The organism is Acidovorax sp. GW821-FHT10E04 (assembly GCF_059415185.1).
This window is the reverse complement of sequence record NZ_JBWKMT010000002.1, coordinates 357,554-413,394: the sequence shown is the minus strand read 5'-3', so window position 1 is coordinate 413,394 and position 55,841 is coordinate 357,554. Positions and strand designations below refer to the sequence as shown.

General features: G+C 68.3%; 51 protein-coding genes and 1 tRNA gene (1 of these 52 cut by a window edge). 21 read left to right on the top strand and 31 right to left on the bottom strand.

Going from position 1 to position 55,841, the window contains the following annotated elements:
• Positions 1-311 carry the 5' end (the start) of an oxygen-independent coproporphyrinogen III oxidase gene (hemN, locus tag AC07OC_RS06890; protein ID WP_218294149.1) on the bottom strand. 1,072 nt of this gene lie to the left of the window's left edge, so only the first 311 of its 1,383 coding nucleotides appear in the window; the start codon lies at positions 309-311; its stop codon lies off the left edge, out of view.
• A gap of 186 nt (positions 312-497) precedes the next feature.
• On the opposite strand from hemN, the gene fnr reads away from it, so the two are divergent.
• Positions 498-1,220 (top strand): fumarate/nitrate reduction transcriptional regulator Fnr, encoded by a 723-nt coding sequence (gene fnr, locus AC07OC_RS06885; RefSeq protein ID WP_218294148.1) that lies wholly within the window; start codon positions 498-500, stop codon positions 1,218-1,220.
• A 65-nt stretch (positions 1,221-1,285) separates the two neighbouring features.
• On the opposite strand, the gene AC07OC_RS06880 is transcribed toward fnr, so the two are convergent.
• From AC07OC_RS06880 to AC07OC_RS06840, 9 genes are all read right to left on the bottom strand, one after another.
• Entirely contained in the window at positions 1,286-1,579 is a 294-nt protein-coding gene (locus tag AC07OC_RS06880; protein ID WP_218294147.1) for a hypothetical protein, read from the bottom strand.
• Between the two features lie 51 nt (positions 1,580-1,630).
• The gene (locus AC07OC_RS06875; RefSeq protein WP_218340801.1) at positions 1,631-1,912 is read right to left on the bottom strand and encodes a FixH family protein; all 282 of its coding nucleotides are present in this window, start codon (positions 1,910-1,912) and stop codon (positions 1,631-1,633) included.
• A 72-nt stretch (positions 1,913-1,984) separates the two neighbouring features.
• Positions 1,985-3,430, bottom strand: a complete 1,446-nt coding sequence (gene ccoG, locus AC07OC_RS06870) for a cytochrome c oxidase accessory protein CcoG (protein ID WP_218340800.1) — start codon at positions 3,428-3,430, stop codon at positions 1,985-1,987.
• An 88-nt stretch (positions 3,431-3,518) separates the two neighbouring features.
• On the bottom strand, positions 3,519-4,439 hold the full coding sequence (gene ccoP, locus AC07OC_RS06865) for a cytochrome-c oxidase, cbb3-type subunit III (RefSeq protein ID WP_218294144.1): 921 nt from the start codon (positions 4,437-4,439) through the stop codon (positions 3,519-3,521).
• A gap of 24 nt (positions 4,440-4,463) precedes the next feature.
• Entirely contained in the window at positions 4,464-4,601 is a 138-nt protein-coding gene (locus AC07OC_RS06860) for a cbb3-type cytochrome oxidase subunit 3 (RefSeq protein WP_010460656.1), read from the bottom strand.
• Positions 4,602-4,613: 12 nt separating this feature from the next.
• Positions 4,614-5,246: a cytochrome-c oxidase, cbb3-type subunit II gene (gene ccoO / locus AC07OC_RS06855; protein WP_218340799.1), complete on the bottom strand. Its 633-nt coding sequence runs from the start codon at positions 5,244-5,246 to the stop codon at positions 4,614-4,616.
• 17 nt (positions 5,247-5,263) lie between these two features.
• Positions 5,264-6,703 (bottom strand): cytochrome-c oxidase, cbb3-type subunit I, encoded by a 1,440-nt coding sequence (ccoN, locus tag AC07OC_RS06850; RefSeq protein ID WP_218294142.1) that lies wholly within the window; start codon positions 6,701-6,703, stop codon positions 5,264-5,266.
• A 64-nt stretch (positions 6,704-6,767) separates the two neighbouring features.
• Complete coding sequence (gene ccoS, locus AC07OC_RS06845) at positions 6,768-6,905, bottom strand: cbb3-type cytochrome oxidase assembly protein CcoS (RefSeq protein ID WP_056169616.1); 138 nt, start codon at positions 6,903-6,905, stop codon at positions 6,768-6,770.
• Positions 6,905-9,349 (bottom strand): heavy metal translocating P-type ATPase, encoded by a 2,445-nt coding sequence (locus AC07OC_RS06840; RefSeq protein WP_218340945.1) that lies wholly within the window; start codon positions 9,347-9,349, stop codon positions 6,905-6,907. The genes ccoS and AC07OC_RS06840 overlap by 1 nt, the downstream gene beginning before the upstream one ends.
• Positions 9,350-9,456: 107 nt before the next feature.
• Here AC07OC_RS06840 and AC07OC_RS06835 point away from each other — a divergent pair, with 107 nt between their 5' ends.
• Positions 9,457-9,900: a universal stress protein gene (locus AC07OC_RS06835; RefSeq protein WP_218294141.1), complete on the top strand. Its 444-nt coding sequence runs from the start codon at positions 9,457-9,459 to the stop codon at positions 9,898-9,900.
• A gap of 170 nt (positions 9,901-10,070) precedes the next feature.
• Positions 10,071-10,703, top strand: a complete 633-nt coding sequence (locus AC07OC_RS06830; RefSeq protein ID WP_218294140.1) for a TetR/AcrR family transcriptional regulator — start codon at positions 10,071-10,073, stop codon at positions 10,701-10,703.
• A gap of 55 nt (positions 10,704-10,758) precedes the next feature.
• On the opposite strand, the gene AC07OC_RS06825 is transcribed toward AC07OC_RS06830, so the two are convergent.
• The 6 genes from AC07OC_RS06825 to lgt all read right to left on the bottom strand — a co-directional run bounded on the left by AC07OC_RS06825 (position 10,759) and on the right by lgt (position 18,136).
• Positions 10,759-12,333, bottom strand: a complete 1,575-nt coding sequence (locus AC07OC_RS06825; protein WP_218340798.1) for a malonate--CoA ligase — start codon at positions 12,331-12,333, stop codon at positions 10,759-10,761.
• Positions 12,334-12,395: 62 nt separating this feature from the next.
• On the bottom strand, positions 12,396-13,199 hold the full coding sequence (locus AC07OC_RS06820) for an enoyl-CoA hydratase/isomerase family protein (protein WP_218340797.1): 804 nt from the start codon (positions 13,197-13,199) through the stop codon (positions 12,396-12,398).
• Positions 13,200-13,339: 140 nt separating this feature from the next.
• On the bottom strand, positions 13,340-14,353 hold the full coding sequence (locus AC07OC_RS06815; protein ID WP_218294137.1) for a Bug family tripartite tricarboxylate transporter substrate binding protein: 1,014 nt from the start codon (positions 14,351-14,353) through the stop codon (positions 13,340-13,342).
• Positions 14,354-14,562: 209 nt separating this feature from the next.
• The gene (locus AC07OC_RS06810; protein ID WP_218340944.1) at positions 14,563-16,062 is read right to left on the bottom strand and encodes a malonyl-CoA decarboxylase; all 1,500 of its coding nucleotides are present in this window, start codon (positions 16,060-16,062) and stop codon (positions 14,563-14,565) included.
• Complete coding sequence (locus tag AC07OC_RS06805; RefSeq protein WP_218294136.1) at positions 16,062-16,730, bottom strand: GntR family transcriptional regulator; 669 nt, start codon at positions 16,728-16,730, stop codon at positions 16,062-16,064. The genes AC07OC_RS06810 and AC07OC_RS06805 overlap by 1 nt, the downstream gene beginning before the upstream one ends.
• 578 nt (positions 16,731-17,308) lie before the next feature.
• Positions 17,309-18,136, bottom strand: coding sequence for a prolipoprotein diacylglyceryl transferase (lgt, locus tag AC07OC_RS06800; protein WP_218340796.1), 828 nt, complete (start codon positions 18,134-18,136; stop codon positions 17,309-17,311).
• A gap of 212 nt (positions 18,137-18,348) precedes the next feature.
• On the opposite strand from lgt, the gene bfr reads away from it, so the two are divergent.
• Positions 18,349-18,819 (top strand): bacterioferritin, encoded by a 471-nt coding sequence (gene bfr / locus AC07OC_RS06795; RefSeq protein WP_218294134.1) that lies wholly within the window; start codon positions 18,349-18,351, stop codon positions 18,817-18,819.
• Between the two features lie 88 nt (positions 18,820-18,907).
• On the opposite strand, the gene AC07OC_RS06790 is transcribed toward bfr, so the two are convergent.
• A complete protein-coding gene (locus AC07OC_RS06790) occupies positions 18,908-19,831 on the bottom strand; it encodes a LysR family transcriptional regulator (RefSeq protein WP_218340795.1) in 924 nt (307 codons plus the stop codon).
• Between the two features lie 111 nt (positions 19,832-19,942).
• Between AC07OC_RS06790 and AC07OC_RS06785 the strand changes: the two genes are divergently transcribed.
• From AC07OC_RS06785 to AC07OC_RS06775, 3 genes are all read left to right on the top strand, one after another.
• Entirely contained in the window at positions 19,943-21,241 is a 1,299-nt protein-coding gene (locus AC07OC_RS06785; RefSeq protein WP_218340794.1) for an SGNH/GDSL hydrolase family protein, read from the top strand.
• 144 nt (positions 21,242-21,385) lie between these two features.
• A complete protein-coding gene (locus AC07OC_RS06780) occupies positions 21,386-22,399 on the top strand; it encodes a GlxA family transcriptional regulator (RefSeq protein ID WP_218294131.1) in 1,014 nt (337 codons plus the stop codon).
• 65 nt (positions 22,400-22,464) lie between these two features.
• A complete protein-coding gene (locus AC07OC_RS06775) occupies positions 22,465-23,640 on the top strand; it encodes an MFS transporter (RefSeq protein ID WP_218340793.1) in 1,176 nt (391 codons plus the stop codon).
• Position 23,641: 1 nt separating this feature from the next.
• On the opposite strand, the gene AC07OC_RS06770 is transcribed toward AC07OC_RS06775, so the two are convergent.
• Positions 23,642-24,607, bottom strand: a complete 966-nt coding sequence (locus AC07OC_RS06770; RefSeq protein ID WP_218294129.1) for a LysR family transcriptional regulator — start codon at positions 24,605-24,607, stop codon at positions 23,642-23,644.
• Between the two features lie 163 nt (positions 24,608-24,770).
• On the opposite strand from AC07OC_RS06770, the gene ilvD reads away from it, so the two are divergent.
• The gene (gene ilvD, locus AC07OC_RS06765) at positions 24,771-26,477 is read left to right on the top strand and encodes a dihydroxy-acid dehydratase (RefSeq protein WP_218294128.1); all 1,707 of its coding nucleotides are present in this window, start codon (positions 24,771-24,773) and stop codon (positions 26,475-26,477) included.
• A 211-nt stretch (positions 26,478-26,688) separates the two neighbouring features.
• Here ilvD and AC07OC_RS06760 read toward each other — a convergent pair whose 3' ends face one another.
• The 5 genes from AC07OC_RS06760 to AC07OC_RS06740 form a co-directional block, all read right to left on the bottom strand.
• Complete coding sequence (locus AC07OC_RS06760) at positions 26,689-27,888, bottom strand: LpqB family beta-propeller domain-containing protein (protein WP_492254988.1); 1,200 nt, start codon at positions 27,886-27,888, stop codon at positions 26,689-26,691.
• A complete protein-coding gene (locus AC07OC_RS06755) occupies positions 27,885-28,625 on the bottom strand; it encodes an ABC transporter ATP-binding protein (RefSeq protein WP_369642173.1) in 741 nt (246 codons plus the stop codon). The genes AC07OC_RS06760 and AC07OC_RS06755 overlap by 4 nt, the downstream gene beginning before the upstream one ends.
• A 47-nt stretch (positions 28,626-28,672) precedes the next feature.
• Positions 28,673-29,503 carry an ABC transporter permease gene (locus AC07OC_RS06750; protein WP_494600633.1) on the bottom strand — a complete coding sequence of 277 codons (831 nt, stop codon included), beginning with the start codon at positions 29,501-29,503 and terminating at the stop codon, positions 28,673-28,675.
• 12 nt (positions 29,504-29,515) lie between these two features.
• Entirely contained in the window at positions 29,516-30,637 is a 1,122-nt protein-coding gene (locus tag AC07OC_RS06745) for a glycosyltransferase family 4 protein (RefSeq protein WP_218294124.1), read from the bottom strand.
• A 191-nt stretch (positions 30,638-30,828) separates the two neighbouring features.
• Complete coding sequence (locus tag AC07OC_RS06740) at positions 30,829-31,071, bottom strand: TIGR04438 family Trp-rich protein (RefSeq protein ID WP_218294123.1); 243 nt, start codon at positions 31,069-31,071, stop codon at positions 30,829-30,831.
• Positions 31,072-31,177: 106 nt separating this feature from the next.
• Between AC07OC_RS06740 and AC07OC_RS06735 the strand changes: the two genes are divergently transcribed.
• Positions 31,178-31,483, top strand: a complete 306-nt coding sequence (locus AC07OC_RS06735; RefSeq protein ID WP_218294122.1) for a c-type cytochrome — start codon at positions 31,178-31,180, stop codon at positions 31,481-31,483.
• 127 nt (positions 31,484-31,610) lie between these two features.
• Here the strand turns inward: AC07OC_RS06735 and AC07OC_RS06730 are convergent, their stop codons facing one another.
• Entirely contained in the window at positions 31,611-32,096 is a 486-nt protein-coding gene (locus AC07OC_RS06730; protein ID WP_218294121.1) for a LapA family protein, read from the bottom strand.
• Positions 32,097-32,500: 404 nt separating this feature from the next.
• Positions 32,501-34,495: an acetate--CoA ligase gene (gene acs, locus AC07OC_RS06725; protein WP_218340791.1), complete on the bottom strand. Its 1,995-nt coding sequence runs from the start codon at positions 34,493-34,495 to the stop codon at positions 32,501-32,503.
• A gap of 187 nt (positions 34,496-34,682) precedes the next feature.
• On the opposite strand from acs, the gene AC07OC_RS06720 reads away from it, so the two are divergent.
• The 8 genes from AC07OC_RS06720 to AC07OC_RS06685 all read left to right on the top strand — a co-directional run bounded on the left by AC07OC_RS06720 (position 34,683) and on the right by AC07OC_RS06685 (position 42,663).
• The gene (locus AC07OC_RS06720) at positions 34,683-35,291 is read left to right on the top strand and encodes a TIGR00645 family protein (protein ID WP_255591377.1); all 609 of its coding nucleotides are present in this window, start codon (positions 34,683-34,685) and stop codon (positions 35,289-35,291) included.
• 61 nt (positions 35,292-35,352) lie between these two features.
• Positions 35,353-36,447, top strand: a complete 1,095-nt coding sequence (locus tag AC07OC_RS06715) for an RDD family protein (RefSeq protein WP_218340790.1) — start codon at positions 35,353-35,355, stop codon at positions 36,445-36,447.
• 197 nt (positions 36,448-36,644) lie between these two features.
• Positions 36,645-37,505, top strand: coding sequence for a dioxygenase family protein (locus tag AC07OC_RS06710; RefSeq protein ID WP_218340789.1), 861 nt, complete (start codon positions 36,645-36,647; stop codon positions 37,503-37,505).
• Between the two features lie 238 nt (positions 37,506-37,743).
• A complete protein-coding gene (locus tag AC07OC_RS06705; protein WP_255591374.1) occupies positions 37,744-38,046 on the top strand; it encodes a hypothetical protein in 303 nt (100 codons plus the stop codon).
• A 20-nt stretch (positions 38,047-38,066) separates the two neighbouring features.
• Positions 38,067-39,662: an ATP-binding protein gene (locus tag AC07OC_RS06700; RefSeq protein WP_218340788.1), complete on the top strand. Its 1,596-nt coding sequence runs from the start codon at positions 38,067-38,069 to the stop codon at positions 39,660-39,662.
• A complete protein-coding gene (locus AC07OC_RS06695) occupies positions 39,659-40,351 on the top strand; it encodes a response regulator (RefSeq protein WP_492806292.1) in 693 nt (230 codons plus the stop codon). Before AC07OC_RS06700 ends, AC07OC_RS06695 begins: the two co-directional genes overlap by 4 nt.
• 214 nt (positions 40,352-40,565) lie before the next feature.
• Positions 40,566-41,795 carry a DNA topoisomerase IB gene (locus tag AC07OC_RS06690; protein WP_494600629.1) on the top strand — a complete coding sequence of 410 codons (1,230 nt, stop codon included), beginning with the start codon at positions 40,566-40,568 and terminating at the stop codon, positions 41,793-41,795.
• Between the two features lie 82 nt (positions 41,796-41,877).
• Entirely contained in the window at positions 41,878-42,663 is a 786-nt protein-coding gene (locus tag AC07OC_RS06685; RefSeq protein ID WP_494600627.1) for a Crp/Fnr family transcriptional regulator, read from the top strand.
• Positions 42,664-42,693: 30 nt separating this feature from the next.
• Here AC07OC_RS06685 and AC07OC_RS06680 read toward each other — a convergent pair whose 3' ends face one another.
• The 3 genes from AC07OC_RS06680 to fumC form a co-directional block, all read right to left on the bottom strand.
• A complete protein-coding gene (locus tag AC07OC_RS06680) occupies positions 42,694-45,129 on the bottom strand; it encodes a TonB-dependent siderophore receptor (RefSeq protein WP_492806286.1) in 2,436 nt (811 codons plus the stop codon).
• A 191-nt stretch (positions 45,130-45,320) separates the two neighbouring features.
• Entirely contained in the window at positions 45,321-46,676 is a 1,356-nt protein-coding gene (locus tag AC07OC_RS06675; RefSeq protein ID WP_494600625.1) for a sigma-70 family RNA polymerase sigma factor, read from the bottom strand.
• A 25-nt stretch (positions 46,677-46,701) separates the two neighbouring features.
• Positions 46,702-48,087 (bottom strand): class II fumarate hydratase, encoded by a 1,386-nt coding sequence (fumC, locus tag AC07OC_RS06670; protein ID WP_494600623.1) that lies wholly within the window; start codon positions 48,085-48,087, stop codon positions 46,702-46,704.
• A gap of 449 nt (positions 48,088-48,536) precedes the next feature.
• Between fumC and AC07OC_RS06665 the strand changes: the two genes are divergently transcribed.
• From AC07OC_RS06665 to AC07OC_RS06650, 4 genes are all read left to right on the top strand, one after another.
• On the top strand, positions 48,537-50,699 hold the full coding sequence (locus AC07OC_RS06665) for a putative bifunctional diguanylate cyclase/phosphodiesterase (RefSeq protein ID WP_494600621.1): 2,163 nt from the start codon (positions 48,537-48,539) through the stop codon (positions 50,697-50,699).
• A gap of 195 nt (positions 50,700-50,894) precedes the next feature.
• Positions 50,895-51,335: a hypothetical protein gene (locus AC07OC_RS06660; protein ID WP_369642164.1), complete on the top strand. Its 441-nt coding sequence runs from the start codon at positions 50,895-50,897 to the stop codon at positions 51,333-51,335.
• Between the two features lie 244 nt (positions 51,336-51,579).
• Positions 51,580-53,148, top strand: coding sequence for a fumarate hydratase (locus tag AC07OC_RS06655; RefSeq protein WP_218294109.1), 1,569 nt, complete (start codon positions 51,580-51,582; stop codon positions 53,146-53,148).
• A 146-nt stretch (positions 53,149-53,294) separates the two neighbouring features.
• Positions 53,295-54,236 carry a glutamate racemase gene (locus tag AC07OC_RS06650; RefSeq protein ID WP_494600619.1) on the top strand — a complete coding sequence of 314 codons (942 nt, stop codon included), beginning with the start codon at positions 53,295-53,297 and terminating at the stop codon, positions 54,234-54,236.
• Positions 54,237-54,286: 50 nt separating this feature from the next.
• On the opposite strand, the gene AC07OC_RS06645 is transcribed toward AC07OC_RS06650, so the two are convergent.
• The 3 genes from AC07OC_RS06645 to AC07OC_RS06635 all read right to left on the bottom strand — a co-directional run bounded on the left by AC07OC_RS06645 (position 54,287) and on the right by AC07OC_RS06635 (position 55,681).
• On the bottom strand, positions 54,287-54,811 hold the full coding sequence (locus AC07OC_RS06645; protein WP_494600617.1) for a M48 metallopeptidase family protein: 525 nt from the start codon (positions 54,809-54,811) through the stop codon (positions 54,287-54,289).
• 131 nt (positions 54,812-54,942) lie between these two features.
• A complete protein-coding gene (locus tag AC07OC_RS06640) occupies positions 54,943-55,575 on the bottom strand; it encodes a DUF6806 family protein (RefSeq protein WP_218340779.1) in 633 nt (210 codons plus the stop codon).
• A gap of 13 nt (positions 55,576-55,588) precedes the next feature.
• Positions 55,589-55,681 (bottom strand) — tRNA-Leu (locus AC07OC_RS06635).
• Positions 55,682-55,841: the final 160 nt, after the last annotated feature.

The following is a 55,841-nucleotide window of genomic DNA, read 5'->3' as shown; positions in this document are numbered from 1 at the left end:
GTGCCGCAGTGCGCCGTGTGCAGATCGATCTCGCGGCTGAGATAGCGCAGATAGACTTCAGCCCGGTCGTGGTGCTTGGTGATGATCTTGTTGCAGGCGCAGTAGTAGCACAGCGACTCGCAAAAAGGGATGTGCACATACAGGGACAAGGGCAGCGCCTTGGTCAGGGTGCCCATGCGGCGCTGCTCGAGGGCGAGGGCGTAGTCCTCCTGGCCGAAGGCTTCCACAAACCGGTCGGCCGTCGGATAGGAGGTATAGCGGGGGCCTGGTACGTCAAAACGGCGCAGCAGGTCAGGCGAAACAGCGGTCATGGGGCGAATCCTTGCGTACACCTTGACTGTGCCGTAAGCTGCCCCCCATGTCCTTGACATGAATCAAGTGATGGAGTGGCCGGAACAGCGACAATTTGATGCATGTCAGTCGCCTGCCCGCCCTCCAAGAGACTCCCTCTTCGGCCATCGGGCGGTATGCTCGAAACCTAACTCCGCCCTGTGCCTATGAACCCGCTCACCATCAAAGTCGCCTGTTCCAATTGCAACCTGCGCGAGCTGTGCATGCCGGTGGGCCTGAGCGAAGAGCAACTGCACCGCATCGACGAGGTCGTTGCAGTTCGCCGCAAGGTGAAGCGCGGCGGTACGCTGTTTCGCAATGGTGAGTCGTTCACCTCGCTTTATGCCATCCGCACCGGCTTTTTCAAGACCTGCGTGGCCACCGAGGACGGACGCGACCAGGTCACGGGGTTCCAGATGGCGGGCGAGATCATCGGCCTGGACGGCATCGTGAATGACCACCACACCTGCGATGCGGTGGCCCTGGAAGACGCCGAGGTCTGCGTCATGCCGTTTGACCGCATCGAGGAATTGTCCCGCGAGGTCACCGCGCTGCAGCACCACGTGCACAAGATCATGAGCCGCGAGATCGTGCGCGAACACGGCGTGATGCTGCTGCTGGGCAGCATGCGTGCCGAGGAGCGCCTGGCAGCGTTCCTGCTCAATCTGGTGCAGCGCCTGCACGCCCGCGGATTCTCGCAGTCCGAGCTGGTGCTGCGCATGACGCGCGAGGAGATCGGCAGCTACCTGGGCCTCAAGCTCGAGACCGTGAGCCGCACCTTCTCCAAGTTTGTGGAAGAAGGCATTGTCGAAGTCAAGCAGCGCCATGTCCGCATCCTCGAGACCGACGCGCTCAAGCGCATCGTGAACAACCAGTCCGCCTGCCACTGAGCAAGGCGAGCCAGGTCCGCCCGTCCCGGCAACGCCTTGCCACCGGAGCCCGGCCGGTGCGCTGTTCAAGGGCAGGATGATGTCTTTCGGCAATCATCAGGGCGCTCGCCTTCGGGCACGGGGCAGCGGTTGAGTTCAAAGGGCGACATTGCCAGCAGCGTGGTCAACGCGCTGGAGGCCATGGTGATGGCCCAGAACGCAAAGAACGCGAGCGTGTAGACGCCCTGGCGCGACAGGGCCAGCGGCTGCCCGAACCAATGCAGGTCCTGCGGGTCCACCATAGCAAAAACCAGCATCTCCATCGCGCCCGCCATCAGAAAGGCGGGCCATGCAATCCACATCAGGCGTTGCGTCCACATCGGGGTTGTCTCCTGGTAAGGCCGCGCAGACCCGCTGCTCGGCCAGGGGTTTCAGCGTGGCTGGTCCTGAACCGGTGTCGCCGCGTGGTTGCGGCCCTTCATGGCCGGGGCCAGGCTCTTCTCCGGAGCCTCCAGCGTCTTGTTGATTTCGATGCCCTGGCGGTAGTAGTCCTCGACGACCACGGGGTCTGGCCGCGAAATCGCCAGCCACAGCGTGACAAAGCCCGCCACGATGACGATGGCAGGGCCGGCGATGATCAGCCAGACGTGGCCGAATTTCCACCAGGGCGCAGCGGTGGCGGGGGCGGAGCCGATGGCTGGATTGGATGGCATGGGTGCTTGCTCCTCAAAAATCTTCTCGGTCATACAACGTCCCCGGGGCCGTGCACCGGGGTGCACGTCGCCTCATCGGGGCACCAGGAATACGGACTTCTCGGTCACATGGGCCGCAGCGCCCACCGCCTGCACATCGAACTGCACGGCATGGGAGCCCGGGGGCGCGGAGCCATACGGTATCTGCAGGCGCACGGCCACCCACCGGGACTCCGCGGGGCCAATGTCCACCTCGGCTTCAGAGGCCACCTCCAGCCCGTCCAGGCCGCGGGCGCCGATGCGGTAGCGCTGGGGGCCTTCGGTGGCGTTCATGATCTGCAGGCGGTAGATATTCTCCAGCTTGCCGCCCGCCACGATGCGCGACAGGGCCGCGCGGTCGCGCACCACATCCACCTTGAGCGGCGTGCGGGTGACCAGGCTGGCCATCATGCCCACGCACAGTGCCACCAGCACGGCGGTGTAGATCAGCACGCGAGGCCGCAGGACGCGCCGCAGGATCTGCGACTGGCTCCAGCGCTGCGCCACGCCGTTCAGCGTGGAAAAGCGGATCAGCCCCCGGGGGTAGTGCATCTTGTCCATCACCGTGTTGCACGCATCCACGCACAGTCCGCAGCCAATGCACTCGTACTGCAGGCCCTTGCGGATATCGATGCCCACGGGACACACCTGCACGCACAGGGTGCAGTCAATGCAGTCGCCCAGGCCCTTGGCCTTGTGGTCGATCGTCTTGTTGCGCGGGCCGCGCGGCTCGCCGCGTTCCACGTCATAGCTCACGATCAGGGTGTCCCGGTCGAACATCGCGCTCTGAAAGCGCGCGTAGGGGCACATGTACTTGCACACCTGCTCGCGCATGTAGCCCGCATTGCCATACGTGGCAAAGCCGTAGAACAGCACCCAGAATATCTGCCAGTTGCCCTGCAGCGCCAGCAGTTCCGCGCCGAGCTCGCGGATGGGCACGAAATAGCCCACGAACGTGAACCCCGTCCACAGCGCCACGGTGATCCATACCACCTGTTTGAGAAACTTCTTGCGGATCTTCTCGAAGGTCCAGGGCCCGTTGTCCAGCCGCAGCCGGGCACTGCGATCGCCTTCGATCTTGTGCTCGATCCACATGAACATTTCGGTGTAGACCGTCTGGGGACAGGCGAAACCGCACCACAGCCGCCCCGCCACGGCCGTGAACAGGAAAAGCGACAGCGCCGAGATGATGAGCAGGCCCGTGAGATAGATGAAGTCCTGCGGATAGAGCACCAGCCCGAAAATATAGAACCGCCGTGCCCCCAGGTCGAACAGCACCATCTGGCGCTGCCCCCACTCGAACCAGGGAAGGCCGTAAAAGACCAGTTGCGTGAGAAACACCATGCCCCAGCGCCAGCGTGCGAACAGGCCACTGATGGAGCGCGGGTAAATCTTCTTCTGCGCTTCGTACAAGGAGACGATCTCGCCCTCGGACGAGGCATCGGATGCAACCGGTGCAATCGGAATGACCTTGCGGGCTGGCCCGCTGGGTGGCTTCATGGTGGTGTCGACCTATTGGCTTGGTGTGTCTTCAGCAATGGGGCAAAAAACCGGGGGCAGCGCCAGGGGGCGCACCACCCGGCCCGGATCAGCGCACCGCGGCAGCCTGCTTGCCGTTGGACAGGCCCCATACGTACGCAGACAGCACGCCGATCTGCGCTTCCGTCAACTTGTCGGCCTGGGCCGGCATCTGGTTGACCTTGCCGTTGTTGACCATGGCGGTAATGGCCGCCTCGCCCCAGCCATGCAGCCAGACGTCGTCGGTCAGATTGGGGGCACCCAGCGCCTGGTTGCCCTTGCCGTCCATGCCATGGCAGGCCGCGCATGCCGTGAACTTGGACTTGCCCAGCGAAGCACGCAGCGAATCGTGCGGGCTGCCCGACAGGCTCAGCACATAGTGCGACAGGTTGCGCACGTCTTCGGGCGTGCCCACTGCGGCCGCCATGGGAGGCATGTTGCCCACACGGCCCTTCTCGATCGTTTCACGGATCTTCTCGGGCGCCCCGCCATGGAGCCAGTCACCGTCCGCCAGATTGGGGAAACCCTTGCTGCCGCGCGCGTCGGAACCATGGCACTGAGCGCAGTTGTTCATGAACAGGCGCTCGCCAATGGCCTGGGCCTGCGGGTCCCTGGCCACGTCTTCCGGCTTCATCGAGGCGAAACGGGCATACAGCGGCTCCAGTTCAGCCTTGGCCTTGGCCATCTCGGCTTCGTATTCGCCCTTCTGCGTCCAGTTCAGCTTGCCGGTGAAACTGCCAAGGCCTGGGTAGGCGGCCAGGTAGCCGAAGCCGAAGACGATGGTGATGACGAACAGCCAGACCCACCAACGCGGCAGGGGGTTGTTCATTTCGACCAGGTCCTCGTCCCAGACGTGGCCCGTGGTGTTGTCGGCCGTGGCCATCACCTTCTTGCGGCCTGCCATCCATAGCAGGATGCCGCAGGCGATGATGCCGACCAGGGTCAGCGTGGTCACAAAGACCGACCAGAAATTGCTGGTGAAGTCACTCATGGGGTGTTCTCGTTCTGGTGGGGGTCAATCTTGTTCAAAGGGCAGCCGAGCGGCCTCGTCAAACCGGGCCTTGTTGCGGCCCCGGTAGGCCCAGACCCAGATGCCGACGAAGCAGGCCATCGAGGCCAGCGTGGCGACGATGCGCATGGTGGTGATGTCCATTGCGAACCTCCTTTACTTGAGCGCACGGCCCATGACTTGCAGGTAGGCGACCAGCGCCTCCATCTCGGTCTTGCCCTTGACGTCGGCCGCGGATGCCGCGATCTGCTCGTCCGTGTAGGGCACGCCGACGGTGCGCAGCGCCTTCATGCGCGGCGCAACGCTCGCGGGGTCCACCGCGCTCTTTTCCAGCCAGGGATAGGCGGGCATGTTCGACTCGGGCACCACGTCGCGCGGGTTGTTCAGGTGGATGCGGTGCCACTCATCGCTGTACTTGCCGCCCACGCGGTGCAGGTCGGGTCCGGTGCGCTTGCTGCCCCACTGGAAGGGATGGTCGTACACGAACTCGCCCGCCACCGAGTAGTGGCCGTAGCGCAGCGTCTCGGCGCGGAAGGGGCGGATCATCTGCGAATGGCAGTTGTAGCAGCCCTCGCGGATATAGATGTCGCGGCCCACCAGTTGCATGGCGTTGTAGGGCTCCACACCCTTGACCGCCTCGGTCGTGGACTTCTGGAAGAACAGCGGCACGATCTCCACCAGGCCGCCAATGGCGATCACGAGCAGGATCAGCACGATCATCAGGAAGTTGTTGGTCTCGACTTTCTCGTGGGAGAAGCCGGTCGAAGAAGATGGATTGTTGTTGGACATGGGTTATCTCCTTCGGCTCAGGCGTGCGCCGCATTCACGGCTGGAATGGCAACCTTGACCGAACGGCCCGAGATCGCTGTCACCCACACGTTCCAGGCCATGACCACCATGCCCCCCAGATACAGCAGGCCGCCAGCCACACGGATCACATAGAAAGGGTACGTGGCCTTCACGCTCTCGACGAAGGTGTAGGTGAGCGTGCCATCGGGATTGATGGCGCGCCACATCAGGCCCTGCATCACGCCGGCGATCCACATGGCGGCGATGTACAGGACGATGCCGATGGTGGCCATCCAGAAGTGCAGCTCGATCGCCTTGATGGAGTGCATCTTCTCGCGGCCGAACAGGCGGGGAACCAGGTAGTACAGCGACCCCATCGAGATCAGGCCCACCCAGCCCAGGGCGCCGGAGTGCACGTGGCCCACGGTCCAGTCGGTGTAGTGGCTCAGGGCATTGACGGTCTTGATGGACATCATCGGGCCCTCGAACGTGGACATGCCGTAGAACGACAGCGACACGATCAGGAAACGCAGGATCGGGTCGTCGCGCAGCTTGTGCCAGGCGCCGGACAGCGTCATCACGCCGTTGATCATCCCGCCCCAGCTGGGGGCCAGCAGAATCAGCGAGAACACCATGCCCACCGATTGCGTCCAGTCGGGCAGCGCGGTGTAGTGCAGGTGGTGGGGACCGGCCCACATGTAGGTGAAGATCAGCGCCCAGAAGTGGACGATGGACAGGCGGTAGCTGTACACGGGACGGCCTGCCTGCTTGGGGATGAAGTAGTACATCATCCCGAGGAAGCCCGCCGTGAGGAAGAAGCCCACGGCATTGTGGCCATACCACCACTGCACCATCGCATCCTGCACGCCCGCATAGGCCGAGTAGCTCTTCATGAAGCCGGCGGGAATCGCTGCGCTGTTGACCACATGCAGCAATGCCACGGCCAGGATGAACGCACCGAAGAACCAGTTGGCCACATAGATGTGCTTGACCTTGCGCACACCGATGGTGCCGAAGAACACGATGGCGTAGGACACCCAGACCAGCGTGATCAGGATGTCGATGGGCCATTCAAGCTCGGCGTACTCCTTGCCGGAGGTGTAGCCCAGCGGCAGGCTGATGGCGGCGGCCACGATGACCAGCTGCCAGCCCCAGAACGTGAACGCCGCCAGCGGCCCGGCGAACAACCGGACCTGGCTGGTGCGCTGCACCACGTAGTAGCTTGTGGCGAACAGCGCGCAGCCGCCAAACGCAAAAATCACCGCGTTGGTGTGCAGGGGGCGCAAGCGCCCGTAGCTGAGCCAGGGTATGCCAAAGTTGAGTTCAGGCCAGGCCAGCTGGGCGGCGATGATGACGCCCACCAGCATGCCAACCACCCCCCATACCACGGCCATGATAGAAAACTGCCGCACCACCGTGTCGTTGTAGTGCGCAGCATTTGTTTTTGGAGAATCCATCGGGCACCTCTTTGTATTGCAGTAAGAGTTTGTTGCAGCCAGCTTTTCAGGGCATTGACACAAGTCAATCGTCTCGGAGAATCCGTTCACCTTCTTGCTCGACGCTCTCGAACTGGCCGTGATGGACCGCCCACCACAGTCCTGCAAGAACCATCAAGACCAGCACCACGGACAGCGGAATCAGCAGGTACAGAATGTCCATCAGGCGGCCTTCAGCGTTGTCTTGGTGATTTCAATGGCCGGAGCACCCTCTGGCGGCAGCGGCGCCGCGCCCGAGAAAGACAACGGCGGAAGATCTCGTGCGAGGCGCGCGGCATTGAGAACCACCAGCAGCGAACTCAGCGCCATTCCCAGCCCGGCGAGCCAGGCGGGCATGAAACCCGCCACGGCCAATGGAACACAAAGGGCGTTGTAGCCCGCGGCCCACCACAGGTTCTGGCGCACCACACGCAGAGTGCGCCGCGCCAGCAGCACCGTTTGCGGCACCAGCGCCAGGCTGTCGCCCAGCACGACAAAATCGGCCTGCGCCTGCGCCAGCGGCACGGCGCGGCCAAACGCGAAGGACACATGGGCGCCTGCCAGCACCGGGCCATCGTTCATGCCATCGCCCACCATGGCCACGTGGTGGCCGCCGGCCTGCAGCGCCTGCAATGCGGCCAGCTTGCCCTGGGGCGTGCACTCCCCCGCCGCCTGCGCTATGCCCGCCTGCGCAGCCACGCGCCGCACCGACACGGCCCGGTCACCGGACAGCAGCTGCACCGCCATGCCGGCATCCGCCAACGCCGTCACCACGGCCGGGGCCTCGGCGCGCAGAGCCTCCACCAGGTCGAAGCGCGCCAGTTCCAGCACCCGCCCGTCGGGGCGCTGTTCCGACAGCACCACCTGCAGTGCGGCGCCGTCCTGCGGCGCCACGCCCGCATGGCGGGCGGAGCCCAGCCGGAACGTGCGGGCAGGCTCCGCGCCCAGGCCATCCCGCGCCACGGCCACCAGGCCGAGCCCGGCTTCCTCCTGCAGGCCGCTCACGATCCAGCGCCCGTCGTCCTGCGCGCCAGCGGCGGCCACCACGGCGCGCGATGCGGGATGCATCGATTGGCGCGCCAAGGCGGACGCCAGCGCCAGCGCGCCCCGTGCCGCCCATCCTTCGGTGGTATGCACGGCTTGCAATGCCATTCCGTCCCGCGTGAGCGTGCCGGTCTTGTCAAACACCACGGTATCCACACGGGCCAAGGCCTCCAGGCCCTGCAGGTTGCGCACCAGCACGCCATGGCGCGCCAGCGTGCCCGCCGCCGTGAGCATGGCGACCGGTGTGGCCAGGGACAGCGCGCAGGGGCAGGTGACGATGAGGACCGCCACCGCCACCATCAGCGCATGGCCAGGATCGGAGGGCCACCAATACGCGGCCGCCAGGGCCGCGGCCGCGAGCACCGCCACCAGGAACGGCCGCGCGATGCGGTCGGCCAGTTGTGCCAGCCGGGGTTTCTGCAGCGACGCGCTTTCCATCAAGGCCACGATCTGCGCGAAGCGCGTCTGCCCGCCCGTGCCCTCCACCTGCACCTCCACCGGCGCCTGCAGGTTGTAGCTGCCGGCCGTGACCACGCTGCCCACGGGCCGCGCCACCGGGGTGGACTCTCCCGTCAGAAGGGATTCGTCGGCCTGGGTGCTGCCCCGGGTGATGCGCCCATCGGCCGGAAAGGCCTCGCCCGGCAGCACGCGGATCGTGTCCCCCACGGCCAGGCGGCGTGTGGCCACGCGCACGAAACTGCCATCCGCCGAGCGCCGCTCCACGCTGTCGGGCAGGCGGTTCATCACGGCTTCCAGCGCGCCGGCAGTGCGGTCGCGCAGGCGCAGCTCAAGCCAGCGCCCCGTGAGCAGGAAAAAGACGAACATGGTCAGCGAGTCGTAGTACACCTCTTTCCCGAAGATGCCCGTGGGGTCGAAGGTCCCGGCCGTGCTCACCGCGAAAGTGATGGCCATGCCCAGCGCCACGGGCAGGTCCATGCTCACGCGGCGCAACCGGATATCGCGCAGCGCGCTGGAGAAGAAGGGTCCGCACGCAAAGACCACCATCGGCAAGGTAATGACCCAGGAAGCCCAGCGCAGCAGCTGCTCCATCTCCTGCGTGAGGTCGCCCGGCTGTGCCACATAGGCCGGCCACGCGTACATCATGACCTGCATCATGCAAAAACCCGCCACCAGCCAGCGCCACAGCGCGCGGCGGCTCTCGCGCAAGCGCTGCTCGCGTGCAAAGGCGTCCATGGCGGGCATGGCGCGGTAGCCTGCCTTGTGCACTGCTTGCATCCACTGCGAGGGGCGCACCTGCGCCGGGTGCCAGACCACGCGCGCGCGCCGCGTGGCGGCGCTCACATCGGCCTGCTGCACGCCCGGCACGGCGCGCAGCGCGTCTTCGATGGTGAGCGCGCAGGCCGCGCAGTGCATGCCCTCCAGCACCACCTGGGATTCCCAGGCGCACGCGGCAAGGTCCGCGGGAGCACCACCCGCCTGAGCACACGGGCGGCCGAATGCCGACCATTCCTGCGGGTCGTCCAGCAGCACGGCCTGCGGAGCGGGCGCGGCCGCCGGCCACGCGTCCGTCCCGGCATCTGTCTGATGCACCGGGGATGAGGCCGGCGCACCGGGTCCAAACATTGACATGGTTCAAGCCTATCGTGAGGGCCCGGCAGGTACATTGACCTGGATCAAGCCCCGGAACATGATTGATCCTAAGCTTGTTCCATCACTTTGAGGAGCCCTTTATGTACAAACGCATCCTGATTGCCACGGACGGTTCGGCCCTGTCGGACAAAGCGGTGGAGCACGGCCTGTCCCTTGCAGCCCTGTCGGGCGCCACGGTGGTGGCCCTCAAGGTCGTGCCACGCTATCCCCGCAGCTACTTTGAAGGCGGCATGCCGGTCGACATGAGCGACGTCAAGCGCATCGAGAAACAGTGGGGCGACGCCGCGCAGGCCATGGTCGATGGCGTCAAGACCGAAGGCATCGCCCAGGGCGTTGCCGTGAAGGCCGTCATCGCCAAATCCGATCTCGTCGCGGAAGCGGTGATCTCCGCCGCCAAGAAACACAAGTGCGACCTGATCGTCATGGCATCGCACGGCCGCAAGGGGCTCAAGCGCCTGCTGCTGGGCAGCGAAACCCAGCATGTGCTCACGCACTCGCACATCCCCGTGCTGGTGCTGCGCTGAGCACAGGGCAGAGGCCCCGCCGCGCGGGCCTTGCCCAACGGCAGGGTCGGACCCACGGCCGTGGCCCTGGCCGCCCCCGCGGAGCGGGCTGAAGGCACGCGGCGCATGCAGGCCTGCCGGCAACATACAGGTCTGTATCACATCTCCGCGCGATGTGGGAAAATCTGCGCATGAGACCACCTGGAACCCGTGACGGCACCCCGTCCTCGCGAGCTGCCTCCTCCGCCACGCCCGCGGCCATGCCGCCCGGCGATGTGCAGCAACGCATCCTCGACACCGCTTCCCAGCTTTTCTACAACGAGGGCGTTCGCGCGGTGGGCATCGACCTGATCATCGAGCGCGCGAAGATCGCCAAGACCAGCCTCTACCGCTACTACCGCACCAAGGATGACCTGATCGCGGCCTTCCTGGAGCGCGAAGACCGCGAGTTCTGGCAGCAATGGGACGACGTTGTCTCAACGCACGGCCCCGATCCCGCGGCGGAGCTCGACGCCCTGCTCCAGTGGGTGGGCGAGCGGGTGGCCCGCCCGGGCTACCGGGGATGCCCCCAGCTGAACGTGGCCGCGGAATTCGCGGACCCCGCGCACCCTGCCCGCGCCATCTCGGCCCGCCACAGGCTGGAGCAGCGCAAGCGGCTTTCGGCGCTGTGCCGGCGGCTCGGTGTGAAAAAGCCGGACGTGACCGCCGCCCAGCTCTCGCTGCTCGTGGATGGCGCGTTCAGCAGCGGGGCGCTGCTGCTGGGCGACAGCGCGGCCAAGGCCCTGCGGGCGGCCGGACGCGCCCTGATCGGCGGCGGGCACTGACTGCGACGGGCAGGTGCCAGCAGGCCGCGCCTGCGGCAGCCGCCAACCCACGGGGTCAGGAAAACAGTGCCTTGTGCTGCTCGCGCAGAAGGTTCTTCTGCACCTTGCCCATGGTGTTGCGCGGCAACTCGTCGGCCACGAAGCAGCGCTTGGGGATCTTGAAGTTGGCCAGCTGCGACTTGAGCCGCGCCACGATGGCCTCGCCGTCGAGCTTCACGCCCGGCTTGGCGATGACCACGGCCACGCCCACTTCGCCGAAATCCGGGTGGGGCACGCCGACCAGGGCGCTTTCGGCCACGCCGGGCATGTCGTTGATGTAGCCCTCGATCTCGGCGGGGTAGACGTTGTAGCCGCCGCTGATGATCAGGTCCTTGCTGCGGCCCACGATGCTCACGTAGCCGCGCTCGTCCACCTTGCCCACGTCGCCGGTCTTGAACCAGCCGTCAGGCGTGAACTCCTCGGCCGTCTTCTCGGGCATGCGCCAGTAGCCCTTGAACACATTGGGGCCCTGGACCTGGATGTTGCCGATCTCGCCCACGGGCAGCCGCTTGTTGGCATCGTCCACCACGCGCAGGCCCACGTCGGGCAGCGGGAAGCCCACGGTGGCGCCGCGCCGCTCGGTCTGGCCGGCATGGCGCGCATCGGCCGCGTAGGGGTTGGAGGTGAGCATGATGGTCTCGCTCATGCCGTAGCGCTCCAGGATGGTGTGGCCGGTGCGCTGCTGCCATTCGTTGAAGGTCTCGATGAGCAGCGGCGCCGAGCCCGCGACGAACAGGCGCATGTTCTTCGCCGCCTCCTTGGTGAGGCCGGCCTCGCCCAGCAGGCGCACGTAGAGCGTGGGCACGCCCATGAAGACGGTGGCGCGCGGCATGGCGGCGAGCACGGCCTTGGGGTCGAATTTGCTGAACCAGATCATCTTGCTGCCATTGATCAGCGCGCCGTGGATGGCCACGAACAGGCCGTGCACGTGGAAGATGGGCAGGGCGTGGATCAGCACGTCGCCACGGCCATCAGGCCCTCCGGTAGCCGTCCAGCCCCAGTACTCCTTGAGCACCTGCGCGTTCGACAGCAGGTTGCCGTGCGTGAGCATGGCGCCCTTGCTGCGGCCCGTGGTGCCGCTGGTGTACAGGATGGCGGCCAGGTCATCGGCCGCGCGCTGCACGGGCGTGTGGCTGTCGCCATGGTGCGCCGCGCGCTCCAGCAGGCTGCCGGTGCGGTCGTCGCCCAGGGTAAAGACGTGCTGCGTGCCCAGCGTGAAGGCGATCTTCGACACCCAGCCGAAGTTGCCCGGGCTGCACACCACCACCGCAGGCTCGGCGTTGCCGATGAAGTACTCGATCTCGGCGCTCTGGTAGGCCGTGTTGAGCGGCAGGAACACGTAGCCCGCGCGCAAGGTGGCGAGGTACAGCAGCATGGCTTCGACCGACTTTTCCACCTGCACGGCCACGCGGCTGCCCTCGGGCAGCTTGAGCGAGGCCAGCAGGTTGGCGATGCGCGCGCTGGCATGGTCCAGGTCGGCCCAGCTGTAGTGCAGCGGGGTGCCGTCGGGCGCCGTGGTTTCCACGGCGGTGCTGCCCAGGTCGGAGGGAAAGGCTGCGCGCAGGGCGCTGAAGAGGTTGTGTTGGCTCATGGCAGTTGGGCGGGGTTGCAAATGGTCAGATCCACAAGAGGAATGGAAATGGGCAAGGCCCATCAAAACACGGGGGCGCGTTTTTCAAGGAACGCGGTGATGCCTTCGCGGTGCTCGGCGCTGTCCGCGTACGCATAGGGGTCAGGCACATCGTTTGCTATATCTTTAATAGCTGATTGCGCATTTACAGCAGGCGCCACAGGCACTTTCAATGCCCGAAATGTCTGTTTGTTCATGCGGGCGGCCTGGGGTGCCAGCGCGGCAATGCGCTGCGCGCTGCCCACCGCCTCGGTGGCCGTCCTGTCGTCGGCCACCACGCGGCTCAGGAAACCGCGCGCCAGCATGTCGGCGGCGCTGAAGGTGGCGGCTTCCAGCAGCATCTGCCGGGCCGTCACATCGCCCACGGCGCCGGCCACCAGTTGCGCCTCGCGGGGGGCCATGGGGAAGCCGAGCTTGGCGATGGGGGCGCCAAAGCGGGCCGTGCCGCCCGCGATGCGGATGTCGCAGCAGCTGGCGATCTCCACCCCGGCACCCATGCAGGCCCCGCTGATCTGGGCCACGATGGGGACGTCGCACAGGAGCATGGCGCTCAGCCCGCCCCAGACGTCGTTCTCATGGAAATCGCGCAAGGCCGCGGTGTCGAAGCGAAAGCCCGGGTACTCCGAAATGTCGCCCCCCGCGCAGAAGGCATCGCCCTCGCCGGCGATGAGCACGCAGCGCACATCGCTGCGCCGCTGGATGTCTTGAAACACCTCGCGCAGTTGCCGCCACATGCCCCGCGACATCGCGTTCAGCCGCCCGGCATGGCGCAAGGTGACATGCACCACGCCACGCTCACCGGCATCCATCAACACTTCACCTGACATATTCGTTGCCCATCACGTTTGCAAAGTCCACGCCCCACAACAACTGGCGCAACGCCATCGCCAGTGCCACCGTGGAACTGGCTCTGCCAGGCCACGGGTGGCGTCCCCCTCAGGGGGATGGCGCGAAGCGCCTCAGGGGGTCAATCAAGTTTTGCGCCAGAAGCCTTCACCACCGCCGCCCAGCGCTTGACCTCGCTGCTGACCATGCCGGCGAACTGCTGCTGCGTGAGGCCGCCGTATTCGGCGCCATTGCTGGCCCAGATGGTCTTGAGCTCGTCGGCCGCGCCGAGCTTGCGGATCTCCTCGACGATGCGCGCCTGGACATCGGCCGGCGTTCCCTTGGGCGCCCACAGGCCATACCAGGTGGTCACGGTGTAGTCGGGCAGGCCCACTTCGGAAGCGCAGGGCACGTCCGGGAAGGCCGCGTTGCGCTTGGAGCCGGACACCATCAGCGCCTTGATGCGCCCCGCCTTGATATGCGCGGCCGACGAACCCAGGCCATCGAACATCATGTCCACCTGCCCACCGATCAGGTCCTGCAGCGCAGGGCCCGCGCCACGGTAGGGGATGTGCGTGATGAAGGTGTTGGTCTGCTGCTTGAACAGCTCGCCCGCCAGATGGTGCGATGTGCCCGCGCCCGCCGAGCCGTAGTTGAGCTTGGCGGGGTTGCGCTTGACATGGTCCATGAACTGCTGGAAGTTGCCCACCGGCACGTTCTTCGGGTTGACCACCACCACCTGCGGCACGTTGGCCAGCAGGTACAGCGGAATGAAGTCCTTCTCGATGTCGTAGTCGAGCTTGGGGTACATCGACGGGGCGATGGCGTGGTGCACCGCGCCCATGAACAGCGTGTACCCGTCGGGCGCGGCCTTGGCGGCAAAACTGGCGCCCACGGTGCCCCCCGCCCCGCCCCGGTTGTCGATCACCAGCGTCTTGCCGGTGGCGCGGGAAAACTGCGCGGCCAGCGGCCGCGCGAACGCATCGGTGCCGCCTCCGGCCGGAAAGGGGACGACCAGGTTCACGGGCTTGGAGGGCCAGGCGGAGGCCTGCGCCCAGCTGCCGCCGCTGCCCAGGCCCAGGCCCGCTGCCGCCGCTGCGGCCAGCAGGCTGCGGCGCTGCACCGCTCGGTCGTCGATTCGCATGTTGTCTGTCATTTCCTTGTCTCCTGTCGTCGTTGTAAAAATGGAAACCGGCCCGTGGCGTGCGATCGGCCATCGGCCACCGGTTGCTGCCTGCACTTCTACCAGAAAGACGCCGCGCCCCGGGCGCCACGCCTGCCAGGCGGGCAGGTCAGCCGCCTTTCGGCCCCCGGCCCACCGGCCCAGGGCCAAAACAGTGCCGCCCGCCGCGCGGGCGGCACGGATCAATCACCACGGCACAGGCTGTCGATGTCCCCCGACACCGGCACCTTGCCCTGCGCAAGCAGGCTGCGGTGCTTGTCGATGCGCTTGAGGTCATACAGATAGTTCACCATCAGCCCGTACGACTGCTTGAGCCCCTTGCCGGAAGGATCGCCCGCCCAGTTCAGCCGTTCAACCCGCGCGCCGTTGCCCAGGTGAAAGCGTGCCACCGGGTCGACCGGCTTGCCTTCGTGCAGTTCGCGCCCCAGGTAGCGGGCGGCGCATTCCAGCAGCATCTGGCGCACGGGCGATTTGGCGTCAAGCTCCAGGGCCTTGTCGATGGCGGCCAGCAGGTGCGTGGGCTGCGGGGGCTCGAAGCCCACCGCGCGGCCCAGCTCGGCGCGGCGCTTGTCATCCAGGCGCTCGAGCATCGCCCCCGCGTGCTTGCCCAGCCACGAGCGGAAGCCCGGAATGGGCGACAGCGTGGCAAAGGTGCGCAGCCGCGGGAACTCCGCGGTGAGCGTCTCCACCACGTGCTTGATGAGCGAATCGCCGAAGCTCACGCCGCGCAGGCCCGTCTGTGTGTTGCTGATCGAGTAGAAGATCGCCGTGGTGGCCCGGGAGATGTCCACCGGCGCGGCCGCCTCGTCCAGCAAGGGCGTGATGCTGGCAGAAATCTTGTCCACCAGCGCCACCTCCACGAAGATCAGCGGCTCGTTGGGCAGGCGTGGGTGAAAGAAGCCGTAGCAGCGCCGGTCGCTGTCGAGCCGGTTCTTGAGGTCCGCCCAGCTGCGGATGTCATGCACGGCCTCGTACTTGATGAGCTTTTCGATCAGCGAGGCTGGCGAATCCCACGACAGGCGGCGCAGCTCCAGGAAGGCCACGTCGAACCAGGTGGAGAACAGGTGTTCCAGCTCCGCATCCAGCGCCAGCAGGCGCTTGTCGGCCTTGAGCAGCGGCAGCAGCTCGGCCCGCATGTCCACCAGGAAGCGCATGCCCTCGGGGAACACGGAAAAGCGCTGCAGCAGCCGGGTGCGCGGCGACACCAGCGCGCGGCGCAGGCTGATCTCGGCCTGCCCCTCTTCGGCCGTGCCCGCCGCGGCCTCGTAGCGCTGGCGGGCCGACTTGAAGCGCGTGGCGTCGGGCGCGAACTGCTCGCACATCAGGAGCCACATGTCGCGCCGCTCCTCGGTCTCGGCCCTGGCATACCACTCGGCCACCGCCTGGGCGCGGCGCCCGCCCTCGAGCTCACTCACCTGCGGGGCCACCACCTCCTGCAGGTCCGCCAGCAGGCGGCGCAGCGCGCGCGGCGACAGCGCCTCCTGCCCGCGGCGCAGCGTCGCCTGCAGACGTTCGTGCGTGGAGCGCGGCACGGCCACCTTGGCCACCACATCCGTCACCGACTTGTCGATGGCGGCCCTCGCGGGCTTCTCGCCGGACTTGTCGGCCGCCTTGTCCGTGGCAGGCGCGGCGGTGCGCAGGCGGGACACGCTGCGGGCGATCCATTCGGGGGTACTGTTCATCATGGTGTCAGCCTCGATTGCTGGTTGCGGGCAACGTCGCGCAGCGCATCGCGCTGGCGCAACAGGTGGGTGCGCATGGCCTCCTCGGCAGCGTCGCAGTCGCGCGCCTTGAGCGCGGCGAACACGGCCAGGTGCTCGGCCAGGCTTTGCTGCAGGCGGCCCGGCGCATGCAGCGTCTGCAGCCGCGCCAGCCGCAGGATCTTGCGCAGGTCGCCGATCACCTGCGCCAGCCAGCGGTTGTCCGCCAGCGTGATGAAGGCCTCATGGATCGCGTAGTTGGCTTCGTAGTAGTCGGTAAGGAGTCCGTCCGAGGCGCATTGCTGCAGGCGCTCGTGCAGCACCTCCAGCGCCGCGACGTCGGCGGCGCCCGCCTTGCGGGTGGCCTCGTGCGCGGCCCGCCCCTCCAGCAAGGCGATCACCGGGAACAGGTCGTCCAGGTCGCGTTCGGAGATCTCTGCCACGAAGCACCCCCGGCGCGGCTCGTGGCGCAGCAGGCCCTCGGCCACCAGCACCTTGAGCGCCTCGCGCAGCGGCGTGCGCGAAATGGCCAGCCGCTCGCACAGCGCCGCCTCGTCCAGAAAACTCCCCGGCGGCAAGGCCCCGGCGAAGATCTGCTCGCGCAGCCGCGAGGCGGCTTCGTCGTGCAATGAGTTGGGAATCGGGCGCATGGTGCGGGTGAACTCCAGTGGCAGAGGCGGCACAGTCAGATTCTCTGACGCCTTTGGCCGCCAACACGCCGCCAAAAGCTCACAAATACCGGGCTTTCTCTGATTTCTACGTAATTTCTCATAATTATGAAAAATTACAAGACCTGGAACGCCCAATTCATTGAATTTCGCAAAAAAATGCGGGCCGGTGGCTCCCACACCACATCCGCGCGCACTCAGCGGGCCATGGGGGCACGCTGGAAGAGGTCACGGAGAAGCCAGGCGCTTCGCGCACGTCGGGATGACGTTGGCGGGGCTGCCCGCCCCCAGTGGCAAGGCCCGCACGGCCGCCGGACTCACTGGAAAACCGGTGCCCCAGGCCCTGCAGGACGCGCCGCGCGCATGGCACGGGTTCGGGTTCGGCGCCAGCCAGGGCCCCGCCGCGAAGGAGCGCCCTGAGGAAGGCAGCGGAAGAAGCCGCGTGCGCAAGCCCGCCACCCCGCGATACAGGCAGCGGGATGAGCAGTCGGCCACAACCCGCTGTTTGCTATATTTTCAATAGCTGCCGGCGCTTGATCATCAAGCGTCAGAAGTATTTTTTACTTGAAACCGGGCACGGGGGCCGGCTGCCGCTGTGCCCACAGCCACAGCGCGACGCCGGCGACGATCATGGGCACGCAGAGCCATTGGCCCATGCTCATGCCCAGCGACAGGACGCCCAGGAAGGCGTCGGGCTCCCGGAAATACTCGGCGATGAAGCGGAACGTGCCGTAGCCCACAAGGAACGCCGCCGCCACCTGACCCTGGCGGCGCTCCTTGCGCGCATAGAGCCACAGCAGGATGAACAGCAGCAGCCCTTCCAACAGGAACTGATAGATCTGCGACGGGTGGCGTGGCTGCATGGAGCCGCTGTGCGCGAAGACCATGCCCCACGGCAGGTCGGGGCTGGAAAAGCGGCCCCACAGCTCGCCGTTGATGAAGTTGCCGACCCGCCCCGCCGCCAGCCCCGTGGGCACGCAGGGCGCCACGAAGTCGGCCACCTGCAGCCACGGACGCTTGCGCGAATGGGCAAACCACAGCATCGCCGCGATCACGCCCAGCAGCCCGCCGTGAAAGGCCATGCCCCCTTGCCACACCGCGAAGATCTCCAGCGGGTGGCTCAGGTAGTAGCCGGGCTTGTAGAACAGGCAGTAGCCCAGGCGCCCACCGACCACCACGCCTGCCACGCCGAGGAACAGGATGTCCTCCACATCCTTGCGCGTCCACGCGGCGGGCCCCGTGATGGACACGAATGGCGGGTGCCGCAGCCGGGCGATGCCCAGCAGCATGAACAGCCCGAAGGCCGCCAGGTAGGTCAGGCCATACCAGTGGATGGCCAGCGGGCCCACTTGCAGGGCGACGGGATCGATGTGGGGGTAGATCAGCATTTGGGCGGTATTGTGCCCGCGCGCCGTGGCGGAGGGGAGCCGGCAGCCCCGCGGGGCATGGGGGCAGCCGCGACGCGGGCCGCGCGCCCCATTTGCGCCCCAATGAGAACGCTTCTGATCCCGGTACGCATGCAGAGCGGCAAGGCGGGGGCATTGCCCACAAAGGCCACGGTCCGCGCGATACTCCCCACCAGAAATTCAAGGATAAGAACATGCAGGGAAACCCACAAGTCGTCGAGTATTTCAAGGATCTGCTGCGCGGCGAGCTGGCCGCGCGCGACCAGTATTTCGCGCACTCGCGGATCTACGAGGACCAGGGCTTCGTCAAGCTCTATACCCGTCTCGACCACGAGATGCAGGAAGAAACCCAGCATGCCGACGCGCTGCTGCGCCGCATCCTCTTCCTGGGCGGCCGCCCCGACATGCGCCCCAAGGAATTCACCCCCGGCGAGACCGTGCCCGAGATGCTGCGCAAGGACCTGGCCACCGAGTACGAAGTGCGCGCCGCCCTGCAAAACGGCATGGCCCTGTGCGAAAGCGTGGGCGACTACGTGAGCCGCGACCTGCTGCTGGCCCAGTTGCGCGACACCGAGGAAGACCACGCCTACTGGCTCGAAAAGCAGATCGGCCTGATCGACAGGATCGGCCTGCAGAACTACCTGCAGTCACAGGCATCGGCGTAGGAACCTGTTCAAGGCCTTTTCGGCCAAGAACAACTCCAGGAATTGCCATCCCGGCAAGGCCGTGCCCGGCCGCAGCATGCGGCGCGCCTCATGAACGAACTGACTGCGCGCCGATGTCGACCCGTTCGGCAAGGAAATCCAGGAAGGCGCGCACGCGCAGCGGCAGGTAGCCTCCCTGGCCGACGAACACGGCATGCACTTCCTCCAGGTCGCCCGGATTGGATTCCTCCAGCACGGGCCGCAACCGGCCTGCCGCCAGGTCGTCGCGGACCTGGAAGGCGGCCAGGCGCGCCAGCCCCAGGCCGGCCAGCGCCAGGTGGCGCAGGGCTTCACCGTCGCTGGCCTGGGCATTGCCCGCCACCGGAACCACCACGTCCACACCGTTGTGCCGCAGCGGCCAGCCGGCCTGGGCGCGCACGTAGCTGGTGCCCAGCCGGTTGTGCAGCAGCAGATCATCCGGCGCCGCCGGCATGCCCTCGCGCTCCAGGTAGCCGGGCGCGCCAACGATGACCATGCGCGTCTGACCGAGCTTGCGCGCCATCAGGTTCGAGCTCTTGAGCGGACCCGCGCGCACGGCCACGTCGGTGCGCTGCTCCAGGATGTCGATGACTTCATCGGTCAGCACGATGTCGAGGGTGACATCGGGACAGCGCTCAAGGAACTGCGGAGCAAGCGGCAGCAGGAAATGGTGCCCGAACGGCACGTTCGCGTTCACCCGCAGCCGCCCGCGCGGCGCGGCGTGCGCATTGGCGCAGCGCTCGGCCTCGTCCAGATCGGCCAGGATGCGCACGCCACGCTCGTACAAGGCACAGCCCTCGGGGGTGAGCTGGAGCTGCCGCGTGGAGCGGTTCACCAGCCGCGTGCCCAGGCGTTGCTCCATGCGCGCGACCAGCTTGCTCACGGCAGAGGGCGTCATGCCGCAGGCACGGGCTGCCGCGGAAAACCCACCCAGCTCGATCACACGGACAAATACCTCCAGTTCGCCGGAGCGATTGACATCCAGACGGGCCATCGCGGCTTCCTCGGTGAATTCAAATCACAAATGTTCTTCCGGGGAGAAGTCTAGTTTATTCATGTCTTTGAATTCATCATTGAATCTTACAAAGCCAATGAATTCAACAATATGAAAAACCTCCCTGCCCTGTCGGCGTCGGCGCTGCTGGCCATTGCACTTTCGGCTAGCGCGGCCGCGCCCCACGCTCCAGCGCCTGTCCGTGCGTCCACCTGGGTGGCAACCTGGGGCGCCAGCCCCCAGCCTGCCTGGGGACCGGACTTCCTGTTCCCCACCCACCTTCCGCCGGTGCTGCATGGCCAGACGGTGCGGCAGGTGGCGCGCGTCAGCCTGGGCGGGCCCCGCGTGCGCATTGTGCTGTCCAACGCCTACGGGCGGCAGCCGGTGGCGCTGGGCAAGGCGACGGTCGCGCGGCCAGCTCCCGGTGGGGCCGTGCTGGCAGACAGCCTGCGCACCGTCACTTTTGGCGGCCAGGAGGCGGCGACGATCCTGCCCGGCGCGTCGCTGGTCAGCGACCCCGTGGGGCTGGCCGTGCCCGCGCTGGCGCAGCTTGCGGTGAGCCTGTACCTCCCCGATGAAACGCCGGTGAGCACCTTCCATTGGGACGGACGGCAGACCACCTGGATCGCCCCCGGCGACCAGGCCACCGCCCCGGAGCTGGTCGCCGGAGGCGCAGCGGTGCAGAGCACCACGGCGCGCCCGCTGCTGGCGGGCATTCATGTGGAAGCCGCACCGACCGCGCGCGCGGTCGTCGTGATCGGGGACTCCATCACCGACGGGGCCACCGCCAGCCTGGACAATGACCGCCGCTGGCCGGATTTCCTGGCCACCCGCCTGGCGCCGCACGGGGTGGCGGTCGTCAATGCCGGCATTTCCGGCGCCCGCCTGCTGTCCGACGGCATGGGCGCCAATGCGCTGGCGCGGCTGGAGCGCGACGTGTTGGCCCAGCCTGGCGTGCAAAGCGTCATCGTGATGCTGGGCATCAACGATATCTCCTGGCCGGGCACCGCGTTCGCCCCGGCAAGTCCCCGGCCGACGCTGCAGGCGCTGGCGGCTGGCTACCGCCAGCTGATCGCGCAGGCACGCGGCCACGGACTGAGGGTGATCGGCGCGACGCTCACGCCGTTCGAGGGTGCCTTGCCTGGCACGCCGCTCAGCAACTACCACCATCCCGACAAGGACACACTGCGCCGGCAGGTGAACGACTGGATCCGCCACGGCGGCGCATTCGATGCGGTGATCGACTTCGATGCGGCGCTGCGCGACCCGGCCCACCCTGCCCGCATCGCGGCGCGCTTCGATTCAGGCGACCGGCTGCATCCGGGCGATGAAGGCAACCGCGCGATGGCCGAGGCCGTCGATCTGAGCGCCGTCCTGCCCGGCATCGGCGCACCGCCGTCCCCGCGCTGAATCGCCTGGCGACTGCCCCGGCCCCGGTGCGAACGCCGGCGACCCGCCGGAAGCACCCTGTCCCCAGGCCGCCCTCCAGCCAGTGGCCAGATCTGTGGGGATGTTGTCGTTGCAGCCAACCCACGGAGCCTTCACACTGGCGCCATGCACCCTCCATCCCGCGCTGTCGCCTGCCTCCTCTACCCCGGCGTCATGAGCCTGGACGTGGTCGGCCCCATGCAGGTGTTTGGCTCTGCGAACGCAGAGCGCACGGGCCATGGCCTGCCGCCGGCCTACACGCTGCACCTGCTGGCCGAAGCGCCAGGGCCCGTGCCCACATCGGCCGGGTTCGCGCTGGTGGCCGATGGCGCCTGGGGAACCCTGGATGCGGCTGGCTTCGACACCGTGCTGGTGGCGGGCGGCGATGGGGTGATTGCGCAGCTGTCCAATGCCGGCCTGTGCGAGTGGCTGCGCCACGCCGAGCCGCGGGTGCGGCGGCTGGGGTCGGTGTGCTCCGGCGCGCTGCTGCTGGCACAGGCGGGGCTGCTGGACGGACGGCGCGCCACCACCCACTGGTCGCGCCTGGACCGCCTGCGCCAGAGCCACCCGAAGGTGCTGGTGGAGCACGACTGCCTGCACACGTACGACGCCGCCAGCCCACACGACAGCCATGTCTTCACTTCGGCGGGCGTCACCGCCGGCATTGACCTGGCCCTGGCGCTGGTGGAGGCGGACCTGGGCCGTCCCCTGGCCCTGGCCGTGGCGCGGCGGCTCGTGATGTTCATGCGCCGCCCGGGCGGGCAGGCCCAGTTCAGCCCCCTGCTGGCGCCCGAGACCCTGCACGCCCCACGGCTGGCCGCGCTGCTCGAATGGATTCCCACGCAGCTGGGCGGCGACCTGTCGCTTGATGCCCTGGCCGAACGTGCCTGCATGCCCACCCGCACGCTCTCGCGCGTGTTCCAGCGCGAGCTGGGCATGACGCCCGCCCGCTACGTGGAACGCGTGCGCGTGGAAGCTGCGTCCACGCTGCTGGCGCAGGCCCAGGCATCGATCTCCACCGTGGCCCGGCTGTGCGGGTTCGAGCACCCGGAGAACCTGCGCCGCAGTTTTCACAAGCACCGCGCCGTGAGCCCGCAGGCCTATGCGCAGCGCTTTGGCGCGGGTGTGCCGCTGGACTGACCGCCCCGCGGCCCGGCCCCTTTCCTTCCTACGCGCCCACCGGGGCGCACCACCGAAAGCCATCCATGCTGCTCTTGCGCAATGCGTCCGTTCGCCTGCTGTTCGCGGGCCAGGCCCTTTACTGGGGCTGCTCCATCATCGGCATCACGCTCACCTCCATCGTGGGGGCAAGGCTGGCGCCCTGGCCCACCCTCGCCACGCTGCCGCTGGCGCTGCTGGTTCTGGGCAACCTGCTGTCGGTGCAGCCGCTGTCGCTGTTCATGCAGCGCCGGGGGCGGCGCGCGGGGCTGCAGGCCGGTGCGCTCCTTGGCGTGGCGGGCGGGCTGGTGAGCATGGCGGGCGTGCAATGGGGCAGCTTTGCCGTGTTCTGCGCGGGCACGCTGGCCATCGGCGCGTACCAGGCATCGTCGGGCTACTACACCTATGCGGCGCTGGAGGCGGTGGACCCGCAGCAAAAAGGGCGCGCGGCGGCCTGCGTGGTGGCCGGCGGCCTGTGCGCCGCCGTGTTCGCGCCACCGCTGGCGCTGTGGTCGCGCAACCTGCTGGCCACGCCGCTGGCGGGCGCCTACATGGCCATTGCGGTGTTGTCCGCACTCGGGTGGGCGGTGATGGCACGGCTGCGCGAGGGGGCCGCGCCCCAGCCTGCGGCGGGCGGCATCGCGGCCATGCGCACCCTGCTCGCCCGGCCCGGGCTGCGCGCCGCCGTGGTGATGGCGGCCATCGGCCACGGCCTGATGATCCTGGTGATGAACGCCACGCCGCTGGCCATGGAGGTGTGCGGCTTCTCGGCGGCCTCGGCCGCGCAGGTGATCCAGTGGCACGTGATCGGCATGTTCTTCCCGGCACTGTTCGCGGGCCAGCTCGTGGACCGCTTCGGCAGCCGCCCGGTGGCGGCCGTGGGGGCGGCCTGTCTGGCAGCCAGCGCGGCGGTGGCGCTCTCGGGCATGGCGTTCACCGAATTCCTGGCCAGCTCCTTCCTGCTGGGCACGGGCTGGAACCTGATGGTGATCTCGGGCACAGCGCTGCTCGCCGAAAGCCATGCACCCGAGGAGCGCGGCCAGGCGCAGGCGCTGATGCAGCTGGCCAACGGCACCGTGGCGGCGGCCATGTCCTTTGCCTCGGGCGCGCTGCTCACCGGCGTGGGCTGGACGGCGATCAACGCGGTGATGGTGCCGCTGCTGGCCATCGCGGTGGGGCTGCTGTTCGCGCGCGGGCGCGCCGCGCCGGCCGCGGCGGGCTGACTCACCCCGCCGCCGAGCGCTCGCGCACAAAATCAGTGAAGCGCGCCAGCGCGGGGTTGTTGAGCGCGGCGGGCCAGACCAGGCTGGTTTCGCACACGGGCAGTGGCGGCGCGGCCGCCGCCTTGGCGGCCCTGGCCGGGGCCCTGGCCGGCGCGGCCCCGAACGCATCCGCCGCGCGGTAGACCACGCCCTCGCGGCGGAACTGGGTCACGCTCTCGGGCACCCAGGCCACGCCCAGGCCGCCCCATACCAGGTTGACGATGGTCTGCATCTGGATGGCCTCCTGCGCCACCACGGGCACGCGGCCCGCTGCGTGGTACAGCGCAAAGATCGCGTCGTGCAGCGAAGGCACGATGCGGCGCGGAAAGATCACCAAAGGTTCGGCCAGCACCCGCGCCAGGTCCAGGCGCGACGCACCGGCCAGCGCGTGGCGCTCGGGCAAGGCGAGCACCAGCGGCTCCTGCGCCACCACCAGCCGCGCCAACCCGGGCGGCGCGAAGCCCGGCGAATGCAGCATGAGCCCGGCGTCCAGTTCACCGCGCGCAAACAGTTCGCGCTGCACATCGCCCGTGGCCTCTACCAGTTCCAGCGCCACCTGGGGGCACAACACGCGAAAGTCCCGCACCCATTCAGGCAGGCGCTCGAACCCGATGGTGGAGACGAATCCCAGGCGCACGCGCCCCACCTCACCGGCCGCCGCCGCGCGGGCGCGGGCCGGCAAGGCCTGCGCACGCTCCAGAAAGTCGCGCACGTCGGGCAGCAGGGCCTCGCCCGCCGGGGTCAGCGCCACGCGCCGGCGCGTGCGGTCGAACAGCACCACGCCCAGCGAGCGCTCCATCTGCGCGATCGCCTGGGTCAGGGGCGGCTGCGTCATGTGCAGGCGCAGCGCGGCGCGGCCGAAGTGCAGCTCCTCGGCCACGGCCACGAACTGGCGCCAGGCGCGCACGTCGATGAATGCTTCTTTCATTGCGGTGGTGATCCGGTGATATGTTTTATATATTACTGAAGCAGGCGAAAGGGATTGGAAACGCCACTCCAAACCTCGCATACTTGCACCCCGACAGCCGAAGACCCGTGCGCCCCTCTGCGGCGTCTTCCCACTACAACGACTCCCCACCAGGAAAACCGCCATGGCAGACAGCAAGACCATCCCGATCCAGCCCATCAACCGCCGCAGCGCCAACATTACGCAAGGCAAGTCGCGCGCGCCCAACCGCTCCATGTACTACGCCATGGGCTACGAGGAAGGCGACTTCGTCAAGCCCATGGTCGGCGTGGCCAACGGCCACAGCACCATCACGCCCTGCAACAGCGGCCTGCAGAAGCTGGCCGACGCGGCCATCGCCGGCATCGAGGAAGCGGGCGGCAACGCCCAGGTGTTCGGCACGCCCACCATCAGCGACGGCATGGCGATGGGCACCGAAGGCATGAAGTACAGCCTGGTGAGCCGCGAGGTCATCAGCGACTGCATCGAGACCTGCGTGGGCGGCCAGTGGATGGACGGCGTGCTGGTGGTGGGCGGCTGCGACAAGAACATGCCCGGCGGCCTGATGGGCATGCTGCGCGCCAACGTGCCCGCCATCTACGTCTACGGCGGCACCATCCTGCCCGGCCACTACCAGGGCAAGGACCTGAACATCGTGAGCGTGTTCGAGGCCGTGGGCGAGAACGCCGCGGGCAAGATGAGCGACTTCGACCTGAAGGAAATCGAGAAGCGCGCCATCCCCGGCACCGGCTCGTGCGGCGGGATGTACACCGCCAACACCATGTCCAGCGCGTTTGAAGCCCTGGGCATCAGCCTGCCGTACTCGTCCACCATGGCCAACCCGCACGACGAGAAGATGAACTCGGCCAAGGAATCGGCCAAGGTGCTGATCGAGGCCATCAAGATGGACCTGAAGCCCCGCGACATCGTGACCAAGAAGGCCATCGAGAACGCCGTGGCCGTGATCATGGCCACCGGCGGCTCCACCAACGCGGTGCTGCACTTCCTGGCCATCGCACACGCCGCCGGCGTGGAATGGACCATCGACGACTTCGAGCGCGTGCGCCAGAAGACCCCCGTGCTGTGCGACCTCAAGCCCAGCGGCAAGTACCTGGCCGTGGACCTGCACCGCGCGGGCGGCATCCCGCAAGTGATGAAGGTGCTGCTCAACGCCGGCCTGCTGCATGGCGACTGCATCACCATCAGCGGCAAGACGATTGCCGAAGTGCTCCAGGACGTGCCCGACGTGCCCCGCGCCGACCAGGACGTGATCCGCGGCATCGACAACCCGATGTACGCGCAGGGCCACCTGGCCATCCTCAAGGGCAACCTGAGCCCCGAGGGTGCCGTGGCCAAGATCACGGGCCTGAAGAACCCCGTCATCACCGGCCCCGCCCGCGTGTTCGACGACGAACAATCGGCCCTCGAAGCCATCCTGGCCGGCAAGATCAAGGCCGGCGACGTGATGGTGCTGCGCTACCTCGGCCCCAAGGGCGGCCCCGGCATGCCCGAGATGCTGGCCCCCACCGGTGCGCTCATTGGCGCCGGCCTGGGCGAAAGCGTGGGACTGATCACCGACGGCCGCTTCTCCGGCGGCACCTGGGGCATGGTGGTGGGCCACGTGGCGCCCGAGGCGGCGGCCGGCGGCACCATCGCCTTCGTCAACGAAGGCGACAGCATCACCATCGACGCGCGCCAGCTGCTGCTGGAGCTGAACGTGCCCGAGGAAGAAATCGTCAAGCGCCGCGCCGCCTGGACGGCCCCTGCCCCCCGCTACACCCGCGGCGTGCAGGCCAAGTTCGCCTTCAATGCATCGAGCGCGAGCAAGGGTGCGGTGCTGGACGCCTATTGATGAACGGATGAGCGGCCATTGATGGCCCTTTCTGGCGGCAGGCCGCCGCGCCCCCGGGGCCGCGCCGGACAAACAAGCGCCCATGCTGCCCCGCATGGGCGTTTTGCCTTGGCGGGCATCACCACAGGGAGGCCCAGGGCACGCGCCCCGGGTGTTTCCCGAAAGACGCTGGCCAGCCCATCACCGTGCGTGCCGGCCCGTTCGCAGGGCCTCAATGCTTGCGAAACCGGGAGATCCAGCGAAGCCATCCTCCCGCCAGGCTTCTGAGCGGGGCCGTCACACGCCACGACCAGCTGGCGCGCATGAGGGCTGCTTCATTGCGCACCGCGCCCATCAGCAACGCCTCTCGCGCGGAGACACCGCGCGCCAATCGAAGCATCGCGGTCCGCAGCCCCTCGCCCGCGGCCTGTGCGGGCGCCAGCGTGTCCTGCTGGCGCAGGTCAGGCGGCAAGATGGCCTCAAGATCAAAAAAGGCCAGGGGCTGTTCCGCACAGGTGGTGACCAGCAAACCCCAGGGCTCATGCACATCCACCCCCTTGGGCCCGCCCTCCCTGGGGTTGTGCTGCCCCTTGCGGAAGGTGGCATCGTCGAGCACCCGCACCAGCGCATGGGGCTCGGACGCACCATCCGGCCAGCCCTGCGGCGCTCGGCGGAACAACGCGATGTGCGGAGTCCCCGCATCCGCGACCAGCAAAACGCTGCCCCCCGCCGCGAAGCACACGCCATGGGGATAGCTGAGCCCGTGCAGTTCGGCCGACGGCCTGGCGGCGGCCTCCAGCCGCGCATCGTTGCGATACAGGGCCACCACATGCCGGTCATGGTTGCTGATGGCGACCCAATCGCCCGCAGGATCCAGTGCCACGCCATCGGGCACTTCCAGGCCTTCGCGCATCAGGACCTGGGCGTCCACATGGGTCAAGCCGGAACGGGCATCCAGCAGGTGGTGGGTCACGTAGTGCGCGAAGCCATTGCACACCCAGAGTTCAAGCAGGCCGGAGCCCAGAGGCCGGGCGCACAGGCTGCCGGGCGACTTCAGCAGTTCGGTATCGCCCTTGCCAACCGTCGCCAGCGGCTGCAGCCTGCAGGCGGACACGGGCCGCTGCGCCGCGGGAATATCAAAGAACGACACGTTGCCCTCGCGGCTGGCAACCGCCACGGTCCCGTCGCTGACCCAGCACACTCCGTGCGGGCGCTTCAGGCTGGAGGAAGCCACCTGCATGGCATCGGAAACATGGATGCATTTATGCCCATCCTCCAGGCGGCAATCCACGCCGAGAATCAGCAGCTTGTCCACCGCGATGCCGGCCAGCGCGATGCGGCGCCCATCGGGCGACCAGCTCACGTCCTCGGTACGCCCCAGCGCCGCGATGGTTTCCAGCACCTCGGCCGGGCCCGTGCATTTCAGTCTCACCGGAGAACTCCTTGCTGCAGGTTGTGGAAAGCCAGGGCGTCATCGACGCTGCCATCCATCACCACGCGCCCCTCGCTGAGTACGAGTGCGCGGTTGCAGAAGCTCCGCAGGATGACCTCGTTGTGGGATGCCAGCACCAGGATGGAGACCTGCTCGATCAGCCCGTTGATGCGCTCCTTGGCCTGGCTGAAGAACTTGGCGTCCCCGGCGCCAATCATCTCGTCCATCAACAGGATATCGGGCACCACACTCGTGGACACCGCGAACGCCAGGCGCAGCAGCATGCCCTGGGAGTAGGTCCTTACCGGCAGTTGCAGGTGCTCACCGAGCTGGGTGAACGCCTCCACCGAAGGGACAAGTTCCATCGCCTGCCTGCGCGTGAGGCCCATCACGATGCCGCGCATGATGATGTTGTCGTAGCCCGTGGCATCCACGTCCATGCCGAGCATGATGTCCGTGAGGGCGGCCACCCGGCCGCGGAAAGACAGATCGCCCTGCATGGGCTCATACACGCCGGACAGCACGCGCAGCAGCGTGGTCTTGCCGGCGCCGTTGGAGCCGATCAAGCCGACGCGGTCCCCCGTGCGCAACGCCAGGTTCACGTCGCGCAACGCATGCACGCTGACCCGGCCCAATCCGCTGGATTCGACACGGGCCTTGTCGCGCTGGGGAAACCCCAGCACGGTATTGAGCAGGCCACGGGAACGCGTCGTGAAGACGGGGAAATCTATCGACACGCCTTTCAGCTGGATGTAGGCCGTCTCCGACCCCGAAAGCGCCCGCATCACAGCCAGTACACGATCCGGCGCCGGATCACCACGTACTGCCAGAAAAAAACCAGCGCCAGCAGCACGATCATGCCGCCGGCCGCCCCCCAGGTCCGCATGCTGGGCACAGTCCCCATCAAGGGACTGCGCACCAGGTCCAGGAACAGGGCCAGGGGATTCAGGTGCACCACCCACTGGGCCCGTTCGGTCAACTGGTCCGGCACCCACAGCACGGGCGTCACAAAGAAACTGACCTGCATGAGGCTGCCCGTGGCCACCGTGACATCACGGAAACGGGTGGCCAGGCCCCCTAGTATGGCGACCACGAAGCAGGCGGCGGCCAGCGTCAAGGCAGCCGCGCCGAGCAAGGCCCACCACTGCACGTCCCCCAGCCGCCCCGACCAGAGCAGCACCGCCAGCACGATGACCGCGCTGTGCAACATCAGAAGGGAGCACCGGAACACGGTGCGAAAAACAAACGCCATCTTGGGATAGGGCGTCTGCTTCAAGAAGGCGTCCGCGCCGATGTAGGTCAGGCAGCCCTCATTGATCAAGGCGCTGAAATACCCGAACAGCACATGCCCCGCGCAAAAATAAGGCAAGTACCAGTCCGGCGGGTACTTGAACAGCTGCGCACCGATCAGGCCGAAAGCGATGATGAACAAGGCCGTGTGCAACGCAATCCACACGGGGCCCAGGAAGGTGCGCCGGTACTGCTTGGCGACATCGTTCCATCCCATGAAGCACCAGAACCTCCATGCGAGCATGGCGCCGCGGATATCGCGCCACAGCAGCTGAACCTGGCGCTGTCGCGCCGAGACGGAGGGGCTGTGGGTCGCTGTGGTCATCGCAGAAATATTTCAAGCCATCGACTCGTAGACACGCAAGGTTTTTTCGGCGCACGCCTGCCAGCTGAACGCCTGCACCCGGTCACGCCCCCGTGCCACCAGCCGGGCCGCAAGCTCAGGCTGCTCCGCGATGCGGCGCATCGCATCCGCGATCTCATCGGTGCGAAGAGGGTCGATCAGCAAGGCCGCGTCACCCGCGACCTCGGGGATCGATGTCGTGTTGGACGCCACCACCGGCACGCCGGCAGCGAATGCCTCCAGCACCGGCAAGCCGAAACCTTCGTGCAGCGACGGAAACACCAGGGCGGTGGCCCGCTTGATCACGACCTGAAGCTCCGCATCCGGCAGATGCCGAAGCCACCGCACATGCTTCAATCCACCCCCCGTGAAGCGTGCAACGACGTCATCGCACCCCCAGCCCGGCTTGCCGACGATGAGCAAGGGGTACTCGCGCTGCAGATGCTCTGGAAGGCTCGCGTGCGCCGACAGCAGGCGGTCGATATTCTTGCGCGGCTGCAGGGTGCCCACGCTCACGAAATAGTGATCGGGCAGCGCATGCCGCGATCGCACGGCCTCATGCAGGGCCGCGTCCAGAGGTACGAACCACTGGGCCCCGACTCCCAGCGGAATCGCGGTGATCCGCTCCTCGGGTAGGCGGAAATGGATGGCGATCTCCTGGCGGGAATACTCCGAAATCGTGATGACATGCTGCGCCCAGAAGGCCGTGCGCCGCCACAACTCATTTTTCAGGCTCTTGAAACGGTATCTGACCCACTCCGGGTTCGACAGCGGTATGGCATCGAAGATCGTCGCCACCACCGGGATTCCGCGCAGGCGCGGCACCAGGTGGTCGGTGGCATGCACGAGATCGGTCCCCTTCCCCAGTGCGCGGCGTGCGTGGCCAAAGTCCACCCCTACCAGCGTCGCGGCCAATGCCTGCCAAGCAAAGGAGCCAAACGGCATCGCGGGTGTTGCTCCCCGCCACACACTGGTCGGCGCGTCGAATACATAGGGCTGCAACCGTGCCGCCTGCGGCATGGCCGCCATCAGCTCCCGAGTGTAGGTGCCAATGCCATCCACGCCGCCCTGCTGGATAGAACGTGCCAGCACGCTGACACCAAAGGCCACATTCATTGGACCACCTCAACGTGGATGATCCTCAGCATGCCGTAGTCGCTCATCAGGCACTCGGGTCGCAAATCGGCTTCTACCCTCATGCGGCAGAGCTGTTCCTGTTTTGTCATGTACAACGGTGATCGGTTCTTCTTGTGGCGCAGCCTTGTACATCCGCGCTGGCGGTGCGAGGAACAAACGCAATGGACTGTCTAGCGTGGCTTGCGCGGGCGCATGCCCAGGGCTTCCTTGTTCTTGTTGATCCGGTCCTGCTTGCGCTGGTCCATCTTTTCCATGGCTTTACGTTTCGTATACCCTGTGGAATCCGCCCAGGCCCACCATAGGGCCGTGGCGGCAAAGGGTGCCAGCACCCACCACCAGGACCAGTTGGCCACGGGTCCGATCTCGAAATACTTCAGTGCCAGAAGCACCAGTGAAAGACCCAGCAGGTACATCGCGATCTCCAGAAAACGCCGGGTTGACGACAGACAAATGCCTGTCAACCCAACTCACTACAATTCCATTAAAAGAACTGTAACCCAACCCACAGGAAATCCCACCATGAAGCGTACCCTGATCACCCTTGCCATGACGCTGTCGGTTGCGGCACCCGCCATGGCCGATCTGGCCCTGGCGACCTCGAAGAACTGCATGGCCTGCCACGCCGTGGACAAGAAGCTGGTGGGTCCTTCGTACAAGGACGTGGCCGCCAAGTATGCGGGCCAGAAGGATGCCGTGGACAAGCTGGCCGCCAAGATCATCAAGGGTGGCGCGGGCGTATGGGGTCCGGTCCCGATGCCGGCCAACGCGCAGGTCAACGATGCAGAGGCCAAGAAGCTGGCGGCTTGGGTGCTGACGCAAAAGTGATGCGCCTTTGATGGACTTACGGCGGGGGGCTGCATCGCCCTTCCCCGCCCCTTGCGGCCGTGCCAGATCCCTGTCACGGCCGCAAACGTTTCCGGGCCCTGCCGCCCGCGCCTCGCGCAAGCGGGGATCAGACGAGTGGCGGCACCACGGGCGCGGGCTCCAGGCCCCGGGTGCGCAGCTGGTGTTCCAGCTGCCCCACGTAGGCCGCGGTGGAATTGTCGGATTCGGCGACCCGCGCCGCCAGGCGCGCCTCCAACTGGTCCAGCCGGGTCAGCAAGGCGGCGTGCGCCTGATGGTGCTGGGCATCCAGGAAGGTGCGCAATTCCGTGAACCGCGAGGCTTCTGCCTTGTCGGCCAGTTCACGCTGGACTTGCATCTCCTTGCCGTGGCGCCGCGTCTCCATGAGCACGGACCCCTGGAGGGACAGGACGTAGGCCAGGAAGAATATCCCCAGCAGGGCCGTCAGGGCCAGCATGATGAGGCCCAGCGGTGCCTCGAAGACCACGATCCCCAGGGAGACCAGGGCGGGAGCGGCCAGGGTGGGCCAGTTGAGCGCCGCGAGTATCGCGATGGCCAGCACCGTCAACAAAAGTACTATGGAACGCAGATGCATGGGAAACCTCCGGTATGCAGCGCCCAGGCATGCAGCCTGGGACACGATGCCGCCGTTGTAACCCATGCAGGGGCCATCCCGCGCCGCGGGGGAGCGGTTTCAGTCGGTGTCCTACAAGGGGCCGCGCACGCCTTCGGGCTGGACGGCACCCCGTTGCCGATGGCGAGGTTCCCGTGAACGGTGAACGCCAGCCACGCCCCCAGGCAGGCCCCCCCACCACGCTGATTTGCAGGCGCAGCGCGCCCGCGCCCCGCGGCGGTGCACCGCCCTCTGGTCAGTTGGCCTTGGCCAGCTGGTCCAGGATTGCCGGATTCTGTGGCCACGTCACATCGCCTGTGGCGACATGAGTGGCCCCAAACCCGCAGGCGCTGCACGCTGGCGCCGCATGCACGGCACCTCCTGGATCAGTTGGTCTGGGCCAACTGATCCAGGATTGCGGGGTTCTCCAACGTGCTCGTGTCCTGCGTGATGGCTTCCCCCTTGGCGATGCTGCGCAGAAGCCGGCGCATGATCTTGCCGCTGCGGGTCTTGGGCAGGTTGTCGCCAAAGCGGATGTCCTTGGGCTTGGCGATGGGGCCAATCTCCTTGGCGACCCAGTTGCGCAGTTCGTTGGCGATCTGCTTGGCCTCGTCGCCGGTGGGGCGCGAGCGCTTGAGCACCACGAAGGCGCAGATCGCCTCGCCGGTCACATCGTCGGGGCGGCCCACCACGGCGGCCTCCGCCACCAGGTCGGTCTTGGAGACCAGTGCCGATTCGATCTCCATCGTGCCCATGCGGTGGCCCGACACGTTGAGCACGTCGTCGATGCGGCCCGTGATGCGGAAGTAGCCCCGGTCGGCGCTGCGCACGGCGCCATCGCCAGCCAGGTAGTAGCCCTTGAGCTCTTCGGGGAAGTAGCTCTTCTTGAAGCGCTCGGGATCGTTCCAGATGGTGCGGATCATGCTGGGCCACGGGCGCTTGATGACCAGGATGCCGCCGGCGCCGTTGGCCACATCGTTACCGGTCTCGTCCACGATGGCTGCGGTGATGCCGGGCAGCGGCAGCGTGCAGCTGCCGGGCACCAGCGGCGTGGCGCCGGGCAGCGGGGTGATCACGTGGCCGCCGGTCTCGGTCTGCCAGAAGGTGTCCACGATGGGGCAGCGCTCGCCGCCCACGTTCTTGTGGTACCACATCCAGGCCTCGGGGTTGATGGGCTCGCCCACGCTGCCCAGGATGCGCAGGCTCGACAGGTCCGACCGCGCGGGGTGCACGGCGGCGTCGGCCTCGGCCGCCTTGATGAGCGAGCGGATGGCGGTGGGCGCGGTGTAGAAGATCGTGCACCGGTGCTTTTCGATCATCTGCCAGAAGCGCCCGGCGTTGGGGAAGGTGGGAATGCCCTCGAAGATGATCTGCGTGGCGCCAGCCGCCAGCGGTCCATAGGCCACGTAGGTGTGGCCGGTGATCCAGCCGATGTCGGCCGTGCACCAGAACACGTCGTCCGGGCGCAGGTCGAAGGTCCAGTCCATCGTGAGCTTGGCCCACAGCAGGTAGCCGCCGGTGCTGTGCTGCACGCCCTTGGGCTTGCCGGTGGAACCGCTGGTGTACAGGATGAACAGCGGGTGCTCGGCCCCCACGGCCACCGGCGGGCAGTCGGTGCTCTGGCCCGCAAGCGCCTCGGCGAAGGTCTTGTCGCGCCCCGCCACCATGTTGCAGGCCGTGGATGTGCGTTCATAGACAAACACGTGGCGCAGCGTGTCGCAGCCGCCCGTCGCCAGGGCCTCGTCGATGATGGCCTTGAGCGGCAGTTCCTTGCCGCCGCGCATCTGGTAGTTGGCCGTGATGACGGCCACGGCCCCCGCGTCGATGATGCGCTCATGCACCGCCTTGGCGCTGAAGCCGCCAAACACCACGCTGTGCGTGGCGCCGATGCGCGCGCAGGCCTGCATGGCGATCACGCCCTCGATGGTCATGGGCATGTAGATCAGCACGCGGTCGCCCTTGTTCACGCCGTGGGCCTTGAGCGCGTTGGCGAACTGGCTCACGCGGGCCAGCAGCTCCTTGTAGGTGATCCTGGTGACGGTGCCGTCGTCGGCCTCGAAGACGATGGCGGTCTTGTTCTCGGTGGGCGTGCCGATGTGGCGGTCCAGGCAGTTGGCCGAGGCGTTGAGTTCCCCATCGGCGAACCACTGGAAGAAGGGTGCGTTGGATTCATCCAGCGTGCGCGTGAAAGGCTTGGTCCACTGCACGTTCTCGCGGGCCAGGCGGGCCCAGAAGCCTTCGAAGTCCTTGTCGGCTTCGGCACACAGCGCATCGTAGCCCGCCATGCCCGAAATGCGGGCAGCCTTGACGACCGCATCGGCGGGCGGGAACACGCGGTTCTCAACCAATACGGACTCGATCGCGGATGTGGGCGCACTCATGGTGTTGTCTCCTGGGTCTGATGGAATTGGAATTGGGCGGTACTGTCGGACGCGGCACTTACAAGCCACTGACTGGCACGAAGCTTACAGAATCGCCAGTGCCGGGCAGGGAAGAAGGCACCTGTGCGCGAGGGGCTGTCACGCGGCACCCCTAAAATCGCGCGACCCAAGTCCCACCCTACATTCCATGTCCCTCCCCCCAAATCCCGCCACCCCGTCGCCCATGCGCCCCTTGCCGTCGCTGATCTTTGCCAGCCGCTGGCTGCAGCTGCCCCTGTACCTGGGCCTGATCCTGGCGCAGGCGGTGTACGTGTTCCACTTCTGGGTGGAGCTGGTGCACCTGATCGAGGCAGCCTTCGGCAACACCGCCGCGCTCAAGCAGCTGGTCTCCAGCATCGGCTACAAGAGCGATTTCGAGGTCACCGCGCTCAACGAGACCATCATCATGCTGGTGGTGCTGGCGCTGATCGATGTGGTGATGATCTCCAACCTGCTGATCATGGTGATCGTGGGCGGGTACGAGACCTTCGTCTCGCGCCTGCACCTGGAAGACCACCCCGACCAGCCCGAATGGCTGAGCCACGTGAACGCCTCGGTGCTCAAGGTCAAGCTGGCCACCGCCATCATCGGCATCAGTTCGATCCACCTGCTCAAGACCTTCATCAACGCCGCCAACTACGACCTCAAGGTGCTGATGTGGCAGACCATCATCCACGTGGTGTTCCTGCTGAGCGCGCTGGCCATCGCGCTGACGGACCGCCTGATGGCGCACACCGCGCCGCCCGCACGGCACTGAGCCTCCACCCCGCGAGGAGGCCGCCTGGCGCGGCCTCTTGCCCACCCCAGGCGCACCCTCCATGCAATGCCCCCGCTGCAACTGGCAGAACCATGCTTCCTACACGCAGTGTTTCAGCTGCCAGGCGCCGCTGGTGGCGGACATGCCCGCCGCGAGGGCCCCGGCAGGCCGGGGGCAGCCCGCCCAGGCACCCGCGCCGGCGCGGCTGGTGGAGGTGTTTCCGGGCACCATGGCGCGCCTGGGTGCCACGCTGATCGACGGCGCATGCATGGCGGCTTTTCCGGTCGCGCTGGCGCTGGCCTGGGTGTTTGCGCGCCCCGCCTTCGACAGCGCCCCGGGCGCCACGTACCCGGCCGCGCTGGCGCTGGGCATCCTCGGCCTGTTCCTCCCCGCGCTGATGGATGCGCTGGGCCAGGGCTCGGCGGGCAAGCGGCTGCTCGGCATGCGGGTGGCGACCCGCACGGGTGAACGCCCCGGCATCGCGCGGTCCGTGCTGCGGCACTTTCTGAAGTACTCGCTCACCCTGGCGCTCACGCTGGCCGTGCCGTTCCTGCTGCACCGCCTGCTGACCGCCCTGTTTGGCGAGCGGGGCCTGCACAGTTCGATCACGGGCACGTTCGTGGTCTCCCGCCACGCCAGCGATACCGCCATCCAGCAGGCCGTGGCCCTGGTCCGCGGGCCCAGCTGGTTCCTCAAGGCGCTGGTGATGCTGGGCGGGGTGGCCGCCTTGAGCTTTGCGGCCATGGTGGCCGTGGCGCTGTGGCACCAGGGAGAGGAGCCCGCCAATCCGCGCCGCGAAGCCGTGCGCCAGCTGGACGGCGCCGCGCGCACGGTGCTGGGGCTGGTGGAGAACCACTACCGGAGCACCGGCGCCTTTCCCGCCAGCGCCGCCGCCATCGGCCTGGGCCGGCCCGGGCAGCTTCCCACCGGCTTCCAGGCCATGGCCATCGATCCGGCCAATGGCGTGGTGCGGCTGACCATTGCCGACAGCTCAGGCGACCTGGCGCTGGCTGGCAAGCACCTGGTCTACACCCCCGTGCTGCGCACCCGCAAGCAGCAGACGGACATCCACAAATGGCAGTGCGGCAGCGACGACATCGTGCGTGGCGACCGGTCCTTCAGTTGCCGGCACGAGGCCACCGGGGCGGCGAAGTAAGCCCACGAAGCCCGCCCGGCGCCGCGCAGTGCGCTTGCATCCTGCGCCCACGGTTTCCGGCAAAAAACCGCTTTTGCGCTTTAGGGACAAGCGCTGATAGCTATTGAATATATAGCGTTCCGACGAAGCAGCGGCTCCCTAATTTCTCCCCAATCGGACGGCACAGTGCAGGCCATACCCACTTGCAGGAGCCATCCATGGACCGCCTCCCCTTCCCCGAGCCCCTGGCCGCCGCCGCACAGGCCCCTTCCAACCGCCGCCTTGCGCTGAATGCCCTGGGTTCGCTGGGCGTGGCCACGCTCCTTGGCTGCGGGGGCGGGGGCAGCGACACCGAAGCCAGCGACACGACCGAGACCGCCGGCACGGGGACCGGAACGGGAACAGGCACGGGCACCGGGACAGGCACCACCACCACCTGCTCGGTTGTTCCCGAGGAAACCGCCGGCCCCTACCCTGCCGATGGCTCCAAGGCCAGCAACAACACCTACAACGTGCTGGCGCTCAGCGGTATCGTGCGCTCGGACATCCGCAGCTCCATCGGTTCGTCCACACAGGTCAGCGGCGTGCCGTTCACCATCACGATCACGCTGACCAACACCAACGCAAGCTGCGCCGCGCTGTCCGGCTACGCCATCTACCTGTGGCACTGCACGCAGGACGGCAACTACTCCGTGTACAGCTCCAGCAACATCGCCGACAACTACCTGCGCGGCGTGCAGGCCACCGATGCGAGCGGCACGGTCACCTTCACCACCATCGTGCCTGGCTGCTACGCGGGCCGCATGCCCCACATGCACCTGGAGGTGTACCGCAGCCTGGCCGCCGCCAGCAGCGCGAGCAACAAGATCAAGACCACGCAGTTGGCCTTCCCCACGGCCTTGCTCAGCACCATCTACAGCGCCAATTCGGGCTACAGCGCCAGCGTGCGCAACCTGGCCTCCATGTCGTTCGCCACGGACAACGTCTTCAGCGACGGCACCACGCTGGAGATGACCACCATGCAGGCCAACAGCGGCGGCGGATACTCGGCCAGCATCACGATCTCGATCGCAGCTTGACTGAAAGCCCCCCTGAGTCGCCTTCGGCGCCTTCCCCCGGGTGGGGGACGCACCCGGTGGCCCGGCCAAGCCGGATCCACGGGTGCACTGGCCCGGGCGGCGCCGGTTTCTGACGACGTGCCCCACCCGTCAACCGCTTTCCTTAATCCACTGCGCCCTCAGACGCGCCGCGCCGGTAGCACGTGCTGGCGCTGGCTCGCTGATCTCCTTTCTCCACAACACTGAAAGAAAAAACACCATGCCTATGCACTCTCTTCGTCCCCGCTGGCTGGCCCGCGTGGCGCTCACGACCATGCTGGCTGCAATATCCGCCACCCCCGTGCTGGCGCAACCCCACGGCCGGCAGGACCCGCCGGCGCCGCCGCCCGAGGCCTATGCCGCCTGCAAGGGCAAGACCGAGGGCGCCAGCGTGACGTTGACCATGCCCGACGGCAAATCGCTCGCGGGCACATGCCGCACAATGGGCGGCACCCTGGTGGCCAGGCCCGCGGGCGGGCCTGGCGGCCCCGGCGGTGCGGGCGGCCCGCCACCCGCCCGCTGACGACACCTGCAGCCCCACCGATGCCCCACCTGACCCTGCACCGCAAAGCCTTCATCGCCCTGGCGGCCCTGCTGCTGGCCTTGCTGCTGATCTTTGCGGGCTTCTCCCGCCTGGGGTTGCAGCGGGGCCTGGGGCCCTACGTGGCCGAGATCGAACTGGCCCGCATGGGCTGGCTCGCGGAGCGCCTGCAGGCCCACCACACACAGACGGGCGGCTGGGACACGTTGCGCGGCCAGCCCCGCCTCTGGGGCCAGCTCAGCCACCCGGGCGCAAGCCCGCGCCGGGGTGGCCACCAGGGCATGGAAGACGCCCCGCCCAGCGACCGCAGCGGACAGCCGCCCGGCATGCCCTCCGGGATGGCGAACGGCAACCCGGCGTCGGAGCGCGGCATGCAGCAGCAGCCGCCGCCCCCGCCCCCCGATGGCGGCCCGCCCCCGGGCGAGCCTGGCACCAGCGGCCCACCGCCCCCATCCGCGCAACGCCACCCCGACGACCTGTTTCCCCGCCTGGGCCTGGTGGACGCGCAGCAGAAGCTGGTGGCAGGCACGGCACCCCAGCCCGGCAGCGCGCGCGTGGCCCTGACCGGCGCCGACGGCCAGGCCATCGGCCATCTGGTGCTGGCGCCCCCGCAGGGCGTGCGCAGCGAGGCCGACCAGGCCTTTCTGGCGCAACACCTGGGCTTCGTGGCGTGGACGGGCCTGGCCGGCCTGGCGCTGGCGCTGCTGCTGTCGGGCTGGCTGGCACGGCGCTGGCTGGCCCCGGTCGAGGCCCTGGCCACCGGCGCGCGCGAGATTGCACAGGGCCACCTGCACACCCGTGTGCCCGTGCACGGCAACGATGAACTGGCCCGACTGGCCCGCACCTTCAACACCATGGCCGAACAACTGAGCAGCATCGAGTCTTCGCGCCGCCAGTGGCTGGGCGACGTGGCCCACGAGCTGCGCACGCCCCTGGCCGCCATGCGCGCCGAGATCGAAGCCGTGCAGGACGGCGTGCGCCCGTTTGACGACAAGACCGCGCTGCGCCTGCACCGGCAGGTGATGCGCCTCATCCAGCTGGTGGGCGACCTGCGCGCCAGCCTGGATGCCGCTGGCACCAGTGCACCGTCGGCCCAGGTGCCCGTGCACCCGCTCGCGCTGCTGGCCGAGGCGCTGGCCTCCATGCGCCCGCGCCTGGCCCAGGCCGGCATCGAGGTGGACACCACGGGCCTGGAGGCCCTGGCCGCGCAAGCCCCCGCGCCACTGGTGCGGGGCGACGCGCAGCAGCTGCACCAGGTCTTCATGAACCTGCTGGAAAACAGCCTGCGCTACACCGATGCGGGCGGGCAGTTGCGCGTCACGGCCGGGGAAACACGGGCCACCGATGGCGCGCCGCTGCTGCGCGTGCAGTTGGACGACAGCGCGCCCGGCGTGCCCGCGCACGAGCTGCCGCGCATCTTCGAGCGCCTGTACCGTGCCGAAACCTCGCGCAACCGCGACCACGGCGGCTCCGGCCTGGGCCTGGCCATCTGCCGCGCCATCGTGCTGGCCCATGGCGGCACCCTCGCGGCCGAGGCCTCCCCGCTGGGAGGCCTGCGCGTCACCCTGCAACTGCCCCTGCTGGACAACCCTTCATGAGCCACCGCATCCTCGTCGTCGAAGACGAACCCGACATCGCCGCCATCGTGGTGGACTACCTGCGCCACGCGGGCTACACCGTGGAGCACCAGGCCGAGGGCCGTGCCGCGCTCGCCAGCCTGCTGGCCGCGCCACCCGACCTCACGCTGCTGGACATCATGCTGCCCGGCATGGACGGCCTCTCCATCTTGCGCCAGGCGCGGCGCCACACGCAGCACCCCATCATCATGCTGACCGCCCGCGTGGAAGAGGTGGACCGCCTCATCGGCCTGGAGCTGGGCGCGGACGACTACATCTGCAAGCCGTTTTCGCCGCGCGAGGTGGTCGCCCGCGCCAGGGCCGTTCTGCGCCGCACGGCCGCCGCGCAGGAGCCGCCGCCCGCCGCCGGATCGGCGCTGGTGCTCGACGAATCGCATTGGCAGGCCACGCTGCACGGCACGCCGCTGGGCCTCACGCGGCGCGAGTTCCGGCTGCTGCAGGTGCTGGCGCGCCAGCGCGGGCGCATCTTCTCGCGCGCGCAGCTGCTGGACCAGGCCTACGACGACACGCTGGACGTGAACGAGCGCGCCATCGACAGCCACATCAAGAACCTGCGCAGGAAGCTCAAGGCCGCCAGCGGCGACGGCAGCGACTGGATCCGGTCGGTGTACGGCGTGGGTTTTGCGCTGGAACCGGCTGCGGCCGATTGAGCGCGGCCCGACCGAGCAGCTTGCTACATTTTTTATAGCCATTGGCGCTTGTTCAATAAGCGCAAGGGCCATTATTCACCCCAAATGGCGGCGCGGCGGCGCTGCCGATTCGGTCCCTGTCTCACCCCGGCGCACGCAGCGCACCTACACCAGCACCGCCCGGGCACGGGTGTGATCGGGGCCACGCACTGGTCCTTATCACCTGCTCGCCCCGATGCCCACCCCCTGCCCATCGCCCCGCGCACCTGCGCCACCCCGGCCCACCCCCCGCCCACAGAAGCTGCCCGGGGGGCTGGTGTACGTCACCCCGTCCATGCCAGGCCTCACGCGGGAGCCCGGCAGCGACAAGACTTTTCGCTACCGCCTGCCCGACGGCCAATGGCTCCGGGACCCGGACGAGATCGCCCGCATCCAGCGCCTGGCCATTCCACCCGCGTACACCGATGTGTGGATCTGCCCCCTGCCCCACGGCCACCTGCAGGCCACGGGGCTGGATGCGCGCGGACGGCGCCAGTACCGCTACCACCCGCAGTGGCGCCAGCAGCGCGACGAAGGCAAGTTCGAGCACATGCAGGCCTTTGGCCGCGCGCTGCCGCGCATCCGCGCCCGCGTGGCGCGCGACCTGGCCGCGCACCGCGGCGGCCAGCCGCTCACGCGCACGCTGGTGCTGGCCGCGCTGGTGCGCCTGCTGGACACCACCTACCTGCGCGTGGGCAACGAGGAATACGCCAGCAGCAACCGGTCCTACGGCCTGACCACGCTGCGCACCCGGCATGCGCGGCTTCACGGCAGCCAGCTCAGGCTGCGCTTTCGGGGCAAGAGCGGCGTGTTGCAGGAGGCCGAGCTGAACGACCCGCGCGTGGCCCGGGTGGTGCGCCGCTGCCAGCAGCTGCCAGGACAGGAGCTCTTCCAGTACGAGGACGGAGACGGCACCCCACGTACCGTGGGCTCGGGCGACGTGAACGACTACCTGCGCGAGATCACGCACGGCACGGCCGCCACCGGCGGCGACCACTTCACGGCCAAGGACTTCCGCACCTGGCATGGCACCACGCAGGCGCTGGAGCTGACCCGCCTGGCATGTGCGCAGACCGATGCCTCCGGCGCGGCCGACAAAAACGTGCGCTACAGCGCCAAGACCATCCTGGCCGAGGTAGCGCGCCAGCTGGGCAACACCCCAGCGGTGTGCAAGAAGTCATACGTTCATCCTGCCGTGCTGGAGCTGGGCTCGCGGCTTGCATCCGACGCCGGCCCGGGCTTGCAGGAAGTGTGGGACCGCATCGGCGGCAGCGCGTCGCCCCGGGGGCTGAGCGCGGCCGAGCGCAGGCTCCTGGCCTTCTTGCGCAAGCCGCGCGCCCGTCCACGGCCCGCGAAGGCCCCGCCTGGAGCGCCTGCTGTCGCGCAGGTGCCGCGCCGCGCCCGGCATGCCGGGGCGCATCGCTAAACTTGGCGCCTGCGCCTTTTTCTCCGCCCTGTCGGCCCGGCCCCGCGCACAGGCCGGCCCCGCCCAACTCCAGCCTGCCGCCATGCCCACCACCGCCTTGCCAGAGTCCGAGAGCCCCCTGGCCGACCGCCACCAGCAACGCCCCTTCCTCAGCCCGCCGGAGCGCGAAGCCATCAACCGGGGCCGCTGGTTCGCCGCGCTCACTCCGTCGCTGCGGCACGACATCTTCCGGCTGGGGCGCGTCACGCGCTACACGCACGGCCAGATGATCGTCGAGCAGGGCGACCTGGCGCAGGACTGGTTTGCCTGCGCCAGCGGCGCCATCCGGTTTCGGCGCACCACGCCCTCGGGCAAGCAGGTGACGCTGGCCTACGTGGAGCCCGGCATCTGGGTGGGCGAGGCCGAGGTGCTGCACCGCGGCCCCAACACCTACGACGCGCATGCCCACGGCCCCACCACGGTGCTGAGCGTGGCCGAGGGCGTGTTCCGCCAGCTGCTGCGCGAACACCCCGAGTTCGGCGAGGCCCTGCTCACGCTGCAGGCGCGCCGCATGCGCTACCTGTACTGGATGATGGAAGACATGGCCACCCTGCCCCTGCGCGCGCGGCTGGCCAAGCAGCTGCTGCACGTGCTGCGCCGATTCGGCGAGCGCGCCGCCGTTCCCGGCCAGCGCGGCGCCATCGGGCTGTCGCTGGTGCAGGACGAGCTCGCGCAGCTCCTGGGCGGCTCGCGCCAGCGCATCAACGTGGAGCTCAAGTGGATGGAACGCGAAGGCATCATCGGCATCCACCAGCGCAGCATCGTGGTCTACCAGCAGGAGCAGCTCGAGGCGCTGGCGCAGCAGGAACTGGCCGAGTCCCACGGCTAGGCCCCGCACATCCCCGCCCGCCGCAGCGCATCACCAGCGGTACGCGGCCGAAAGCGTGGCCGTGCGCGGGCTGCCGTCCCGGCAGTGGGCGCCGTTGCAGATCAGGAAAGCCTTGTCGAACAGGTTGCGCACGTTGAGCGCCACGCGCCACGGCCCGTCCTGCCAGGCGAGCATGGCATCGACGAGTCCATAACCCGGGATGCGGTAGGCGCTGGCCGTGCCATCGACCATGTCGCCGGTGTAGCGCAGACCCGTGCCCAGCGTCCACGCCGGAAGGCCCCAGGCCGCCAGGCGGTAGTGCCCCCAGACCGAGGCCTGGTGGTAGGGCACCTCGGCCGCACGGCGGCCCACTTCGTCCGGCAGGTTGCTGCGCGTGATGCGGCGGTCGGTGTAGGCATAGGCGCCCACCACCTCCAGGTGGCGCGCCACCTGCCCGCGCACCTCCAGCTCGGCCCCGCGCGAGCGTGCCTGCCCCGTCTGCACGCTGAACTGCGGATGGGCGGGATCGGGCGTGAGCACGTTGTCCTGGCGCAGGTCGTACACGGCGGCCGACAACATCATCCCCTCGCTGCCGCTCGGCTGCCACCGCACCCCCAGTTCAAACTGCTCGCCCTCGGTGGGCTTGAAGCGCCGGCCCTGCGCGTCCGTGCCGCCCTGCGGCTGGAACGACTGGCTGTAGCCCGCGAACGGCGCCCAGCCGCCCGGCGCCAGGTAGACCACGCCCACGCGGCCGGTGAAGGCATCGGTGCGCTCCACCGACCACGGCGCGGCCGTGAAGAACGGGCGCGAGCGGTCGTCGCTCCAGTCGTGCCGCAGGCCGGCCAGCACCACCCAGCGCTCGCCCAGCTTGATCTGGTCCTGCGCATACAGGCCCGCCTGCCAGCGCTGCGACGTGTCCGAGAACGCCATCGGCGCGGGCGCGCCGGGCACGGCGCCGTACTGCGGCTGGTACAAATCCAGCGGGGCGAGCGTGCGCGCGTACCACTCCGATTCCGAGCGGTAGCGGGTGTAGTCCACGCCGGCGATCAGCGTGTGCTCCACCTCGCCACTGCGCCAGCGCTGCTGCCAGCTCGTGTCCGACGAGAAGCCGCGCACGCGCTCGAACTCGTCGATGGCGCGGCGCTGCACGCGCGTGGGCGCGGCCGGGTCCACGGTGGCGTTGGTGAAGAAGATGTCCGCCTCGGAGTCGAAGAACCGCAGCCCCTGGCGCAGGGTGGCATGCTCGTTCACCTGGTGCTCGAACAAGGCGGTGAGCGTGGTCTGCCGCACATCCTGCCGGTCGTAGGCAGGCTCGCCCACGAAGCGAAAGCGCGCGATGCGCTGGCCGCCGGGGCCGGGCAACAGGGTGCCCACCCGCGGCAGCGGGTACGAATAGCCCAGGCGGCGCTTCTGGTGCTGCATCAGCAGGGTGAGCGATGTGGCGGCCGACGGCTGCCAGCGCAGCGCGGGCGCGATGTACACCGCGTCGTCCTGCAGCGGACGCACGGGTGTCTCGCTGTCGCGCGCCAGCGCGGTGAGGCGCCAGGTCCAGTCGCTGCCCGGTGCCACCTCGCCACCCAGGTCCACGCCGATCTGCCGGTGCGCATACGTGCCCGCCTCCACCACCACCTCGCGCACGGCATCGGCCGTGGGGCGCTTGCTCACCGTGGCCAGCACGCCGCCGGGCGCCGACATGCCGTACAGCACCGACGCCGCGCCCTTGACCAGTTCCACGCGCTCCAGCCCGTACGGCTCCTGCTTGCCCGAGGCCCAGGAGTTGTCGGACACCTTGAGCCCGTCGGCAAACAGGCTGCCATTGCGCGCATCGGCCCAGAAGCCCCGGCTGTAGATCGCGTCGTACGAACCGCTGTAACCGGACACGGGACGCACGCCCGCAGAGTATTCGAACGCCTGCTCCAGGTCGCGCACGCGCTGCACCTGCATCTGCTCGGCCGTGACCACGGTGATGGTCTGCGGCGTTTCCATGAGCGGCGTGTCCGTCTTGGTGGCGCTGGCGCTGCGCCGGGCCACCAGTCCGCGCACGGGGCCGGTGGCGGTTTCGACCTCGGCCTCGGCGGCCACGCGCACCTCGGGCAGCGCGGCGGCGCCGTCGGCCGGAGCGCGTTCCACCACCAGGGTGGCGCCGTCGCGGCGCATGCGCAGGCCACTGCCGCGCAGCAACTCGGCCAGCGCCGCCTCGGGGCTGCGCGCGCCCTGCACGGGCTGGGCATGCCGGCCCTGCACCAGCTCGGGCGGGTAGATCAGCTGCACGCCCGACTGCCGGGCGAATTGCGCCAGCGCCTCAGGCAGGGGCTGGGCGGCAATGTCGAAGGCCGCCGGGGCGGGTGCGCCCTGGGCGGTGGCCATGTCCATCTGCAGCGACGCCATGGCCAGCATGGCGGCTGCGAGTGCGTGGCGGGCAGGACGGGAGGTGCGTGCGGGGCCGGAAGGCCGGGGGGCCGGGGTGCGGGGCCGTTGTCGGTTCATGGTGAAGTCCTTTCCCCGCTACAACGAATGGGCCCTCCCACTTCCTGAATGGCGGCGCGCCTGCCAGCGCCCTGATCGGCCAAAGAGCTATTAAAACAATAGCTTTCAGCGCTTATGGAGAAAGCGCTGGCGGCCACTTTCACCAAAATTCACCAAAGTCGCGCGTCCTGCCCCATCCTCCGGCCTGGCCGTCAGCGCGCGGCCACCCGCCATTGCCCCGCCACGAGCCGCACCTGCACCGGCACGACGGAAGGCAGTGCCCGCACGAAGTCCTCGGCCTGTGCAATGCGCACCTGCCCCGACAGGCGCAGCGCGGCGGCACCGGCCTCCACCTGAACCGGGCGCGGCAGGTAGCGGCGCAGGCGGTCCACGGCCTCGGCCAGCGGCGCATCGGCAAAAGCCACCACGCCGTGGCGCCAAGCGGCGGCCTCGTGCGCCGGGGCGACGGCCTGGGCGAGCGGTTCGCCCGGCCGCACCCGCAGCGCCTGTCCGCCCGCGAGTTCCCGCACCGCCAGGGGCTGGCCATCCGGCCCCAGCGACTCCACCCGCACGCGGCCCGACTCCACCTGCACATCGACCCCGCTGGCGCCGTGCTCCACGCCGAAGCGCGTGCCCAGCACGGTCACGCGCACGGCGCCCCCCTCGGCGCCACCGGGCACCTCCACCACGAAGGGGCGGTCCGCGTCGCGCACCACGTCGAAGAACGCCGCCCCGGCCAGCAGGCTCACGCGGCGCTGCCCGGCGTAGTACGCCATGTGCACGCGGCTTTGCGCGTCGAGCGTGATGCGGCTGCCGTCGGGCAGCGGGTGGCGCAGCGTCTGCCCCTGGCCGGTGCGTGCCACCTGCTGCCACTGCGCGACTGCGCTGCGCCACCATTGCCAGGCCCCCACGCCACCCACGCCCATTGCGGCAAAGCTCAGCAATGCCGCCAGCGAGCGGCGGCGGCCGGTGCGGCGGGCTTCGTGGTGCGACGCCGGTGCCACAGGAGAGCTGCGGCCCGCCGCGTGCCACTGCTCCATGGCGGCCTGCACGCGGTCCATGGCGAGCATCATGTCGCGCTCGACCATGTTGCGCGAGATGCCGTATTCGGCCGCGAGCGCGCCCTGGCCTTCGCCGTTGATGCGGTGGCGCAGGAAGACCTGGCGCGCGCGCTCGGGCACGGCGGCGAGCGCGGCTTCGACCGCGTCCACCGCCTGCCGGTACATCAGGGCCTCGGCGGCATCGGGGCCGTGGCGCGCCGCCGTGCCGGCGCCCGAGTCCGCATGGGCCTGGGCCAGCGCATGGCGGGCCACCACGCCCGCGTGGCGCTGCCGGTCGATGACGAGATTGCGCGCCATGGCGAATACGTAGGCCCGCGCCTCGGCCTCGCACAGCGCGGGCTGCTCGCCGCGCAGGTCCATGTCGGCCAGGCGCAGCCAGGTGTCGTGCGCCACGTCGCGCGCGTCATCGGCATTGCCGGTGCGGTGCGAGAGGTAGCGCAGCAGGTCGCGGTAGCTGTCGCGAAAGCTCGCGAGCAGCGGAGATGACGGCAGTGCCCCCGTGCCCATGGCGTGCAGGCCGACCCGGGCGGAATCAGCGGCCCACCATGTGGCCCGGCACCACCCACTGGTCGAACTGCTCGCCCGTGACGTGGCCCGAGGCGACAGCCGCTTCGCGCAGGCTGGTGCCTTCCTTGTGCGCCTTCTTGGCGATGTAGGCGGCCTTGTCGTAGCCGATGTGGGTGTTGAGCGCGGTGACCAGCATGAGCGAGCGGTCCACCAGCTCGGTGATGCGCTCGCGGTTGGGCTCGATGCCCACGGCGCACTGGTCGTTGAAGCTCACCATGCCGTCGGCCAGCAGGCGCACGCTCTGCAGGAAGTTGTGCGCCACCATGGGACGGAAGACATTGAGCTCGAAGTTGCCCGAGGCACCCCCGAAGTTGATGGCCACGTCGTTGCCGAACACCTGGGCGGCCAGCATGGTCACGGCCTCGCTCTGCGTGGGGTTGACCTTGCCGGGCATGATGGACGAGCCAGGCTCGTTCTCGGGGATGCTCAGCTCGCCGATGCCGCTGCGCGGGCCGCTGGCGAGCCAGCGCACGTCGTTGGCGATCTTCATCATGCTGGCGGCCAGGGTCTTGAGGGCTCCGTGGGCGTGCACCAGCCCATCCACCGAGGCCAGCGCCTCGAACTTGTTCGGCGCGGTGACAAAGGGCAGGCCCGTGAGGCGCGCCAGCTCGGCGGCGGCCTGCTCGGCATAGCCCTTGGGCGCGTTCAGGCCCGTGCCCACGGCCGTGCCGCCCAGCGCCAGCTCGTACAGGTGGGGCAGCGCGGCGCGCACGTGGCGCTCGCCATGGTCGAGCTGGGCCACATAGCCCGAGAACTCCTGGCCCAGCGTGAGCGGGGTGGCGTCCTGCAAATGGGTGCGGCCGATCTTGACGATGCCGTCGAAATCCTTTGCCTTCTTGTCCAGCGTGGCGCGCAGCCTGGCGATGGCGGGCAGGAGCCTGTGCGTGAGCGCTTCCACGGCGGCCACGTGCATGGTGGTGGGGAACACGTCGTTGCTCGACTGGCTGCGGTTCACGTCGTCATTGGGGTGCACCAGGCGGCCTTCGCCGCGCTCGCCGCCCAGGATCTCGCTGGCGCGGTTGGCCAGCACCTCGTTGACGTTCATGTTCGTCTGCGTGCCCGAGCCCGTCTGCCACACCACCAGCGGGAACTCGCCCGGGTGCTTGCCGGCGATCACTTCGTCGGCGGCGGCCACGATGGCCTCGGTCTTCTTCGCGTCCTGCAGGCCCAGGGCCTGGTTGACCACGGCCGAGGCGCGCTTGACCTGCGCCAGGGCCTTGATGATCTCGCGCGGCTGCTGCTCGCCCGAGATGTCGAAGTTCTGCAGCGAGCGCTGCGTCTGCGCGCCCCAGAGCCTGTCGGCGGGGACCTCGATGGGGCCAAAGGTGTCGCGTTCGGTACGGGAGGTCATGGGCAGTGGTTCTCCAAGTGAAACAACAGGCGGGCGGACGCCGGACGCCCGGCGTGGCGGGAAGGCCACGGCGGCGGGCCGGCGTCTGGCCGGAAAAGGGTACGACCGGGGAATGTCGGCGCGACCGGCAGCATAATGCAAAAACAAACCATTCTCATTTACAGACTTGTATGGCCCGTGCGGGAGCGTGGAGCAGTCAGTGTGCGGCAAGCCCTGCCCCGGAAGGAAACAGCCCGCACCGCCACCACTGCAGGTGGGGACATCCGCCCGGCCCCCCGACCCGGCCCAGCCAGGGCAAACCCCCACTCCGGCGCGGCTTCGCGCCCCTGGCTACACTCCGTCGCGCGCGGCCCCTGCCCTGCAGGCTTTCGCCGCATGTCTGCCCAGGCCCTTGACGGCGCCGCGCGCCCGATGCACCCTGCCCTTCCAACCCCAGCACCTTTCGCACCATGAACACGTTCATGCCCTCCAGCTACAACCTGTTCGTGGTGGCCGCCTCCTTTGCCATTGCCATGCTCGCGTCGTACGTGACGCTCGACCTGGCGCGGCGGGTGCGCACCGCGCAGCGCCGCGTCGGCCTGGCGTGGTGGGCCGCGGGGTCCATCGTCATGGGCACGGGCATCTGGTCCATGCATTTCCTGGGCATGCAGGCCTTCCGGCTGCCCATCGAGATCGGCTTTGCCGGCGGGCTCACGCTGCTGTCGTGGCTGGCCGCCGTGGCCGCCTCCGCCATGGCCCTGCAGCTCGCAAGCCGCACACACTTTGGCCGGATGCAGCTGGCGCTGGGCGCGCTGGTGATGGGGGCCGGCATCAGCGGCATGCACTACATCGGCATGGCGGCCATGGAAATGGCGCCAGGCATCGTGTGGAACCTGCCGCTGGTGGCGCTGTCGGTGCTGATCGCGGTGCTGGCCTCGGCCACGGCCCTGCTGATCTTCAAGCTGCTGCGCCGGGTGCGGCCCAGCCAGCGCCTGCCCTACCAGCTGGCGGCATCGTTCGTGATGGCCGTGGCCATCTGCGGCATGCACTACACCGGCATGGCGGCGGCCAGCTTTGCCATGGGCTCCGTGTGCCTGAGCACGGGAGAGCTCGGCGGCCCGGGCCTGACGGCCATGGTGCTCATGGCCACCGGCATGCTGCTGGTGAGCACCTTGTTCACCTCCATCCTGGACGCGCGGCTGCAAGCCACGGCCGAGCGTCTGACGCGGTCGCTGCAGGACAGCAACACCCGCCTGCAGGCGGCCAATGACGAACTGCAAAAACGCGCATTCGCCGATGCCCTCACCGGCCTGCCCAACCGGCTGCTGTTCGAAGACCGCCTCATCCACGCGCTGCTGCGCCTGGACCGCACCAACCACCACCGCGTGGAGGACCGCCTGGCCGTGCTGTTCGTGGACCTGGACGGCTTCAAGCCCATCAACGATTCGTTCGGCCATGCCGCGGGCGACGTGATCCTGCGCAGCGCGGCCGACCGGCTGCGCCGCGAAGCCCGCGAGGGCGATACCGTGGCGCGCGTGGGGGGCGACGAATTCCTGATCCTGCTGGAGGACGTGAGCGACGTGGCCGACTGCGTGACGGTGGCCAACCGGGTGCTGTCCTCCCTGTCGCAGCCGTTCGAGGTGTCGGGCAAGCAGGTGCAGATCGCCTGCTCCATCGGCGTCGTGGTGCACCCCGACCACGGTGACCGCAACAAGCTCGTGGCCAACGCCGATGCCGCCATGTACGCCGCCAAGCGCGCGGGTGGCGGCTGCTATGCGCTGTTCGAACCCCACATGGGCTCCGATGCATCCGAGCAGCTGGAGCTGCAGAACGACCTGCGCCAGGCGCTGGACCGGGGCGAACTGGCCCTGCACTACCAGCCCAAGATCGACGGCACGCGCGGCCAGATCAGCGGCGTGGAGGCCCTGCTGCGCTGGAACCACCCGAAGCATGGCATGGTGAGCCCGGTGGTGTTCATCGCGCTGGCCGAGCGCTTCGGCCTGATCGGGCGGCTGGGCAACTGGGTCATCAACGAGGCCTGCCGCCAGGTCGCCGAGTGGGCGCGCAGCGGCATGCGCATGCGCGTGGCGATCAACCTGTCGGTGCACCAGCTGCGCGAAAGCGGGCTGGCCGAGCGCATCGGGCAGGCCCTGCTGCGCCACGGGGTGGATGCCTCGCAGCTGCTGTGCGAGATCACCGAATCCGTGGCCATGGAAGACATCAAGGCCACCCAGCGCACCTTCGACGGGCTGGCGCGCATCGGCGTGTTCCTGTCTATCGACGACTTCGGCACCGGCTACTCCAGCCTGAACTACCTGCGCCAGCTGCCCGCGCAGCAGCTCAAGATCGACCGCAGCTTCGTGAACGACCTGGAAAGCAGCGAGGACGCCCGCGCCGTCGTGGCCGCCGTGGTCAGCCTGGCGCATGCCCTGGGCCTGCGCGTGGTGGCCGAGGGCGTGGAAACCAGCGGCCAGCGCGACATCCTGCTGGGCATGGGCTGTGACGAGCTGCAGGGCTTCTTCTACGCCCGCCCCATGCCGGCAGACACGCTGCTGGCCTGGTCGCAGGGCGAAAAGCCCGTGGGCAGCGCGGACTTCACCCCGTCCGTCATCGGGACGCTGCCGGACTTCTGAGCGCGGCAACCAGCGCCCGGGCACCTTTTCAAGGCCTTGGGAAGGTACCGGCGAAGATGGACGACACCCATGTCAGCGCTGCCTGACGCGGGGCAGCGCCGTGCACGCCGACGATGGCATTGCGGCGGTGTTTCCGCCTCCGCGCCGCGGATCCGCATGGAGCCCGCGCCCCCTCCTCAACCATCGGAGCAGACCATGGCCACCAGCAGCCTTCTCGGCATCGACGCCGACAACCTTCCCCCCGCCCACAGTGCCACCGGCATCGACAGCCTGGGGCCCAGTGACGCCTCCGACTCCGGCAGCGACAGCGCAGGGGCCTACAGCACGGAATCGGACAGCGACACCGACCGCTTTGGCACGGGCGAGCGCGGCAGCGTGGAGCCCGACCCGCAGCCCACCGCCCGCGACATCCTCCCCGACCATGTGGAAACCATGCAAGCTGGCGGTCCCGGTGACGGCGGCGGCCCGGATGAAGGGATGCAGGATGACGAACGCGACGCCGTGGATACCGAGCGCGAGACGCCAGGGCGCGGCAACCGGCAGGCCGGCGCGCCCCCCTTGAGCGCGGACGACCTGCCGGGCAGCAGCGACACCGACGAAGAACCGGAGGACGGGGAGGGAACAGGCGCGCCGTGAACACGGCGGACCGAACACCACCCCATGGGGGTATCTGGCGCCCCCGTGCAGGCGCCAATGGCCGACCGGCGGCGCCCGCCTTTGCCCGGGCGCAAGGTGGCGCCAGCGGGGGTCTGTCAAAATACGGTCCGCCTGCCATCGGCAGCGCGGTTTGCGGCCCAGCGCTGGTCGACAGGCGGCGTGTGCGGCGGGCAGGACAGGAACGCGTTTGCGTTCTCCACAAAAGACTCCCCCACGAACCGCCATGACCACCTCCATCCGCCAGGACGATCTCATCGAATCCGTAGCCGCCGCGCTGCAGTACATCAGCTACTACCACCCCACCGATTACATCGCCCACCTGGCCCGCGCCTACGAGCGCGAGCAAAGCCCGGCGGCCAAGGACGCGATCGCGCAGATCCTGACCAACAGCAAGATGAGCGCCACCGGCCAGCGCCCCATCTGCCAGGACACCGGCATCGTCAACGTGTTCCTGAAGGTGGGCATGGACGTGCGCTGGGACGGCTTCACGGGCAGCCTGGACGACGCCATCAACGAAGGCGTGCGCCGCGGCTACAACCACCCCGACAACACCCTGCGCGCCAGCGTGGTGGCCGACCCGCAGTTCGACCGCAAGAACACCAAGGACAACACGCCCGCCGTGATCTTCACCGAGATCGTGCCCGGCAACACCGTGGACATCACCGTGGCGGCCAAGGGCGGCGGCTCGGAGAACAAGTCCAAGATGTACATGCTCAACCCCAGCGACAGCGTGGTGGACTGGGTGCTCAAGACCGTGCCCACCATGGGCGCCGGCTGGTGCCCCCCCGGCATGCTGGGCATCGGCATCGGCGGCACGGCGGAAAAGGCCGTGCTCATGGCCAAGGAGAGCCTGATGGACGACCTCGATATGTACGAGCTGCAAGCCAAGGCCGAAGCCGCCAAGACCGGCGGCCCCGCGCTCGACAAGGTCGAAGCGCTGCGCCTGGAGCTGTTCGAGAAGGTCAATGCCCTGGGCATCGGCGCGCAGGGCCTGGGCGGCCTGACCACCGTGCTGGATGTCAAGATCAAGATGTACCCCACGCACGCGGCCAGCAAGCCGATCGCGATGATCCCCAACTGCGCCGCCACGCGCCACGCGCACTTCGTGCTGGACGGCTCGGGGCCCGTCTACCTCACGCCGCCCAGCCTGGACCTGTGGCCCAACGTGAACTGGGCACCCGACTACAACAAGAGCAAGAAGGTGAACCTGGACACGCTGACCAAGGAAGAAGTGGCCAGCTGGAAGCCCGGCGACACGCTGCTGCTCAACGGCAAGATGCTCACCGGCCGCGACGCCGCGCACAAGCGCATCCAGGACATGCTGGCCAAGGGCGAGAAGCTGCCCGTGGACTTCACCAACCGCGTCATCTACTACGTGGGCCCCGTGGACCCGGTCAAGGACGAGGCCGTGGGCCCCGCCGGCCCCACCACCGCCACCCGCATGGACAAGTTCACCGACATGATGCTGGAGAAAACCGGCCTGATCGCCATGATCGGCAAGGCCGAACGCGGCCCGGTGGCCATCGAGTCCATCAAGAACCACAAGAGCGCCTATCTCATGGCCGTGGGTGGCGCCGCCTACCTGGTGAGCAAGGCCATCAAGACCGCCAAGGTCGTGGGCTTCGAGGACCTGGGCATGGAAGCCATCTACGAGTTCGACGTGGTGGACATGCCCGTGACCGTGGCCGTGGATTCCGGCGGCACCAGCGCGCACATCACCGGCCCGGCCGAGTGGCAAAAGCGCATCGCCACCGGGGAGTTCAAGGGCATCGGGGTCGCCGCCACCGCCTGACAGGCGGCCCGCGCAGCCTGGTGGGTGGCCTCCTCGGGCCCTCGCCAAGCACGCGCCCCCCGGAGTGCCTCCCGCCGCGCGGCATTTTGCGCGCGACTGCGGCACACTCTCGACTTCATCTCCCCCAGCATCGCAGTGATTTTTTCATGATCCAGCCAACGCCGCCGCAGCCACAACAACCCATCGGCGTGTTCGACAGCGGGGTCGGCGGCCTGAGCGTGCTGCGCGCCCTGCGGGCCGAGCTGCCCCACGAGCGTTTCGTGTACCTGGCGGACAGCGCCAACGCTCCCTACGGCGAGCGCGGCGATGCCTACGTGAGCGCGCGCACCCACGCCATCACGCAGTACCTGCGCGGGCAGCACCACATCAAGGCCCTGGTGGTGGCATGCAACACCGCCACGGCGGCGGCCATCCACGAGGTGCGCAGCAACCACCCCGACCTGCCCCTGGTGGGCCTGGAGCCCGCCATCAAGCCAGCGCTGGCAGCCACCAGAACAGGCCGCGTGGGCGTGATCGGAACGCGGGGCACACTCACCAGCAGCAAGTTCGGCAAGCTGCTGGGTTCGCTGGCGGATCAAGCGGAGTTCGTGGTGCAGCCGTGCGACGGCCTGGCCCATGCCATCGAGCGCGGCGTGGCCCAGCCCATGCCAGCACCAGGCGGCGCCGTCGGTGCCACCGAAACCGGCGCCCTGTGTGAGCGCTACATCCACGCCATGGGCGTGTTCGGCGCTTCAGCCGGGCAGATCGACACGCTGGTGCTGGGCTGCACGCACTACATCTTTGTGGCGCATGAATTGCGGGCGCTGGTGGGGCCTGACGTCCAGTTCATCGAAACCGGCGCGCCTGTGGCACGGCAGACGCAGCGGCTCCTGGAAACAGCGGGATTGCTCAACACACCCTCCAGCGCCACCGCGGCGCAATCGCCGGACATCCGCCTGCTCACGACCGGTCCGGTGGCCATGCTCGAGGCGGCGGCGCAGCGCTGGCTGGGCCTGCCCACGGATTGCTGCGAAACCGTTGCGGTGCCTTGCCCAGGCGCCTCGGAGGCCCTCAGCGCGCGCAGCGCAGGCCTACCCATCACCTCCTGATGCCGCACCGCCCGCGGCCATAGCCATCGCGCTGGCGCCCAGGAGCCGCTTCACGCAGGCTCGGCGCTCCAGAGCCGCTCTCCGGCATGCTCCACGTGCGTGAGGTACAGACGCAGGTCGAATTCGTACTGGTGGTACTGCGGCTCCATGTGGGTGCACAGCTGATAGAACGCCTTGTCGTGGTTCTTCTCGCGCAGATGCGCCAGCTCGTGGACCACGATCATGCGCAGAAACTCGTCCGGCGCTTGCTTGAACATTGCGGCAATGCGGATTTCATGCTTCGCTGCGAGCCGGTTGCCCTGCACGCGCGACACGGCCGTGTGCAAGCCCAGCGCATGGCGCACCACATGGATCTTGTTGTCGAAAAGCACCTTGTTGACCGTGCCTGCGTTGCGCAGGTGGCGCGCCTTGAGCTCCAGCGCATAGTCGTACAGCGCCTTGTCGCTGCGCACCGCATGCGCGCGGGGGTACTTGCGCAACAGCATCGCCCCCAGGCGCCCTTGCGCGAGCAGGTCGCGGGCCTGGTACTGCAGGGACTCAGGGTAGGAGCGCAGGTAAGGAAGATCGGATGTCATGGTTCATGAACAGCGAAAAGGCAGCGGCGGCTACTACGGCGCCGGTTCAGCGCCAGCGCTTGCACCGCGCGCTGATGCCCGAGCCCGCTGCGGCCCCACGAACAGCGGAGCGATGCGAAGCCGGCGGCCGCTCAGTGGAGGTGGCGCGGACGGCGCCCCCCCCCGCCACCGTGTCCGCTGCCCGAGCCCCCCGGGCCCCTGGGGGGCTTGCCGATTTCCAGCGAGTTCACCAGGGCATCAAAGCGCTGGCTGAACAGCTTGTCGATCTCGGCCACCACGCCGCCGAGTTCCGCGCCGTCGAAATGGCGCTCCATCATGTTCACCACGTCCTGAACCAGGAGATCGCGCTGCACCTGCATGATGGCCGCAGGCGTCGGACCCACGAAAAGCATGACGAAATCATCGCGCGACTCTGCGTCCTGCTCTTCCTCTTCCTCGTCGAAGTCCGCATCGTAGAACGTGACTTCAATGGCGGCACCCTGCTCGGCCAGCTCGTTCAGGCTCATGCACATCTCGTCGAGCGATTGGCGAAAATCCTCATCCCCCCGCACGGTCCAGCACATCTGCAGCAGGTGCTCCTGCGTGTCGAACTTGATGCCCGGCTCTTCCTCGTAGGCGCTCGCAGCACCGTCGGCCAGGGAGCGGGCTCCTGCGTACTTCCACAAGGGTTTGAGCGCCTCCTGGAGCTGGTCGAAGCTGGCATCGGCGCGCAGCTGGACTTGTCCGTGGACGTGGATTTCAAAGGGAGCGTTGTAACTTGACATGATTGAATCGTAGTGGTGCCCCGAGCCGGGGTCGAACCGGCACGCCCCTTTTCAGGAAAGCGGCGGATTTTAAGTCCGCAGTGTCTACCAATTTCACCATCGGGGCGCCGGCTGCCCAACGCACTCCTGCGTCGCAGCGTAACCCGGGCAGCGCATGCGCGCAATGCCCTGTCGCATCTCTGGTCACAGGGCCGCTGGTCGCCAAACCACCTTTGCTGCGCCGCCAAGAAAAAAGGGAAGCCGAAGCTTCCCTTACAAATATGGAG

Excerpts from the sequence above, each read along its gene's own strand:
- fnr (WP_218294148.1), top strand. The coding sequence starts at position 498 with ATGAACCCGCTCACCATCAAAGTCGCCTGTTCCAATTGCAACCTGCGC.
- AC07OC_RS06880 (WP_218294147.1), bottom strand. The coding sequence starts at position 1,579 with ATGTGGACGCAACGCCTGATGTGGATTGCATGGCCCGCCTTTCTGATG.
- AC07OC_RS06875 (WP_218340801.1), bottom strand. The coding sequence starts at position 1,912 with ATGCCATCCAATCCAGCCATCGGCTCCGCCCCCGCCACCGCTGCGCCC.
- ccoG (WP_218340800.1), bottom strand. The coding sequence starts at position 3,430 with ATGAAGCCACCCAGCGGGCCAGCCCGCAAGGTCATTCCGATTGCACCG.
- ccoP (WP_218294144.1), bottom strand. The coding sequence starts at position 4,439 with ATGAGTGACTTCACCAGCAATTTCTGGTCGGTCTTTGTGACCACGCTG.
- AC07OC_RS06860 (WP_010460656.1), bottom strand. The coding sequence starts at position 4,601 with ATGGACATCACCACCATGCGCATCGTCGCCACGCTGGCCTCGATGGCC.
- ccoO (WP_218340799.1), bottom strand. The coding sequence starts at position 5,246 with ATGTCCAACAACAATCCATCTTCTTCGACCGGCTTCTCCCACGAGAAA.
- ccoN (WP_218294142.1), bottom strand. The coding sequence starts at position 6,703 with ATGGATTCTCCAAAAACAAATGCTGCGCACTACAACGACACGGTGGTG.
- ccoS (WP_056169616.1), bottom strand. The coding sequence starts at position 6,905 with ATGGACATTCTGTACCTGCTGATTCCGCTGTCCGTGGTGCTGGTCTTG.
- AC07OC_RS06840 (WP_218340945.1), bottom strand. The coding sequence starts at position 9,349 with ATGTTTGGACCCGGTGCGCCGGCCTCATCCCCGGTGCATCAGACAGAT.
- AC07OC_RS06835 (WP_218294141.1), top strand. The coding sequence starts at position 9,457 with ATGTACAAACGCATCCTGATTGCCACGGACGGTTCGGCCCTGTCGGAC.
- AC07OC_RS06830 (WP_218294140.1), top strand. The coding sequence starts at position 10,071 with ATGAGACCACCTGGAACCCGTGACGGCACCCCGTCCTCGCGAGCTGCC.
- AC07OC_RS06825 (WP_218340798.1), bottom strand. The coding sequence starts at position 12,333 with ATGAGCCAACACAACCTCTTCAGCGCCCTGCGCGCAGCCTTTCCCTCC.
- AC07OC_RS06820 (WP_218340797.1), bottom strand. The coding sequence starts at position 13,199 with ATGTCAGGTGAAGTGTTGATGGATGCCGGTGAGCGTGGCGTGGTGCAT.
- AC07OC_RS06815 (WP_218294137.1), bottom strand. The coding sequence starts at position 14,353 with ATGACAGACAACATGCGAATCGACGACCGAGCGGTGCAGCGCCGCAGC.
- AC07OC_RS06810 (WP_218340944.1), bottom strand. The coding sequence starts at position 16,062 with ATGAACAGTACCCCCGAATGGATCGCCCGCAGCGTGTCCCGCCTGCGC.
- AC07OC_RS06805 (WP_218294136.1), bottom strand. The coding sequence starts at position 16,730 with ATGCGCCCGATTCCCAACTCATTGCACGACGAAGCCGCCTCGCGGCTG.
- lgt (WP_218340796.1), bottom strand. The coding sequence starts at position 18,136 with ATGCTGATCTACCCCCACATCGATCCCGTCGCCCTGCAAGTGGGCCCG.
- bfr (WP_218294134.1), top strand. The coding sequence starts at position 18,349 with ATGCAGGGAAACCCACAAGTCGTCGAGTATTTCAAGGATCTGCTGCGC.
- AC07OC_RS06790 (WP_218340795.1), bottom strand. The coding sequence starts at position 19,831 with ATGGCCCGTCTGGATGTCAATCGCTCCGGCGAACTGGAGGTATTTGTC.
- AC07OC_RS06785 (WP_218340794.1), top strand. The coding sequence starts at position 19,943 with ATGAAAAACCTCCCTGCCCTGTCGGCGTCGGCGCTGCTGGCCATTGCA.
- AC07OC_RS06780 (WP_218294131.1), top strand. The coding sequence starts at position 21,386 with ATGCACCCTCCATCCCGCGCTGTCGCCTGCCTCCTCTACCCCGGCGTC.
- AC07OC_RS06775 (WP_218340793.1), top strand. The coding sequence starts at position 22,465 with ATGCTGCTCTTGCGCAATGCGTCCGTTCGCCTGCTGTTCGCGGGCCAG.
- AC07OC_RS06770 (WP_218294129.1), bottom strand. The coding sequence starts at position 24,607 with ATGAAAGAAGCATTCATCGACGTGCGCGCCTGGCGCCAGTTCGTGGCC.
- ilvD (WP_218294128.1), top strand. The coding sequence starts at position 24,771 with ATGGCAGACAGCAAGACCATCCCGATCCAGCCCATCAACCGCCGCAGC.
- AC07OC_RS06750 (WP_494600633.1), bottom strand. The coding sequence starts at position 29,503 with ATGACCACAGCGACCCACAGCCCCTCCGTCTCGGCGCGACAGCGCCAG.
- AC07OC_RS06745 (WP_218294124.1), bottom strand. The coding sequence starts at position 30,637 with ATGAATGTGGCCTTTGGTGTCAGCGTGCTGGCACGTTCTATCCAGCAG.
- AC07OC_RS06740 (WP_218294123.1), bottom strand. The coding sequence starts at position 31,071 with ATGTACCTGCTGGGTCTTTCACTGGTGCTTCTGGCACTGAAGTATTTC.
- AC07OC_RS06735 (WP_218294122.1), top strand. The coding sequence starts at position 31,178 with ATGAAGCGTACCCTGATCACCCTTGCCATGACGCTGTCGGTTGCGGCA.
- AC07OC_RS06730 (WP_218294121.1), bottom strand. The coding sequence starts at position 32,096 with ATGCATCTGCGTTCCATAGTACTTTTGTTGACGGTGCTGGCCATCGCG.
- acs (WP_218340791.1), bottom strand. The coding sequence starts at position 34,495 with ATGAGTGCGCCCACATCCGCGATCGAGTCCGTATTGGTTGAGAACCGC.
- AC07OC_RS06720 (WP_255591377.1), top strand. The coding sequence starts at position 34,683 with ATGTCCCTCCCCCCAAATCCCGCCACCCCGTCGCCCATGCGCCCCTTG.
- AC07OC_RS06715 (WP_218340790.1), top strand. The coding sequence starts at position 35,353 with ATGCAATGCCCCCGCTGCAACTGGCAGAACCATGCTTCCTACACGCAG.
- AC07OC_RS06710 (WP_218340789.1), top strand. The coding sequence starts at position 36,645 with ATGGACCGCCTCCCCTTCCCCGAGCCCCTGGCCGCCGCCGCACAGGCC.
- AC07OC_RS06705 (WP_255591374.1), top strand. The coding sequence starts at position 37,744 with ATGCCTATGCACTCTCTTCGTCCCCGCTGGCTGGCCCGCGTGGCGCTC.
- AC07OC_RS06700 (WP_218340788.1), top strand. The coding sequence starts at position 38,067 with ATGCCCCACCTGACCCTGCACCGCAAAGCCTTCATCGCCCTGGCGGCC.
- AC07OC_RS06695 (WP_492806292.1), top strand. The coding sequence starts at position 39,659 with ATGAGCCACCGCATCCTCGTCGTCGAAGACGAACCCGACATCGCCGCC.
- AC07OC_RS06690 (WP_494600629.1), top strand. The coding sequence starts at position 40,566 with ATGCCCACCCCCTGCCCATCGCCCCGCGCACCTGCGCCACCCCGGCCC.
- AC07OC_RS06685 (WP_494600627.1), top strand. The coding sequence starts at position 41,878 with ATGCCCACCACCGCCTTGCCAGAGTCCGAGAGCCCCCTGGCCGACCGC.
- AC07OC_RS06680 (WP_492806286.1), bottom strand. The coding sequence starts at position 45,129 with ATGAACCGACAACGGCCCCGCACCCCGGCCCCCCGGCCTTCCGGCCCC.
- AC07OC_RS06675 (WP_494600625.1), bottom strand. The coding sequence starts at position 46,676 with ATGGGCACGGGGGCACTGCCGTCATCTCCGCTGCTCGCGAGCTTTCGC.
- fumC (WP_494600623.1), bottom strand. The coding sequence starts at position 48,087 with ATGACCTCCCGTACCGAACGCGACACCTTTGGCCCCATCGAGGTCCCC.
- AC07OC_RS06665 (WP_494600621.1), top strand. The coding sequence starts at position 48,537 with ATGAACACGTTCATGCCCTCCAGCTACAACCTGTTCGTGGTGGCCGCC.
- AC07OC_RS06660 (WP_369642164.1), top strand. The coding sequence starts at position 50,895 with ATGGCCACCAGCAGCCTTCTCGGCATCGACGCCGACAACCTTCCCCCC.
- AC07OC_RS06655 (WP_218294109.1), top strand. The coding sequence starts at position 51,580 with ATGACCACCTCCATCCGCCAGGACGATCTCATCGAATCCGTAGCCGCC.
- AC07OC_RS06650 (WP_494600619.1), top strand. The coding sequence starts at position 53,295 with ATGATCCAGCCAACGCCGCCGCAGCCACAACAACCCATCGGCGTGTTC.
- AC07OC_RS06645 (WP_494600617.1), bottom strand. The coding sequence starts at position 54,811 with ATGACATCCGATCTTCCTTACCTGCGCTCCTACCCTGAGTCCCTGCAG.
- AC07OC_RS06640 (WP_218340779.1), bottom strand. The coding sequence starts at position 55,575 with ATGTCAAGTTACAACGCTCCCTTTGAAATCCACGTCCACGGACAAGTC.